Below are 54388 nucleotides of genomic sequence, written 5' to 3' on the forward strand. Positions count from 1 at the left end.
GAGCTCCTCCGGCGCGGCGACCGGCATCTGCTGCGCGCGGAGCGACAGCGGGGCGAGAAACAGGACCAGAAGAAAAAAGGCGAGGCGGGACGGGGCGTGCATGGTCGGGGCGGGTGCGTGGCTGGGAGTGTCTGGATCGCCAAACTACGACGTGTACGACAAATTCGGTACTACGCGGCGTCGCTGAGGCATACCGGCAGTCCGCCTGAACGTCAAACCGTGATCGTCAAACGCGATCCTCGATTTTACGCACCATAACCTCAGGTCTTCCGATGCAGGATAAGGGGATGCAGGATCACCGATCAAACGCACGGTTATTCGGTAAACATCCTGCATCGTGTATCCTGCATCCCTAGATCGCCACGCTTACCCGCGCAACGTCCCCCATCAGTACGCCGGCACCGACGGGTCCACCTCCTTGCTCCACGCGATGATGCCGCCCTTGAGGTTCGAGACCCGGGTGAAGCCGGCGTCAACGAGGAGTTGCGCCGCCTGGGCCGACCGGGCTCCCGAGCGGCAGTGGATAACCACGGCTTGATGGCGGTAGGCTTCCAGCTCCTCGAGGCGCATCGCCAGTTCCCCCAGCGGGATCAGGAGATCGGCGCCCATGCTGGCGGCTTCGGCTTCGGCGGGGTTGCGGACGTCCAGCAGGAATGGGGCCTCGCCGTCTTGCCGGCGCGCGTGCAGCTCCTGCACGGTGATCTCGGCGACGGCGCCTGCCGGCGGGATCCCGCAAAACGCATCGTAATCGATAAGGGTCGTCTGGGTGGGATGGTCGCCGCAGACGGGGCACTCCGGGTCGCGCCGCACCTTCCACTCGCGAACCTTCATCGATAGCGCATCCACCAGCATGAGCCGGCCGATGAGCGGCTCGCCGATGCCCAGGATCAGCTTGATCACTTCGTTGGCCTGCATCGTCCCGACCATGCCCGGCAGCACGCCCAGCACCCCGCCCTCGGCGCACGACGGCACCAGGCCGGGCGGCGGCGGCTCGGGGAAGATGCACCGGTAACACGGCCCGCCTTCGGCGGCAAAAACCGAGACCTGCCCCTCGAACCGGAAGATGGAGCCGTAGGCGTTGGGTGTACCGGTCAGCACACAGGCGTCGTTGACGAGGTAGCGGGTAGGAAAATTGTCGGTCCCGTCCGCCACGACATCGTACCGGCGGATGAGGTCGAGCGCGTTTTCGCTGGTCAGGTGGACCGGGTGGCGTTCGATCCGGATATGCGGGTTGAGGTCCGCCAGCCGTTCGGCGGCGGCATCGAGCTTGCGCCGGCCGACGTCCTGCTGCCCATACAGCACCTGCCGCTGCAGGTTGGTGGCATCGACGGTATCAAAATCCACCAGCCCGATCCGCCCCACGCCGGCCGCCGCGAGGTAGAGCGCGAGCGGGGCGCCGAGGCCGCCGGCGCCCACCAGCAGCACCGAAGCCGCCTTGAGCTTCTCCTGGCCCGCCTCGCCGACATCCGGAAGGATGAGGTGCCGACTGTAGCGTTCGCGTTCTTCCTGTGTGAGCATGGCGTCCTCCGTTGAACGTAAAACCTTCATCCTTCTACCGTCAATCCCCTCAGAGTTTCTCCCCGTTCGCGCTTCGCTGTAACCTCTTTCGCCTCCCTTCCGTCTGATCCATCATCCTTCCTTTTTTAAACCAGCACCTTCGCATCATGGCACGCTTACGCTTTGCCTCTCTCGCCGGCCTCCTTCTCTTCGTAGCCGGCCTCAACACCGCCCTGGCGCAGCAGCGCTTCGATCACGACGAAGTCATCGAACAGCGCTTCGACGTCGGACGCAACAGCACGCTGACGATCGATTCGGACCTCGGCTCCATGATCGTCGAAGGCTCGAAAGGCAGCGAAGTGATCGTCCGCATCGTGAAGGGCATGAACGGAGGCAGCGAACGGGACGCGGAGGAGCAGTTCGATAAATTCACGGTCGAGTTCGACGCCTCCAGCCGCGGCGTCGAGATCATCGGTCGCTACGACCGTCCGCGCAACTGGCGGGGCTGGGGCAATCGCAGCCTGCAGGTCCGCTACGAAATCGAGGTGCCGTCCGATATCGACGTCGACCTCAAGACCGCCGGCGGCAGCATTCAGGTGGCCGACATCGACGGCGAAGCGCTGCTCCACACCTCGGGCGGCTCGCTCGTGTTGAAGAACATCGGCGGCATCGTCGACGCCCGCACCAGCGGCGGCTCGATCGAGGCGAACGGCCTCGGCGAGCGCAGCAAGCTGCGGACCTCGGGCGGCAGCATCAAGGTCGCCAACGCCGGCGGCCCGGTCGACTGCCAGACCTCCGGCGGCTCGATCACGGTCGAACGCGCCGACGGGGATGTCGACTGCCAGACCTCCGGCGGCTCGATCCGCATGATGGAAATCGCCGGCGCCGTCAACGCCACGACCTCCGGCGGCAGCATCGTCGCAGAGATCATCGGCCAGCCGGCGCAGGACATGAACCTGCGCACCTCCGGCGGCTCCGTCACCCTCCGCATGGATGACAACGTCCGCGCGACGCTGGACGCCCAATCCTCGGGCGGCTCCGTGAAATCCGATCTCGCCGTCTCGGTCCGCGGCGAAATCAAGCGCGACAAGCTTCAGGGCGAAATCAACGGGGGCGGCCCCCTCCTCACCCTCCGCAGCTCCGGCGGCGGCGTGCGGATCGTGGAGAATTGATCAGGGATTAGCGATCAGGGATTAGCGATCAGGGATTAGCGATTAGCGATTAGCGAACAAGGATTAGCGATTTGTGAGTAGGAAAAGCGCCCACAAATCCCCCCTCCTTGTTCGCTAATCCTTGTTCACTAATCATAAGAGTTTCACCAGTATCCGTCCGGGTTCTCGTCCCTTCTCGACGGCCTCATGTGCTGCGGCGACGGCCTCCAACGTAAACACGCTCCCGATCTCAAAACCCGGCCACCCGGCCTCCAGCGCCTCGTTCAACCCGCGCGCTGCCGCTGCCTTCGCTTCAGCCGGAAAGTCGTCGCTCCCGAGAAAGAACACGCTGATGTTTTTGAAAACCAGCGGCCAGAACGGGATTGCCGGCGCGGGGTCGCCCGTGGCATAGGTGGCGATGGAGCCACCCAGCGCAAGCAGTTGCTCGTCGATCGCGATGTTGGCGTGGAAGGCGACCTCGATCACGTGGTTGACCCCATCCGGCGCAAGTCGCCCGATGTGCTCGACCACTTCGCCGGCAGGGCGGCCGTCGGTGCGTACGAATGCGTGCGCGCCTGCCCGTTGCGCGACGGTCTCATCATGCTCCGACCGAACGGTCGCGATGACGCGGGCTCCCGCATGCCTGGCGAGAGCGACCGCGCACTGGCCCACCGCGCCCGCTCCACCCTGCACCAGCACGGTTCGGCCCTCGACCGGCCCGGCCGCGAAGACGGCGCGATGGGCCGTGATGCCGGGAATACCCAGACACGCCCCCTGCTCGAAGGAAACCCGTGCGGGAAGCGGAATCGCTTGATCGGCCGGCACGATGACATACTCCGCGGCGGTCCCGAACGGGCGATAACTTTGCGCGCCAAAACACCATACGCGCTCGCCGACGCGCGCCGCCGGCACATCCGTGCCGACCTGGTCGATGGTGCCGGCCCCATCGCTGTGAGGAATCACGCGCGGATACGGCATCCCCACGCCAAATGTATCCTGGCGCTTCTTCACGTCACCGGGATTGATGCCGGAAGCGGCCACCCGGATGCGCACCTCGCCTGCGCCAGGCAGAGGATCCGGCATATCACCGATCACCAGCACGTCGGCGGCAGGTCCTTGTCGTTCATACCAGGCGGCTCTCATATGCGATTGTTGGTCAAAGGTTGATACACGGTGATGGGCTCAATACCTCGCAAATCGGAATTCCTTGTTCGCTAATCACGACGCAATCACCGCACCAGACACGCCGCGAACGCCTCTACATCGTCCATCTGCGCCACGATGCCGGAGGCGCGCCGGCCGAGGTAGCCCGAGGGACGCCCCGGATTGGAAGTGAGCGGCGAAGGCAGGGCCGCCGCCAGCAGGGCCGCCTCGTAGCGACTGAGCTGGGCCGCCGACTTGCCGAAGTAGTGCTGCGCCGCCGCTTCGGCCCCGAACAGGCCGTCGCCCCACTCGGCGATGTTGAGGTACACCTCCATGATGCGCCATTTCGGCCAGAACAGCTCGATCAGCACGGTAAAATAGGCCTCCACGCCCTTGCGCACCCACGTGCGCCCCGGCCAGAGAAAGGCGTTTTTGGCCGTCTGCATCGAGATCGTCGAGGCCCCGCGAACCCGGTCGCTCCGCTCGTTGAAGTCGCGTGCTTTCTCGATGGCCTCCCAGTCGAATCCGTTGTGGAGGCAGAAACGCTGATCTTCGGCTGTGACGACGGCCAGGGGCAGCGCGCGGTTCACCGTCCGTATACGCAGATCCCGGCTGTCGACCGTCTTGCCGCGCAGCGTGTCACGTATCATCAGGAACGTAAAGGGCGGGTCGACGAAACGATAGAGCAGGACCCAGAAGAGGCTCGCCAGAAAAAGAACCACGCCGGCCCAGGCGAGTCCTTTCGCCACGCGGCGAAGCCCGACGCGCCATAACATCGGGCGCGAGGGGGCAGAGTCGGTTGATTCGAGGGTGGACGCAGGCTCCATGGAGGCGGTAGGTATGCCCCGAACCTACGGACCGCGCCGCGTCTTGTTCAAGTCCGGCGCCGCAAGGCGTTGCGTCAGGCGACGGGCTGGGCGATGAGGGAAGGCTCCTCGCCGTTGGTGCGGCTCTCGAAGAAGCCCAGCAGCCGGCCGGACACCAGCACGAAGTCCTTCGTCTCGAGCAAGAGCGTAAAGTAGAGCCCCGTGTTGATCTCGTTGTACTTACGCGCCTTGATGCCGGCAACCTGCCGTTCCACACCCAGCTCCACGACCGCCAGCACTTCGTCCTTGCGCGTCACCAGATGCTCCGCGTGGGTCCACTCGCCGCGCGCGATGCAATCCTTCAACTCATGCAGATAGCCGATGGTCTGGCCGAAAAGGTTGTCCAGGTCCGCATGCTGGTTGTTGGACAGCGGCTTGTGGCTGTTGTCGATGTGGGTTCTACAGGAATAGACGATGGAGCGGCACGAACGCAGCATGTCGCTCAGGTAGTCGTAGACCGCGATGTACGCTTTGCTGCCCGACGTCTCCTCCTCTTCGACCCGGCGGATGTATTGCGGCAGCGTGTCGCCCAACCCCTCGTTTCGTTCGATGAGTCGCTTGATCTTCTTGTCGGTCTTTTTGAGCAGGCCGCTGTCTTCCTTGACGAGCCCGGTCAGGGCATGCTGGAGTGCGCCGGCCATCTGATCGAGCACCTCGACGATGTGTTCGCCGGTTTCCTTGAAGACCTGTTCCACCGGCAGCGACTCGCGGGCATAGACCGACCGCCGCTCGACGGCTTCCTCTTCCCGCTCGCGGTGGAGGATGTTGCTCCGCCAGATCATGAAGCCCGCCAGCGCGATGAGCCCCACCAGTCCGAACATCCCGCCGTAGTGCAGTACGAACGCGAAGAGACCCGCTACGAGGAGCGCGACGACCGCCGTGATGAGCCATCCGCCGATCACGTTCAGAACGCCCGAAACGCGAAACACCGCGGTATCGCGATCCCAGGCCCGGTCTGCCAGCGAAGCGCCCATCGCCACCATGAAGGTGACATAGGTGGTCGACAGCGGCAGCTTGAGCGAGGTGGCCATGGCGATCAGGATGCTCGCGAGGGTCAGGTTGACCGACGCGCGCACGAGGTCGAACGCCGGCGCATCCGGATCGTCCGTGCCGGCCGGGCGCTCGAAGTTGCGGTCGATGCGGCGGCGCAGCACCCCGGGGATCAGCGCCGAGAAGAAGCCGGCGATCTCGCGGGCCCCACGGACGATCGAACGGGCGATGGGGTTGGGCGCAAACCGCTCGACGCCTTCGCCCTGACGGCCGAGGCTCACCTCGGTCTCCGTCACGGTCCGCGCCTTCCGCGAGAACCACAGCGTGAGCACCATCACGAGGCCGGCCGTCAGCAACAGCCAGGTGTTGGTCCGCACCGGCTGCTGCAGGCTATCCATCAGAAAAGCGTCCGCCGCGACGCCCGACTGGTTCCAGGCGATAAACGATTCCAGACCCGCGATCGGCACGCCGATAAAGTTGACGAGGTCGTTGCCCGCGAAGGCCATCGCCAGCGCGAACATCCCGGTCAGCACGACGACGCGCAGTCCGTTCACTTTCATCCAGAACAGCAGCTGCATCCCGATCGTGAACACGACGAACATCCCGATCAGAAGCGACCACGTGTGCGTATTCACCCAGGCCAGGAAGCTGTCGCTCACGAACGAGGCGCCCTTGAAGCCCTTCATGAGCAGGAAGTAACACACGCCCGTCAGCGACAGGCCGGCCCATAACCCGCCGACATACGGGAGGCGCTTTTCGTACTGAAAGCTGAAGAGCAGCCTCGAGAGGTACTGGGCGAGGAGTCCGGTTACGAACGCGATCCCCACGGACACGAAGATCCCGGACACGATGCCCAGGGCGCGACCCGAATTGATGTACAGGGCCAGGGCATCCGATCCGCCGCCGGAAGCGGCGATCTTGAACAGCGACACCGCGAAAGCGGCCCCGAGCAGCTCGAAGACGATCGAGACGGTGGTGGACGTCGGCATCCCCATCGTGTTGAACATATCGAGCAACACGATATCCGCCAGCATGACCGCGGCGAAGATGACGATGACCTCCGCGAAAGTGAAGTGCTGGGGATTGAAGATGCCGCTGCGCGCCACCTCCATGAGGCCGCTCGAAAAACTCGCCCCGATGAACACGCCGACGCTCGCGACGATCAGGATCGTTCGCGCCGTGGCGACGCGCGATCCGATGGCCGAGTTCAGGAAATTGACGGCGTCGTTACTGACGCCAACCACGAGATCGAGCACTGCCAGGATGAGCAGCACCCCTACGAAAACCAGGTAATATTCGGTCATAGCGAGAGCCGGAGCAATCGATGGGGTTACTCCACGACGAAATTACGCCAGCCTCGCGCCTCTCTGTGTTAAGCCAACGTTACCAATTTCACCCTCCGCGCAACCTTCACGCACCCCGACCGACCGTGCGTTCGATCGTGTCGAGCTGCTGCTGGATCATCTCTTCAGACAACCAGCGGCCGCGCACCATCACGCCGGCGCGGTCGCGGAGGTGCCGCACGTCGTCAAACGGGTTCTGATTGACGAGCACCAGATCGGCCCGATGCCCCGGCGCGACGAGGCCGAAGGTGTCCTGCTCCCGGAAGTACTCCCCGACCCGCGCCGTGCCGGTGCGGTAGATCGCATAGGGCGACATGCCGGCTTCCGCCATCCGCTCCAGCTCGTTGTGCAGCGAGAAGCCCGGCACGCTGAAGATCTGCGGGGCGTCGGTGCCCATGAGGATGCGGGCGTCGGCCTCGTGGAGCGCGGCCAGCAGCTTCATGCGGTTGGCGATGCGGTGCGTCGCCGCCGCCTGGTCGAAGGCCGGGTTCGCGAGCCGGCGCTCCACGCCGGTGATCCAGCTCTCCACCATGGACGCCGGCATGTATTTCAACTCGGGGAGGTTGCGCATCTTCTCCATGTCGGGCACGCCGTAGATGGACTCCCACAGCACCATCGTGGGGATCACCCAGGACCCGGACTCCACCGTGAGCCGGACAGCCTCCGCCAGCTTCTCGTCGGTGACCGGCCGGTCCGTCGCGTTCATGAAGATCGTGTAGCCGTCGATGTGGTCGAACGTCTCCTGCCCCATCTCGTGTTGAACATATCGAGCAACACGATATCCGCCAGCATGACCGCGGCGAAGATGACGATGACCTCCGCGAAGCGAAGTGCTGGGATTGAAGATGCCGCTGCGCGCCACCTCCATGAGGCCGCCGAAAAACTCGCCCCGATGAACACACCGACGCTCGCGACGATCAGGATCGTTCGCGCCGCGGCGACGCGCGATCCGATGGCCGAGTTCAGGAAATTGACGGCGGCTGTTACTGACGCCAACCACGAGATCGAGCACTGCCAGATGAGCAGCACCCCTACGAAAAACCAGGTAATATTCGGTCATAGCGAGAGCCGGAGACCGATGGGGTTACTCCACGACGAAACAGCGCCAGCCTCGCGCCTCCCCGTGTTAAGCCAACGTTACCAATTTCACCCTCCGCGCAACCTTCACGCACCTGACCACCTGTGCGTTCGATCGTATCGAGCTGCTGCTGGATCATCTCTTCGGACAACCAGCGGCCCTGGCACCATCGCCGCCGGCGCGGTCATGGAGGTGCCGTACTGCCGCCGAACGGATTCGACCGATGAGAGCAGCACCGATCGGCCTGATGCCCCGGTGCGACGAGGCCGAAGGTGTCCTGCTCCCGGAAGTACTCCCCGACCTGCGCCGTGCCGGTGCGGTAGATCGCATAAGGCGACATGCCGGCTTCCACCATCCGCTCCAGCTCGTTGTGCAACCAGGGCCCGGCACGCTGAAGATCTGCGGGCGCCGGTGCCCATGAGGATGCGGGTGCTGCCTGTGGAGCGCGGCCAGCAGCTTCATGCGGTTGGCGATGTAGGTGTCGCCGCCGCGTGGTCGAAGGCCGGTTTCAGGAGGCCGGCGTTCCACGCCGGTGATCCAGCTTTCCACCATGGACGCCGGCATGTATTTCAACTCGGGGAGGTTGCGCATCTTCTCCATGTCGGGCACGCCGTAGATGGACTCCCACAGCACCATGGTGGGGATCACCCAGGCACCGGACTCCACCGTGAGCCGGACGGCCTCCGCCAGCTTTTCGTTGGTGACCGGCCGGTCCGTGGCGTTCATGAAGATCGTGTAGCCGTCGATGTGGTCGAACGTCTCCTGCCCCATCTCGATTGCGTGCGCCAGCCCCACGTCGTCCGGCACGTGCCCGCCGAACCGGATGCCGACTTCATGGGCGGTTTCCGCCATGGCGTCGTATTCGGCGCGCGTCAGGCCGGGATGCACCTTGAGCAGATCCCATCCTTCCATCTTCTGCTGGCGGACCTTCGCCTCGGCCTCGGCCGGCGAATTGATGGCATTGCCGTTGAAGCTCGGCCCCGCCAGGTAGAGGGTCGGCGCAACGATTTCGCCGGCGTTCGCCTTGCGGCGGATCTCGAGCTGCCCGTCGTGCCCCAGCATGCCGCGCACCGTCGTGATGCCGTTGGCGACATACATGAACAGCACGGCATCGGTATACGCCTGCGGGTCGGACGGCGGCGGGATGTGCCCGTGCATTTCGGCGAGGCCCGGCATCAGGTACTTGCCGCGCCCGTCGATCCGCGTCGCGCCCTCGGGCACGTCGACCTCATTCGCCGGCCCCATCGCCACGATCCGTTCTCCCCGCACGATCACCGTCTGGTCGTCGAGGATGCGTTCGGCATCCATCGGCGCGACGCGGACGTTGGTGAAGGCGACCACATCGGCCGAGGTCTCTTGCGCCTGCGCCGGAATGGGTTCGTTGGCGCAATTCAGCGATAAACTGGCTATCAGAAGAAGAAGGAGCGTTCGCATGGGTTCGGGCAGGATGATGGGTGAGGGTCTGCGTACGCGTCGGCGAGGGCCGGCGCGATCAATACTGGGGAACGGTCGGGTCGATCTCCTGGCTCCAGGCCTGGATGCCCCCCTTGAGGTTTATCACGTGGGTAAAGCCGGCATCGACCAGCTCCTGCGCAGCCTGCGCGGAACGCCGGCCGGTGCGGCAGTGCACCACGATGGGCTGGTCGCGGTAGGCCGCAAGCTCGCCCATGCGGGCCGGCAGCTCCCCCAGCGGGATCAGCAGGTCGGCGCCCATGGAGGCGATCTCGACTTCCTCCGGGTTGCGCACGTCCAGCAAAAACGGCGCGCTGCCCTGCTGACGAAGCGCATCGAACTCCTTCACCGTCATCTCGCCCACCACGGCAGGCGACGATGGAGGCGGAGGCGGCGCGGCCGATTCCTCCTGCTGGGCACAGCGGAGGCTTACTAGGGCGAGCAGCATGAACAGGATGGTTCGCATAAAGGTATCCGGGATGAATGAATGACAGGCGCGATGGTCGTGCCAGGGGTTCGAGGGCGTCAGGCGAGCAGATCGCGAACGACTTCCCCGTCGACATCCGTCAGCCGGAAGTCGCGCCCCTGGAAGTGGTAGGTCAGCTTCGTGTGGTCGAACCCGAGCTGGTTGAGCACGGTAGCCTGAAGGTCGTGGATGCTCATCCGGCCAGAGACGCCGGCATAGCCGATCTCGTCGGTTTCGCCGTGGGTGTAGCCGCCCTTGAACCCGCCGCCGGCAGCCCACATCGTAAAGGCATCACCCTGATGGTCGCGCCCGACGTACGGGTTGTCCTGGCCGGTGCGATTTTCGAGCATCGGCGTGCGGCCGAACTCGCCGCCCCACACGATGATGGTCTGATCGAGCAGGCCGCGCTGCTTGAGGTCCAGCAGCAGCGCCGTCGTCGCGCGGTCGGTTTCGTTGCACCGGTCGATGAACCCGTGCAGGAGCGCCTCGCTCTTGCCGGCGCCGTGGGCATCCCATCCCCAGTGAAACAGCTGGACGAAGCGGACGCCGCGTTCCACGAGCCGGCGCGCGAGCAGGCAGTTGTTGGCATACGACGCCTTGCCGGGTTCCGTGCCGTACATCTCGTGGATATACGCCGGCTCCTCGCCGATGTCCATGGCTTCCGGAACCGACATCTGCATGCGGAAAGCCATCTCGTACTGGGAGATCCGGGTGAGGATCTCGGGATCCCCCACCTGCTCGTGCTGCATCGTATTGATCTTGTTGATCGCATCGATGGAGCGCCGGCGGAGGTCGCGGCTCATCGGGTCCGGGTCCGACAGAAACAGCACCGGATCGCCCTCGGAACGGCACTGGACGCCCTGGAACACGCTCGGCAGGAAACCGCTGCCCCAGGCGCTCTTGCCGGCGTCGGGGTCGTTGGCGCCCGATACCAGCACGACATAACCGGGCAGGTTCGCGTTTTCGGAGCCGAGGCCGTAGGTGATCCACGCCCCCATGCTCGGCCGCCCCATGCGCGGGGTGCCGGTATGCAGCAGCAGCTGCGCCGGCGCATGGTTGAACTGATCCGTGTACATCGCCTTCATGAACGTCAGCTCGTCGGCGACGGTCTGGAGGTGCGGCAGCCGGTTCGAGATCCAGGCGCCCGACTCGCCATGCCGCGCGAAGTCGGCCTGGGGCCCCAGCATCTTCGGCACCCCCTTGATGAAGGCGAAGCGTTTGCCCTCCAGCAGCGACGGCGGACAAAGCTGGCCGTTGAGCTTCGCCAGGTCGGGTTTGTAATCGAACAGCTCCAGCTGCGACGGGGCGCCGGCCATGTGCAGAAAGATGACGTGTTTCGCCTTCCCGGGAAAATGCGGCATACGCGGCGCCAGCGGGTCGTCCGATGCGACGCCCGCTCCGGGCATGGCGCCGATCGCGCCCCCGAGCAACGACGACAACGCCGCCGCGCCCAGGCCGGTCGTGCAGCTGCGCAGGAAATGCCGGCGCGTCACGAATTCATAATAGGCATGGCGCGCTTCGTCAGGAATGCTCATGGTGGCGGTTGGATGGGCGAGGCGTGTGGGGAAGGACGCTGGATACGGGATCCAGCCTCAGGACTTCGTGACAAACGCATCCAGATTGAGGATGGCGTTGGCGACGACGGTCAGCGAGGCGTCTTCCGGATTTTCGGGACGGCGGTCGGGGCCGACCTCCACCGGGCCGTCGGCCGGCGGGGCGTCGTACTCGAAGTACGCATCTTTATAGAGCTCCACGAGCACGGCGAGTTCCTCGGGCATCGGATCGCGGGCGAGGGCCAGCCGGTAGCCGTGGCGCAGCCGCGCCTCGAGCGTCGCGCCGCCCTCGTTCTTCATCCGGCCGGCCAGATGCTCGGCCGCCTCCACATAAACCGGGTCGTTGAGCGTCACCAGCGCCTGCAGCGGCGTATTCGTGCTGATGCGGCGCGAGACGCAAAACTCGCGGCTCGGGCTGTCGAACGCGATCATGGACGGGTACGGACTCGAGCGGCGCCAGTAGGTATAGAGCCCGCGCCGATACTGGTCGCCATCCGTATCCGTCACCCACTTTTCGCTGCTGTAGGGCACGTGCCAGATGCCGTCGGGCTGATAGGGAAACACGCTGGGGCCGCCGATGGCGGGATTGAGGAGTCCGCTCACGAAGAGCGCCTCGTCGCGGATCTGCTCCGCGGAGAGCCGCACGCGGGGGCCGCGCGCGAGGAGGCGGTTCTGCGGGTCCTCCGCCAGCAGCGCCGGCGAGACGTCCGAACTCTGGCGATACGTGGCCGACGTCACGATCTCCTTAAGCAGCGATTTGACGCTCCAATCCAGATCGTGCATGAACGCCAGCGCGAGCCAGTCCAGCAAGGCCGGATGGCTCGGGTCATCGCCCTGGCTCCCGAAATCCTCCACCGTCGCCACCAGACCGTAGCCGAACAGCTGCTCCCAGAACCGGTTCACGATGACCCGGCTCGTCAGCGGGTTCTCCTCACCCACGATCCAGCGGGCGAGGCCCAGGCGGTTTTTTGGCTGATCGAAAGCGAGCGCCGGCAGCGACCCGGGCACCGCCGGCTCCACCGCCTCGCCCGGATCCAGCCAGTTGCCGCGGTTGAAGACGTGCGTCGTGCGCCGCGCATCGCCTTCCAGCTCGCGCAGGATCGGCGTGCGGGTCTCGGGCTCGATGGCCTCCAGCGCCGCCCGGTTGGCAAGCAGGGACGCCTTCTCCGCCGGCGTCAGATCCAGCGCGTCGTGGAAATAGAACCAGTGGATGTTGAACAGGCTGCCGTCGCCCCGCCGTTCGAAGCGGAAATAGACATCGTGCCGGCCCTCGACCGGCTTGACGGGCGCGCGCAGCGTCTCGTAGTTCTCCCAGCCGTTGGTCGGCTCGAGCCCGATGCGCCCGATCGACGGCCCGTCGGGGCGGTCGAGACGCACGTCGACAAAGCCGCCCAGGGCGGCGGACGAGAACCGGATCGACAGCGCGTCCTTGTTCGTGAGGTCGACATCCTCGAACAGCACAAAACCGCCGTGCTTCACCGAGCCGATGCGCTGGCCATCGGCCGAGACGCCGCTGGACGAATCGGCCACGCCGGCCAGGAGCCGGCCGCCGGGAAACAGCGCCCGGTCGCGGCGCACATCCCACGTGGCGCGCGCGGGCGCCGGCGCGGTGCCTTCCGCCGCCGTCACCGCATCGATCAGCGCGCCGAGCCGGGGCAGCAGGCTGTCGGCGAAGGTGGTCAGGGTCGGCTCCTCGTCGGGCTGGTCGCGGTCGGCCGTGTTGTTAAAAAAGGCCAGGAACGCGTAGTAGTCCTCGTGGCGAAACGTGTCGTACGGATGGCTGTGGCACTGGACGCAAGCCATCGTGGTGCCCATCCAGACCTCCCAGGTGGTGTTGACCCGGTCGATGACGGCGGCCGTCCGGAACTCCTCATCGTCCGTGCCGCCCTCGTCGTTGTTCATCGTGTTGCGATGAAACGCCGTGGCGATGAGCTGCGACTCGGTGGCGTCGGGCAGGAGGTCGCCGGCGAGCTGTTCGATCGTGAACTGGTCGAACGGCATGTCGGCGTTAAACGCGTCGATGAGCCAGTCGCGGTATTTCCAGATCGACCGGGGACCGTCTTTTTCGTACCCCTTGGAGTCGGCGTACCGGGCGAGGTCCATCCACATGGACGCCCAGCGTTCGCCGAAGTGCGGGCTCGCGAGGAGGCCGTCGACCGCCCGCTCGAACGCATCCGGGGCGCGGTCGGCGCAGAAGGCGTCGGTCTCCGCCGGCGTGGGCGGCAGCCCGACGAGGTCGAGGCTGGCGCGGCGTAGCAGGGTGCTGCAGTCGGCCTCGGGGGACGGGCGCAGGCCCTCCCGTTCGAGCCGGTCCAGGATGAAGCGGTCGACTTCGTTGCGCGCCCACGAGGCGTTGCGGGGATAGGGCGGCTCCGCCGGCTCGGGGGCGATGTAGGCCCAGTGCGTCTCCCACGCCGCGCCCTCGTCGATCCACCGGCGCAGCAGCGCGATCTCGTCTTCCGAAAGCGGCGGATGCTCGTACGGCATCCGCTCCTCCGGATCCTCGTGGAGCACCCGCACGATCATCTCGCTGGAATCCGCGAGGCCCCGGACGATGGCGGGTTTGCCGGACTTGTTCGTCTCGAACGCGTCCGCCTCGAAGAGCAGGCTGAACTCGCCCGACTGCCGCACGCCGCCGTGACACATCAGGCAGTTGTCGTTCAGGATCGGCCGGATTTCGCGGTTGAAGGAGACCGGCTCCGGCCGATGGAGCCACATCCTGAGCGGCCCAAAGGCGATCAGGGCCACCAGCGCGATGCCGGCGGCGCCCAGTACGGCGGGATGTCGTAACGATACGCTGGATGCCATAAACCCGATGCTGAATGCCGGTACGCCGCGCCATCACCCGTTCGAGGGTGGCGCATGGATCGTTTGGACGCCCGACGGCGTCACTCCAGTTCCCGCAGCCAGATATTCCGGAATCGGACGGGATGGTCGTGATCCTGCAGCGAGATCGGCTCCCGGTCCCCGTGCATCGCATAGGGCGGACGGACGTGGTGCCCGGTCGGACCCGTCAGCACGACGTTATCCTGCACGAGTACGCCGTTGTGAAAGACCGTCGCCCGCGCCGGCGACGCCAGCGTCCCGTCGGCGTTAAAACGGGGACGATGGAAGATGATATCGTACGCCTGCCATTCGCCGGGTCCGCGCGAGGCGTTCACGAGCGGCGGATACTGCCCGTAGATCGCCGACGCCTGCCCGTCCGGATAGGTCTTGTTGCCGTACGAATTCAGCACCTGCACCTCGTAGCGGTTCATCAGAAAGATGCCGCTGTTGCCGTTGTCCTGCCCTTCGCCGCGGGGCGGGTTCGGGCTGGCCCACTCGACATGCAGCTGCACGTCGCCGAAACCCTGGCGTGTCTCGATGCCGCCGGTTTTGGGGGCGACTTCAAAATACCCGTTTTCCACCTTCCACGGCGCCGTGCTGCCGTCCTTCTGGCTCTTCCACCCGTCGAGGCTCTTGCCGTCGAACAGCACGACCGCGTCCGCCGGCGGCTTGATCGGGGCGGCGAGACCGGGGCCGGTCTGCACGATGGGCGGCTGGGGGCGGTTGAGGTCGTGAACCTCCCAGGCACTGAGGTCGGGGACCTCCTGAGCCCGCACCGCCGCGGGGACGAACAGGCCGGCGCAGAGCAGCACCAGGCAGCACAGAGTAGAAACCGAACGCGTCATGATCGTAGGAGCTGGTTGATAACGAGAAGGTAAATATGGCGCATCGGCCGCAAAGCTGCAATCTCTCGCACGCCGGAACCCCCGCCCTCCCCGACCCTTTAGTTTCCCGTCCCCCCGTCGAACCTATACTCGATACCTTTTCGTGGCGTTTTGCCAGGCCTTCGCGTGCCGTAGCCGCGGGAGGCCGGCGATCGTCCTGCGTTCACCCTGGCTCCGACGCGCCGAGCGTCAGGCGCATGGCTCAACTCTCCGCCGTCATCTTCGACCTCGACGGGACGCTCGTCAACACCGAGCGGCTCAAGGCGCAGTCCTATGCCCGCGCCGCGCAAACCCTTTCCGCGACGCCGATCGACGAGCAGGTGTTCTTCGACGCCTTCGAGGACGTCGTCGGGCGCTCCCGGCACGAGGTGGGCGAGGCGCTCATGCGGCGGTTCCAGCTGGAAGCCGGCGCGCAGCGCGCCATGGGCGAACTCGGCGTGGCATCGCCGCTGGACGCCTACCTCACGATCCGGCTTCGGATCTACGACGAGATCCTGGCGGATCCGCGAATCATCCCCGACAACGTCTTCCCGCACACGCTCGCCGTGCTCCGGCGTGCGGTCGAAAAAGGACTGGCCACGGGGCTCGCCACGATGTCGCATCGCGAGCAGACGCATCGCATCCTCGAGACGCTGGGCCTGTTCGACGCGTTCGATGTGATCGCGACCCGCGAGGACGTCGAACGCGGCAAGCCGGATCCAGAAATCTATATTCACGTTGCAAGGCACATGAATCGGCCCCCCGAGCATTGCCTTGTCATCGAAGATTCCGTCGCCGGCGTCGAAGCCGGCATCGCTGCCGGCATGACTGTTGTCGCCGTCAGTACGCCCTTCACCAAGGAGCGGCTGATCCAGGCCGACCTGCTCCCTCCAGAGCAACTCATACACGACCCCTTGCTTCTCACCGGCCTCGTCGACCACCTCGTGTTCGATGCGGGCCGGCATCACGATGATCATCAATCCGTTCCCCGATAGACCTATGGAAGTCACCAAAAAAACCATGCAAATTGCCATGATCGGCCTGGGCAAGATGGGCGCCAATATGACGGTGCGCCTCTTGAACGACGGCCACAATGTCGTCGCCTTCGACCTCAACGAAGACGCTGTCCGCAAAGCCGAAGCCGCCGGCGCCGTCGGCGCCCGCACGCTCGACGAAGTGGTCGCCCGGATGAGCGCCCCGCGCGTCGTATGGGTGATGGTGCCTGCCGGAAAAGCGACGGAGAGCACGGTGGAAGCCCTCGCCGAACGGCTCTCGCCCGGCGACCTCATCGTCGACGGCGGGAACAGCAATTTCAAGGGCACGATGCAGCTCGGCGAAGCCGTCGAGGCGCGCGGGCTGCACTTCGTCGATGTCGGGACGAGCGGCGGGGTCTGGGGGCTGAAGGAAGGCTACAGCATGATGGTCGGCGGCAGCGAAGCGGCCGTCGCCCTGCTCCGGCCGGCCCTCGAATCGCTCGCGCCGGCGGCCGACAAAGGCTGGGGCCACGTCGGACCGATCGGGGCCGGGCACTTCGTCAAGATGGTCCATAACGGCATCGAATACGGCATGATGGCCGCCTTCGCCGAAGGCTTCGCCCTCATGCGCAAGCGCACCGACTACGGGCTCGACCTCGCCCAGATCGCCAAAATCTGGCAGCACGGCAGCGTCGTCCGCTCCTGGCTCCTCGACCTCACGGCCGAGGCCCTCGAGGAAAATCCCGAACTCGACGACATCGCGCCCTACGTCACCGACTCCGGCGAGGGCCGCTGGACCGTGTTCGAAGCGATCGACCAGGACCTGTCCGCCCCGATCATGACCCTCGCCCTCCTGCAGCGCCTCCGCTCGCGCGAGGAAGAAGGCTTCACCGAAAAACTTCTCTCCGCCATGCGGAATAAGTTCGGCGGGCATAGCATCAAGAAGGCAGTCTGAAGGGTAAGGTCATGAGCGTGCTGCGCACGCGGTCAGGAGCCTGCGGCGGGGATGAGCGTGCTATGCGCGCGGTCAGGAGCCTGAGGCGGGGATGAGCGTGCTATGAACGCGGTCAGGAGCCTGCGGCGGGGATGAGCGTGCTGCGCACTCGGTCAGGACATTTTGCCTGACTGCGGACAACGGCCGCTCATGACCCATATCCTGACCGCGGACAACGGCTGCTCATGACCTCTTGCCCGACCGCGGACAAAATCCGCTCGTTACATGTTCAGCCCCGACATTCTTCACATAGATTCACCTCTCCCATGAACGGAGCACACGCGGAACCTCATCTTTTTATCGTCTTCGGCGGCACGGGCGACCTGATGCGCCGGAAGCTGTTGCCGGCCCTGTTCCAGCTGGCGGGCAATTACCAGCTGGGCGATCGATTCCAGATCCTCGGCGTGGCCCGAAGCAACGACCACGACGACGCCTCCTATCGCGAGTTCGCGGCTTCGGCGTTGCATGAATTCCTGGGGATGCAGGACGAGTACGTCAGCAAATGGTGTGAGGATTGCCTGCATTTCCAGAGCATCCAGAAAGGGACGGCCGAGGATTTCGCGGCGCTCGGCAAGCGGATCGAGGAAGTCGAGCAGCGGCATGGCCTACCCGGAAACCGCGTCTTTTACCTGGCGCTCGGCCCGTCCGCGTTCCCGTCGACGATCATCGGGCTCGGCGAAGCCGGCCTGAACGAGAGCGCCGGCTGGACGCGCCTCGTGATCGAGAAGCCGTTCGGACACGACTTCGAGTCGGCCCAGGCGCTCAACGCGACCGTGCATGCGCACTTCAAGGAGACGCAGGTCTACCGCATCGACCACTACCTCGGCAAGGAAACGGTGCAGAACCTGCTCGCCTTCCGGTTTTCGAACCCGATGTTCGAATCCGTCTGGAATCGCGACCGCGTGGAGAACGTGCAGATCACCGTGTCGGAAGACCTCGGGGTCGGGACGCGCGCCGGCTACTACGACCAGTCGGGCGCCCTGCGGGATATGGTCCAGAACCACCTCACGCAGCTGCTGACGCTGACCGCCATGGAGGCGCCGGCGGCCTTCGAGGCCGACGCCATCCGCGATGAGAAGGTCAAGGTGCTCCGCTCGATCAAGTCGATCCGCGCGCGCGACGTCATCTTCGGGCAGTACGACCACACCCAGAACAACGGCCACTCGACCCTCGGCTACCTCGAGGAAGACGGCGTGGCCAAAGGATCCAAGACCGAGACGTTCGTCGGCCTCCGGCTCCACATCGACAACTGGCGCTGGGAAGGCGTCCCGTTTTATCTCCGCACGGGCAAGCGGCTCCGCAAACGCGTGACGCAGATCATCGTCAACTTCAAGATGCCGCCCGTGTCGCTGTTCCAGACGTTTGAAGGGTGCCATCTGCACTCGAACACGCTGGTCATGACGCTGCAGCCGGACGAGGGCTTCGTGCTCTACTTCGATGTCAAGCAGCCCGGTCAGGGCATGAACCTCCAGCGGCAGGCGCTCAAGTTCCGCTACTCGGAGAAATTCGGCCCCCTGCCCGACGGCTACGAGACCCTGTTGCACGACGTCATCACGAACGACCAGACCCTGTTCGTCCGCGCCGACGAGGTGGAAGCGGCCTGGCGGCTTTATGAGCCGCTGATCGAGCTGCCGATCCCACGCTATCCGTACGAAAGCGGCGACTGGGGCCCACAGGAGGCGCACCAGCTGCTCGCGGAATACGGACATCGCTGGGTGACGGGGTGAGCGCCGGCGAGCCGGCGCTCGTTCCAGGTTTCAGGTTCCACGTTCCAGGATCTCCACCTGCATGCTTAATGCCTTGACGACTGGGTTGCATGCATCGTATCGTTGCAGTCGCGCCACGCCGGTGTAGAAAAACAATAACGAGGCGACGACAAGTACCCGGCCCCTCCTCGTCTTGAGGAGGGGCGAATCCGGATATCGTATCCCGATATCCGGATGGGGTGGAGCCACCGCCGCAGGTTAGCAGCCCGATGCCCATCCACATCTCCCCCGACAAGGAAACCCTGAGCCGGCGCGCCGCCGAAGCGGTCGCCGAGCGGGCGCGTGCCTGCGTGGCCGAGCGCGGCCGATGCACGATCGCCCTCGCCGGCGGCAGCACGCCGCGACGCCTCTACGAAATCCTCGCCACCGAACTGCGAGACGACGTCCCGTGGGAACGCCTGCACCTCGTCTGGGGCGACGAGCGCCACGTGCCGCACGACGACCCGAAGAGCAACTTCCGGATGGCCCGCGAGGCGATGCTGGACCGCGTCCCGCTGCTCCCCGATCACATCTACCCGACCCCCGTCGCCGGCGCCCCCGATGCCGACGCCGAAGCCTATGCGCGCCGCATCGACGCCCTCCTCGCCCCCGACGAGGGCCGGCTCGACCTCGTCCTCCTCGGCCTCGGCGACGACGGCCACACTGCCTCCCTGTTTCCCGGCTCGCCTGCCCTGGGCGAAACCGAGCGCAGCGTCGTCGCCGCCCCGGCGCCCGTCGCCCCGCACCAGCGGATCACGCTCACCTTCCCGGTCCTGAATCGGGCGCGCGCCGTATTTTTCCTCGTCGCCGGCGCCGACAAGGCCCCGGCGCTCGCCTGCGTTTTCGGCAAACCCGGCGGCGTCGCGGAGTGCCCCGCGGGCCGCGTGCAGCCGGACGGCGGCGAGGTGATCTGGTGGCTCGACGAGCCGGCGGCGGCAGGACTTTAGGCCGCTGTCACCTTTGCCGCATCATCCCCTGGAACCCAAGCCTGTTGCATCATGCCTACCGTTCGCGTAGAAAGCTTTTCCATCTCCCTCGACGGCTTCGGCGCCGGCCCGCATCAGAGCCTCGAAAACCCGCTGGGCGTCGGCGGCGGCGCCCTGCACGGCTGGGCCGCGGCCACGCGGACGTTCCAGGAGCGCGTGTTCGGGCAGAACGGGGGTGAAACCGGGTTGGATGACGACATCGCGGTGCGCGGCTTCGAAAACATCGGGGCGTGGATCCTGGGGCGCAACATGTTCGGCCCCGTCCGCGGCCCGTGGCCCGACGAATCCTGGCGCGGATGGTGGGGCGAAAATCCCGTCTACCACGTTCCGATCTTCGTGCTCACCCATCATCCGCGACGGCCCCTCGAGATGGAGGGCGGCACGACGTTTTATTTCATCACCGACGGCCCCGAGGCCGCGCTCGAACGCGCCCGGGATGCCGCCGGCGACAGGGACGTGCGCATCGGCGGCGGCGTGCAGACGATCCAGCAATACCTCCGGAAGGGCCTGATCGACACGATGCATATCGCGATCTCCCCCGTCCTGCTCGGAGCCGGTGAACGCCTGTTCGAGGGGATCAACCTGCCGGAACTGGGCTACACCGGCGTACGGCACGTGGCCTCCCCCGCCGCGACACATGTCTTTATTACCCGAGGATGAGCGAGGTCTGTGGGTAAGCACATCCTTCTCCTGATCGCCGGCATCTTGCCTGCGGCCTCCGGACTGGCTCAGCCGGCATCCTTGGAGGTCATAGCTGAAAAAATCGTATTGTTTATCGAGCCGGACTCCTCCGGGATCGAGCGCTTGAAACGCGAGATGGGCGAGGAGGCCTTCTATGTCGCCGCCGACGACGCCATGTGGTATCGGGCGGAGGCCGTGCAGCTCCTCGACAGCCTCCACATCGCGCACCGATCGGTCTACCGGCAGGACCTGCGCTTCATGGTCGACGGCATGCCCCGCACCTACGACTGGGCCAGCATCGAAGCGGCGTGGTACGTCGTGCTGTACGATGGCCGGCGGGAGCCCGTCCTCTCTTCCAGCATCGACCTGAGGAACGATTTGCAGGCATTCTGGCCTTAACGCATCAGGGCCAGCCCCGACAAAACCATATGACGCGATTTACCCTGGGCGAAGACATTGAAGCGCGCTCGTTATGCACGTCCGACGCGCCGGCCGTCCACGCACTTATCACGGCAAACCGCGCGCACCTGGACCGCTGGCTGCGCTGGTCGTCGTCGGTGCAGACGCTCTCGGACGTGCAGGCGCTGATCACCCGTTTCGAGGAGAAGGAGGCCATCCGTGACGGTTTTCATCTGGGGATCTGGGACAACGGCGTATTGGCCGGCGGGGTGGTCTGCTGGTACATCCACCGCGAAAACAGGAACGCCGAAGTGGGTTACTGGCTCGGGGCGTCATCCCAGGGAAAGGGCCTCGCTACCCGCGCGGCCCGCGCCGTCATCGCACATCTATTCGAGGCGGAACGACTGCATCGGATCGAAATGCAGTGCGGCGTCGACAACACGGGCAGCCGTGCCGTCGCAGAACGATGCGGCCTCCTCGCCGAGGGGATCCGGCGGGACTCCCACTGGATCACCGATCGCTTCGTGAACCACGTCGTCTACGGCATCCTCACCACGGAGTGGAAGCGCGCCGATGACGCGGTGGTCGACGGATCACAACCAGAGAAAGGCCGCGTGATCGACCCCGGTTGACGCACGAATGATGCGCCGGCACAGATTGAGGCCCGTATCGCCGTTTGTGAAAATGACGATCCCGGTGCGACTCGCCGGATGCGCGAGCACAAAGTTTTTCCAGCTGCCGTTATCACCCCATTGCCAGAGGTAGTGATCGCCGGCCGCCGCTGCATCTTCCGTTTCCGATGCCTCCGTGCCCAACCCAAGGCCCCACCCCAGCGCGCTGTTGATGTGAACGGCTGGCGTCATCGCGAGTTGTCTTGTTTCGGGTTTCAGACCGACGCCGGATACGTCTCCGCCCAGCAAGGCGACCAGATACGTCGCGAAATCTACCGGCGTGGTGACAAGGCTGTACGCCGCGTTCGGAATGATGGATTGCGGGAGCGTCGACGATTCGGGGGCGACACGCGCCATGGCCTCGCGAACGTCCTCGTTGGTATAGTCGGCCAGCATGCGATTATTGGCGTCGGCATCACGTTGCAGCTTTTCGGCAAGGGTCTTCCAGAATACATCGTACGCCGAACGGCTACCGTGCCCGGCAACCAACCGCTCGGCCCAGTCCGGGCGCCAGCCATAGGCCGACGAGTCCATGCCGAGCGGAGTGAATAGCCGATCCCGCATGAACCGGTCGAGACCATGACCTGTGATGTGCTCGATGGCGCGCTGGAGATAATAGTACCCCTCGCCCGAATAGCTGAACGCCGACCCTGGCTCGAAGGCGAGCTCGAGCGGGTCGCCGGCGTTCCGGTACCAGTTCCGCAGCCCGGAGGAATGGCTCAGCGCATGCCGCGCGGTGATGCGGTCGGCCCGGGGATCGTCCGGAAAATGATCCGGCACATATGATTTTAAGGGACGATCGAGGTCGAGCAGCCCCTCGTCCACGAGATGCAGGGCGGCAAACGCGAACACCGGCTTGCCGAGAGAGGCAGCGGCCCAGAGTGTCTGGTCTCCGACAGGCAGCGATCGGCGTCGATCCGCGAAGCCGTGTCGATACTGCCACGCGATCTCATCGCCCTGCACGAGAGCCAGACCGATACCGGGCACGCCGGCGATTTCCATGAGCCGCGGGATCTGCCGCTGAAAATCCTCCGAAGGCGGACGGATGGGCGGTAAGGCACCCTTACGCTGACGGACGAATCCGTTCGGACAGATGGCGGGAAGCGCGCATAGCGATACGAATGAACGTCGATTCATGGGAGTAGCCGTTGGAGAGCGATGGGTAAGGGACGGCATTCCCTACGGCCCTTGAGGCGTGGGGATGCAGATGCCGGCAGGTATACAGATTGGGCCCGGGGAGGTCGTTGCCGGCGAAGCCACCCGTTCGACATGCGCAGGGTTGCCTAGAGCATCGCCAGCAGCGCGATCCACCGGGTCAGGTTATGGAGGGCAAGAAACGTGAGATACATGAAGACGTTTGCGTATAGCGCGACTGACCTATCCACAGGAAAACCGGCAGCCCCCATGCATGCAGACGTCGTACGTCAGGTCCTGGAATCCCTCGCGAACCCCGACATCGCCGCCCATTCGCAGCGGTTCTTCAAGACCGCCCCCGGAGAATACGGCGCCGGCGACCTCTTCCGGGGCATCCGCGTCCCGAAGCAGCGCGAGGTCGCCCGGCGATTCCGCTTGCTGCCCTTCGAGGAAACGATCGCGCTGCTCCAATCCCCCTACCACGAGGACCGGCTCGTCGCCCTGTTCATCCTCGTCGACCAGTACAAGCGCGGCGACCCGGCCACCCGAACGCGCGTTTATGACGCCTACCTCCGCCATACGGCGAGGGTCAACAACTGGGACCTCGTCGACAGCTCGGCGCACCTCATCGTCGGGCCGCAGATCGAAGCGACGGGCGAGCGCGACGTGCTGGACCGGCTGGCCGCCTCGAAGAGCCTGTGGGAACGCCGCATCGCCATGATCGCGACCGCGCATTTCATCCGGCAGGGCGATTTCAGCGACGCGCTCCGCATCGCCGAGACCCTCGTCGAAGACCCCGAAGACCTCATCCACAAGGCCGTAGGCTGGATGCTGCGGGAGATCGGCAACCGGTCCGTCGACGCCGAGGAGGCCTTCCTCGATAAACACGTCCGGCGTATGCCCCGGACCATGCTCCGCTACGCCATCGAAAAATTCGACGAGGGTCGCCGGCAATGGTACCTGCGCCACCCGACCGCCGGGAAACCGTAACCCTGCACCGCTGCCCCCGGCGCGTGGGCACGCAACGGGAACGACGGGACGTCGTATCTTGACCCATCCCGCAAACCCGAACACGCCCATGTCCAACGAGCGCCTCTATACCGAAAAGGAAATCAGCGCCATCCTGAAGCGCTCCGGTGAAATGCACGCCGAAAAAGGAGCCGCCGAGACACAGGGCCTGACGCTCGCTGAGCTGCAGCAGATCGCGGCCGAAGTCGGGATTTCGGCAGACGATGTGGCGTCGGCCGCGGCCGAGTTGGAGCGCAGCGGCATCGAGACCGGGGGTTTTTCGTGGCCGGGTTTTCCGACCACCCTCGAGATCGAGCGCGTCGTGCAGGGCGAGATCACCGAGGAGGAGTGGCCGGAGATCGCCTCGGCCATCAGCGACGCGTTCGGCGTCGTAGGCAGTTCGGGGCAGGTCGGCCGCATGATGGAGTGGACCTACACGGGCCGCAAGATGTCCCAGCTGCAGGTTTCGCTTACGCCGCGGGACGGACAGACCAAAATCCGGATTCGGGGCAACTACCGGCGACGCGCCCTCGTCGCCCTCGGTCCGCTCATGCTGGGCCTTTCGTTGCAGGGCGCCATCATCGCCATGGGTTCGGGTCTGACCTGGCCGGCTATGGCAAGCGTCTTCATCGCCGTCGCGACCACGCTGTATTTCCTCATCCGGTTCATCTTCACGACGTTCCTGGGCCGGAAGGAACGCGCCGCGCAAAAGCTCATCCGCCGCATCGAGCAGCTCGTCGCATCGTCCCGGCCGGAGACCGCGCCCGCCGGCGCGACGCACACACCGCTCGACGTGCCGGCCGCCGATCCCGCCCAGTCCATCGCCCCCCCACCCCGAAACCGCGACCGCGCATGACCGGCCCTTCATGACCCAGCCCTCATGACCGCTTACTCATGACCCTCCTTCATGACCGCCCCCTCATGACCCTTCCTTCATGACCCTACCTCCTAACCGCACAACTGGCGCATTGGCCCTGGATGACAGGGGGGCATTGTCAAAGCACGGCGGGTTTCGTTCCTTCAGGTAGACTTCACGCGCCTATCGACATGTCCACGCTCCGTCCTTTCGTTATTCTCGTCCTGCTGCTCACCGCTGGCTGCCTGCGTCCCGATGACCCCACGCCGGCGGAGCAGGTCGCCGCGCTGGGGGAGATCGACTTCAACTTTCACATCCGCCCGATCCTCTCGCAGAACTGCTACACGTGCCACGGCCCCGACGCCGGCAGCCGCGAGGCCGACCTGCGCCTCGATACGCCCGAGGGCGCCTATGCCCCGCGCGACAGCGGCTTCGCCATCGTCCCGGGCGACCCCGCCGGCAGCCAGGTGATGTTTCGCCTCACGGCCGCCGATCCCGAGGAGCGGATGCCGCCGGCCGACTCGCACTACGAACTCACCCCCGTCCAGATCGAAACCATCCGCGCCTGGATCGCGCAGGGCGCCGTCTACAAACCGCACTGGGCGTTCATCCCGCCCGTCAAGCCGGAGCCGCCGGCCGTGGCAGGCGTCGCGCCGGCCAACCCGATCGACGCCTTCGTCCGCGCCCGGCTCGACCGGGAGGGCCTGAAACCGGCCCCCGAGGCGGACCCGCGCACGCTGATCCGCCGGCTCTCCTACGACCTCACCGGCCTGCCGCCGACCCCCGAGGCCGTGCACGATTTCCTCGCCGACACCCGCCCCGACGCCTACGAGCGCCTCGTCGACCGGCTGCTCGCGTCCCCCCGCTTCGGCGAACGCATGGCGGTCCACTGGCTCGACCTCGCCCGGTATGCCGACACCAACGGCTACTCGATCGACGGGGGCCGGCACATGTGGGTCTGGCGCGACTGGGTGATCAAATCCTTCAACGACAACCTGCCGTTCGACGACTTCGTGCGCCAGCAGCTCGCCGGCGACCTGCTGCCCGAAGCCACCGAGGCCCAGCTGATCGCCACCGGCTTCAACCGGAACCACATGATCACCCACGAGGGCGGCACGATTCCGGAGGAAAACCTCACCAACTACGTGGTGGATCGCGTCAAGACCACCGGCGAGGTCTTCCTGGGCCTCACCGTCGCCTGCGCCCAGTGCCACGACCACAAGTACGACCCGATTTCGCAGCGCGACTACTACCGGCTCTTCGCCTACTTCAACACCCTCGACGACCAGGGGCTCGATGGCAACAGCGGCGTCAACGCGCGCCCGACGATCATGGCCTCGACGCCGCTCGTCGACACCCGGGAGATCGAACGGCTCCGCGTCACGCTGGACAGTCTGCATGCCCTCGAAGCGACAGACCACCCCGCCCAGCCGGCGTGGGAAGACGACGAGCGCCGGCATCTCGCCGAGCGGGGACGCGGGTTCGGGCTTATCCCCCTGGAGCCCATCAAAATCACCACCCCCAACTCGGGCAATACCGGCAGCATCCTGCCCGACAGCTCGCTGCTGATCGATCAACCCGGCGGCATGGCAGCCTACAACGTGTCGCTTCGCGCCGACACCGCCGAGCCGATCACCGGGCTCCGCGTCGTGTTTTACCCGGATGCCGTCACCCGAGGCTACATCGGGCACGGCCGGCGGGACGACATGCAGGGTTCGCTCGTGGTCTCGTCCCTCACCGTCAGCAACGGCGAGTTGCCGTCCGACCAAGTCGACCTCTACCGGACCATCCCGCTGCGGTCGGCCACCGCGAGCTTCGCGCACCCCGACTTCCCCGCGAAGTGGGTGCTCGACGAAGAGCCGCTGAACGGCTGGTCCCCCAACCCGGCCAACCGCACCGCCCAGCATCTGACGGTCAGGTTCCAGCAGCCCGTCGACGCCGGCGCGACGCCGTATCTCACGGCGATGCTCAACTTCGGGATCGGCAGCAACCTGATCGCCGGCCGCTTCCGGATCTTCGCCATCACGGGCGTTGACGACGATACGAACCTGCCCGCCGGCATACAGACCCTCCTCGCAACAGCGCCCGCGGAGCGCACCGCCGAGCAGCAGTCGCAGCTTCGCGCCTACTTCTATGCGGAGGCGCCGCAGGCCGGCCTGCACCGGTATGCCATGCAGAATGCCGCGCAGCGCATCGACGCACTGGAGCACCCGCAGCCGACGATGGTCATGAACACGGCGGCCACGCCCCGGGAGACGTTTATCCTCAACCGCGGGCAATACGACCAGCCGCAGGACGCCGTTGAGCCCGGCACGCCGGCGTTTCTGCCCGGGCTGGAAGAAGGCCCTCCCGGCCGGCTCGGCCTGGCCGAATGGCTCCTCCAGCCCGACCACCCGCTCACGGCGCGCGTCGCCGTGAACCGGTTCTGGCAACTGTTTTTTGGTCGCGGCATCGTCGCGACGGCGGCGGACTTCGGCTCCCAGGGCGCGCTGCCCACCCATCCCGAGTTGCTGGACTGGCTCGCGGTGTCGTTTGTCGATTCCGGGTGGGATGTCAAGAACCTCGTCCGCCAGATCGTGACGTCCGACGCCTACCGGCAGGATTCCGGCGTGAGCGAGGCGGCGCGCCGGCGCGATCCGGAGAACCGACTCCTCGCCCGCGGGCCGCGCTTCCGGCTCCAGGCCGAATTCATTCGGGATACCGCCCTCATGCTGGGGGGATTGATGAACGGGCAGATCGGCGGACCGAGCGTCAAGCCGTACCAGCCCGCCGGCCTGTGGAAGGAGGTGAGCCACTACGGCAGCTCGCCGGCAACGGCGCAAGTATTCGTCCAGGATCATGGCGAAAAACTCTATCGCCGCAGCATGTACACGTACTGGAAGCGGACGTTGCCCCCGCCCTCGATGGTCACGTTCGACGCGCCCAACCGGGAGATGTGCACGGTCACCCGCGAGGTAACGAACACGCCGCTCCAGGCGCTGGTCCTGCTCAACGACCCGCAGTTCGTGGAGGCCAGCCGCGCCTTCGGCCAGCGGATCGCCCTGGCGCCGGGCGATGTCGATGCCCGCCTCGCCCTCGCCTTCGAGATGGCCACCAGCCGGCTGCCCAACCGCGAGGAGCTCGCCATCCTGAAACACCGTTTCGAGGAAGAACTCGCCGCCTACCGCAACGCACCCGCCGATGCCGAAGCCTTGCTGAGCATCGGGGAATCGCCGCGCGACAGGGCCCTCGACGCCCCCGAACACGCCGCCTGGACCACCGTCGCCAGCCTGATCCTGAACCTCAGCGAAACGGTGACGAAAGGGTAGCCGCACGGATTCCTGTTCCGACTTCAAAGACGTGCTGCGCGCGCTTCCGTACTTTCAACCTCGCCCATTGAACGAACCCGCTATGGACAATCCGCTCCTCTCCACGTTTGAAAACCTGCACTCCCGCCGCGCTTTCCTCGGGCGCGCCGCGCAGGGGCTCGGCCGGATGGCGCTCGGGGCGATGTTGTTTCCCGAATTGATGGGCGCGGCGGATGCCCTCGGATTGCCCGGCGCCGGCCCCGCGCTCCAGGCGCCGCACTTCGCGCCGCGGGCCAAGCAGGTGATCTACCTGTTCCAGTCGGGCGGCCCGTCGCACGTCGACCTGTTCGACTACAAGCCCGTCATGCGCGACCTGCACGCGAAGGAATTGCCGGCGTCCATCCGGGGCGACCAGCGGCTCACCGGCATGACCTCCGGACAGAGCGCCTACCCGGTCGTCTCCCCGATGTGGAACATGACGGCCAGCGGAAGGCACCGGACCTGGATCAGCGATCTCCTGCCCCACACCCAGACGATCGCGGACGAGATCTGCATCGTGAAGTCGATGTACACCGAGGCGATCAACCACGACCCCGCCATCACGTTCATCAACACCGGCAACCAGCAGATCGGCCACGCCAGCCTCGGCGCGTGGCTGAGTTACGGGCTCGGGAATATCAACCAGAACCTGCCGGCGTATATCGTGCTGCTCTCCCAGGGCACCGGCAAAAACCCCGGCCAGCCGATCTACCATCGCCTCTGGGGCAACGGCTACCTCCCGTCGAGCCATCAGGGCGTGCTCTTGCGGCCAGGAGCCAATCCCGTCCTCTACCTCCAGAACCCGGGCGGCGTGAGCGCGACGCAGCGCCGGCGCCTGCTCGACGACCTCGCCGAACTCAACCAGCACCACGCGGACGACGTCGGCGACCCCGAGATCCACGCGCGGATCAACGCCTACGAGATGGCCTATCGGATGCAGACCTCCGTGCCCGATCTCACCGACCTGTCGGACGAACCCGAGTCGACGTTCGACCTCTACGGGCCGGAGGCCCGAAAACCCGGCAGTTACGCGGCGAACTGCCTGCTCGCGCGCCGGCTCATCGAACGCGGCGTCCGCTTCGTCCAGCTCTTCCACCGCGGCTGGGACCAGCACATCGCCATCCAGAAACAGCTCCCGGCGCAGTGCCGCGACGTCGACCAGGCCTCGGCGGCGCTCGTCAAGGACCTCAAACAGCGCGGCCTGCTCGATGAGACGCTCGTCGTCTGGGGCGGCGAGTTCGGGCGGACCATCTACAGCCAGGGTACCCTCGGCAACCAGAACTCGGGCCGCGACCACCATGGGCGCTGCTTCAGCGTCTGGATGGCCGGGGGCGGCATCCAGCCCGGCATGGAATACGGCGTCACCGACGACTTCGCCTACAACATCCTCGACAACCCGGTCCATATCCGCGACCTGAACGCCACGATCCTCCACTGCCTCGGCATCGACCACGAACGCCTCACCTACAAATTCAGGGGGCTCGACCAGAAGCTCACCGGGGTGGAAGAGGCGCATGTCGTCCGGGGTATCCTGGCCTAGGAGCAGGGCGCCTCAGCCGCTCCGGTAGCGGGTCGTCAGCTGCTGGTCCTTGACCGGCCCCTGAACCCGCCAGCGGAGCGAGAAGCCGGCCGGCGACGACGTGATCGCGGCCTCATACACGTCCGCCCCGCAGCGATGCGGCGCCACGGTGCGCCAGTCGTTCGTCTTGCGTCGCACCAGCGTCACCAGAAAGAGAGGTCGGTCCGCTCCAAAACGAAGATGGGAGAGGTGGAGGTGCCCGCTGCCGGCGTCCCAGACCCATCGATAGGCGGTTGAAAAGGCGATGCCGGCCAGCGGACCGCTTGTCCAGACCCCGCGTTCGATCGTCTCCACCGCGCAGGGCGAGGCCATCGCCTCGACGCGAATCACGGCTTCCCCGATGCACAGGCCGACGTCACCCGTGCGCGTCTCGACACGCGACGCGCGCGCGGCCAGCAGATGGCGCCAGAAGTCGGGCCCGGGTTCGTCGTGCGAAGCGTGCATTTCAGGGGAATAGATCACAAATCGATAACGTTTAGCGCATTTGGAATCATCCACCGTAACTTCGCCGGCGGCCGGCGTACTGACCTGCATTCCATCGACATCCCGAGCAACCCCAATGTGGCAGACCTTCGTTGACTGGTTTTTGAGTCTGGGCCCAAAATACGGCGTCAACCCGATCATCTTCGGCAGCATCTACGTCGGCGCCATCCCTTTTTTCACCCTGAGCCTCGCGTGGCTGGTGCGTAACCTCCGGGCGAACAAGCCGATCGTGGCGCCCACGCTGCTCGCCGGCTTCTTCTTCATCTCGGCCTATCTGTACCTGTTGATCGCCGGCCGCAACATCCCCCTGTGGGTCTATGCGTTTATCGCCGGCATGGTCGCGTTCGGGGTCTACTCGACCGTCAAAAAGATCCGCGGCCAGGTCGCCGCTCCGATGGATCGCCCCGATGGCGCTCCGTGATCGACCCCACACCCCCTCCGTACTGACGCAACACCCTGCTCCATACTCGCACCTATGCCCTACACCCACGACGTAATCGTAATCGGCGGCGGCGCAGCCGGCCTCACCTCCTCCGGCATCGCCGCCAACTTCGGCGCCAAAACCATGATGATCGAGCGGCACAAACTGGGGGGCGACTGCACCTGGACCGGCTGCGTGCCCAGCAAGGCGATCCTGAAAGCGGCCAAGGTGGCGCATTACATGCGGGAAGCAGCGGCCTACGGGATCACCGACCAGCCGGTCGACATCGATTTCGCGAAAGTCATCGGCCGTGTCCGCCATATTCGCGAGGAGGTGTACGAAGATGCCGATAGCCCCAAAATCTTCGAGCGGATGGGGATCGACGTGCGGACGGGGCAGGCGGCCTTTGTGGATGCCCATACGATCGAACTGACGCACGCCGGCGGATCCGACCGGTTCAGCGCCCGCTACATCGTCATCGCCGCCGGCGCGAGCGCGTTCGTCCCGCCCATCGAAGGACTCGGCGACGTCCCCTATCTCACCAACGAGTCGCTGTTCGAAATCGACGCGATGCCGCGGCGCTTCGCCATCGTCGGCGGCGGCCCCATCGGCACGGAGATGTCCCAGGCGTTCGCCCGGCTCGGCGCGCAGGTCACCGTGATCGACCGCGGCGGCCAGATTATGAGCAAGGACGACCCGGAGCTGGCCGGCCTGCTGCAGCAGCAGCTGAGCAAGGAGGGCGTCGCGTACGTGATGAACGCCGCCGTAAAAAAGGTGTACCGCAAGGACGGCGCGATCGCCATCGAGGCCGAATCGGGCGGGCAGACCCGGATCATCGAGGCGGACGGCCTCCTGCTCGCCACCGGCCGCGCGGCGAACGTGGACGGGCTCAACCTCGAGGCGGCCGGCGTCGACTACACGAAACGCGGCATCCCGGTCAATGAGAGCGGCCGCACGAACGTGAAGCACATCTACGCGATCGGCGATATCGCCGGCCGGTACCAGTTCACGCACATGAGCGAGCATATGGCCAAGGTGGCGATGACGCGCATGCTCCTCAAGGTGCCGATGAAGTTCGACATGAAACACGTCCCCTGGGTCACGTTCACGGAACCCGAACTCGGCCATGTCGGCGCGACGCAGGAGGAACTCAAGAAAAAAGGGATCGCCTACGAGGAGTACCGCTTCCCCTACACGAAAGTGGACCGCGCCGTCACCGAAAGCGAGCCGAACGGGCTGATCAAGGTGTATGCGAAGGCCTTCAACGGCAAGATCCTGGGCGCGGATATCCTGGGCGTCAGCGCCGGCGAACTGATCAGCGAATACGCCGTCGCCATGCGCAACGGCATCTCGCTACGGCAGCTCGCCGACACCATCCATCCCTACCCCACCTACGCCCTCGGAGCCCGGCGGGCGGCCGACCAGTGGTACGTCCGCAAACAATCCGCCGGCTTCGTCAAACTGCTCCAGTTCCTGTTCCGCTACAAAGGCCAGGTGAACGCCTACCAGCCGGGCACGGTCGTTTGATCGACTCATTTCCCCGAAGGGCGCAGCGGCCGCATGACCACCTCGCTGATGAGGTAGTTGTCCGGAGCCTCCAGCACGTGGATGACCGTCGAGGCCACGTCTTCGGGCATCATCGGGTTGGCGGATCCGCCCGAGCCGGCGACGTCGCCGAAATGGGTCGCCACCGAACCGGGGCACACGCTCGTCACCTTGATGCCGTCGTTGCGGACTTCCTTCATGAGGGCCTCGCTAAACCCGCGCAGACCGAACTTCGTGGCGTTGTAGGCGGCCAGGTTGGCGTTGCCGACGAGGCCGGCGACCGACGCGATGTTGACGATGTGGCCGCCGAAACCGGACGCCTCGTTCTGCTTCTTCATCGCCGGCAGCACCGCGCGCGTGCACAGGAAAACGCCGCGGAGGTTGGTCTCCATCTGGAGATCCCACTGCGAGAGGGTCTGCGACGCCACCGGGCCGAACTGCCCCAGGCCGGCGTTGTTGACGAGCACATCCACACGCCCCTCCTCCTCGATCACGTGGCCGACGGCCGTTTGCACCTGGTCTTCTTCCCGGACATCGCACACGATGGGGTGAAACCGGTCGCCCAGGGCGTCATGCAACCGCTTCAGTTTGTCCTCGGATCGGGCCAGACCGTAGACGATGGCGCCCCGCTCGATGAGGGCGCGGGAGAAATGATCGCCGAGGCCGCTGCTGGCGCCGGTCACGATCGCTACTTTGTCGTTCAGATTCATGGGTTCGGGCTGTCTGGGGTGGATGGAGGTATGGCTGCTAAACGCCCCATCGCCGGATTGGATCATTCCACCGAAATGGCGTACGTTGGGCGGGCACGGCCGTAAGACGTGGCTGTCGGACACGACGGTCGGACGCGGCATGCCGTGTACCTGCCTGATCGTTCATCCCAACCTGTGTTATGCGTCTGACTCGTATCGTACTGCTCGCCCTCACCCTGGGCTTCGCGTCCCACGCCGACGCCCCGCTGCTCGGCTTCAAACCTGAAAACGTCGCCGGCCAGCGCGCGCTGGAAGCGCAATTCGAAAGCCACCTCGACGCCGGCAACCTCGACAGCTGGATGAAGACCATCACCTCGCGGCCCCATCATGTCGGTTCGCCGGGGGCGAAGGCCAATGCCGACTTCGTCGCCGCGAAATTCAAGGAATGGGGATACGACACCGAGCTGGAGGTCTTCAACGTGCTCTTCCCCACCCCGAAAGAGCGCCGCGTCGAGTTGATCCTCAATGGCAAGGTTGCCTACCGGGCCCGCCTCGATGAGCCAGCCCTCAAGCAGGACGCCACCTCCGCCATCCGCAAGGACCTGCTCCCCCCGTACAACGCCTATTCGGCCGACGGCGACGTGACGGCCGAACTGGTGTACGTGAACTACGGCACACCCGAAGACTACGACGATCTCGAACGCCTGGGCATCAGCGTCGAGGGTAAAATCGTAATCGCGCGCTACGGGAGGTCGTGGCGGGGCATCAAACCCAAGCTGGCCTATGAACACGGCGCCATCGGATGCATCATCTATTCCGATCCCCGGGAAGACGGCTACTTCCAGGGCGAGGTGTACCCCGAAGGCGCCTATCGGCCCGAGTTCGGCGCGCAGCGCGGCTCCGTGGCCGACATGCCGCTCTTCCCCGGCGACCCGCTGACGCCGGGCGTTGGGGCCAAGGAAGATACGGACCGCCTCTCCCTCGAGGAAGCGCCCACCCTCATGAAGATCCCCGTGCTCCCGATCTCCTACCAGGACGCGCAGCCGCTCCTCGAGGCGCTGGGCGGCCCGGTGCCGCCCGCCGGCTGGCGCGGCGGGCTGCCGTTTACCTACCACATCGGCCCCGGGCCGGCGACGGTGCGCATCAAGCTCGCCTTCAACTGGGATATCGTGCCGGCCTACAACGTCATCGCCCGCATGCCGGGCAGCACGTATCCCGACCAGTGGATCATCCGCGGCAACCACCGCGACGCGTGGGTGTTCGGCGCCGCGGACCCGACCAGCGGCACCGTCGCCATGATGGAGGAGGCCCGCGCCATCGGTGAACTCGCGAAGACGGGATGGCGGCCGAAACGGACCCTCGTCTATGCCAGCTGGGATGCCGAAGAGCCCGGCCTCATCGGCTCCACTGAGTGGGCCGAATACCACGCCGACGAGCTGAAGCAAAAAGCCGTGGTCTACATCAACTCGGACGGGAACGGCCGCGGCTTCCTCGGCATGGGCGGCTCGCACACCCTGGAAAAATTCATCAACGAAGTCGGCCGCGACATCACCGATCCCGAAACCGACGTGACGGCCGATGCCCGCCTGCGCGCCCGGATGCGCGCCAGCGGCAACGACGACGAGGCCCGCCGCGCCGACCTCCGGATCTCGCCGCTCGGCTCGGGTTCGGACTGGACCCCGTTCCTCCAGCATCTCGGCATCGCCTCGCTGAACCTCGGCTATGGCGGTGAGGGCGGCGGCGGCTCGTACCACTCGACCTACGACTCGTACGACCACTACACCCGCTTCGGCGACCCCGGCTTCACGTATGGCGTGGCCCTCGCCAACACCGCCGGCCGGACCACGCTCCGCCTCGCCAACGCCGATGCGCTGCCGTTCGCCTACGCCAATTTCGCCGACATCGTGAAGGTCTACCTCGCGGAAGTCCAGAAACTCGCCGACACCATGCGGTCGGACACCGAAAAGCTCAACACGCGTGTCGCCGACGGCGTCTACACCCTCGCCGCCGACCCGACCGAGCGGTACGTCCCGCCGGCCGCCAAGGCCCCGGTGCCCCACCTGAACTTCGCTCCGCTCGAAAATGCCATCGATCGCCTGGAGAAGCAGGCGACGGCCTTCGACAAGGCGCTGCAGGGCGGCATCCGGGACAATACGCTGTCCACCGAGCGCATCGAGGCGCTCAACCGGGTCATGATGAAAACCGAACAGGCCATGACCGCGGCGTCAGGGCTGCCCAAACGCCCCTGGTTCACCCACCAGATCTACGCGCCGGGCTTCTACACCGGCTACGGCGTCAAAACGCTCCCGGGCGTCCGCGAAGCCATCGAACAACGCGAATGGGCCGAGGCCACCGAGCAGATCGAACGCGTGGCCGGCGTGCTGAACGACGTGGCGACGATGCTGGAGAACGCGATGTGAGCGGTGCGGGATTGGGGAGCAGGGGAGCACTAACACCCTCCCGCTCTCCCCAATCCCCGTACCACTCGAAGCCCCTTACTCACGGATCGTACGCACTATAGCCTCAGGTCTTCCGATGCGGGATACCGGGATGCCGGATCACCGATCAAACGCACGGTATTTCGCCAAGCATCCTGCATCCTGCATCCAGCATCCTGCATCCCGCATCTCGCATCCCGCATCCTGCATCCCGCATCCACCTATCGCCTCGCCAACGTGCGTACCGTCACTCAATCAAACACCCCGGCAGGAATCCCCTCGTTCACCTTGAGGGATTCCGTGACCATCACGGTCGTGATGTCGTTTCCGCCCATCGCGTCGAGCATCTTGCGGAGGGAGGCGCGCTGCGCTTCCGGCACCTGATCGAGCATGGCTTCGATCTGCATCCGCTGGGCCTGCATCTCGGCGCGCTCTTCGGCCGACATCGGATTGTCCATCACCGTCGTCATGCGGTGCGGATAATAGAGAGGGCCGACCGTCTTGAAGTCGGACATCGTCATCTCCATATCCATGTTCCGCTTGCCGGCGCCTGGCTGCGGCTCGACCTCGATCGAAAAGCTCATCCTGCGGAGCACGTATTCTTTCGCGTCGATATACAGCGTTCCCTTGCCGTACACCGTCTCCGCGCTCTGCGAAAGGGCATTGCCCGTGCTGAGGTCCTCCATCAGGGGCTGCAGATCGTCCACGCTGAGCACGAACGTCGCGATGCCGTCCATCTCCTCCTTGCCGACCAGCGTCGCCGTGTCGGAGAGCTTCTCGAACATGCTGGCGTTCATCGACAGCATGTCGGGCGGGGCTGCCGACTCGGCGGCCGCGTTCATCATCTCGGCCATGCCGCCTTCGAAAACCGACCGGGAGCGGAATCCCTCCTTGCCGCCGGTCTTTTCATAGTAGGTCGTCATCTTGTCGAAGGCAGCGAATGCGCCTTCCGGACGCATCACCATTTCCATATTATCTATCTTGGCGATGGCATCGCTGTATCGATCCGACACCTTTTTGAGGATGTCCGCCGCGGATTGCGCGCGCAGCGGTGCGGCCACCGCGAAGCAGAGCGCCAGGAACAGGCCAGCGCGCGTGGAGATCAGACGCATGAGTATAGCAGGTTTGTGAACATGTCAGAACGCGAGAAACGAACGTCAGCGGCTTCCGGATCCACGTCCCGCGTGGAGGCGTTGCCGCCGGCGGTGGTGATCGAGCGCCTTTCGCCCTTCCTCACCGAGCCACGCAAGGAGCGCATCGAGCACGTCCTCGCCGGCCGGACGCATACCGTGGCCACCGTCGTCGAAGGCCTCATCAACCAGGGCAACATCAGTGCCGTGATGCGGAGTGCCGAAGCGCTGGGCTTTCATCGGTTTCATGTCATCGAGGCCCAGGGACACTTCAAACGATCTTCAAGGACGAGCCAGGGGGCGGATAAATGGCTGGATATAACCCGGTGGGAGACCCCCGACGCCTGCGTCGAGAGCCTTCGCGAGGCCGGCTACCGGATCGCGGTGACCCATCTCTCCCCGGACGCGGTCCCGATCGACACCCTCGACTTCACCCGCAAGACGGCGCTCGTGCTGGGCAACGAACAGCACGGCGTCAGTGAACGAATGCGCGAACTGGCCGATACGTGCTGTATGATCCCCATGCTGGGCTTCACGCAGAGCTTCAACATCTCGGTCGCCGCCGCCGTGTCGCTCTATCATGCGTTCCAGGATCGCGTGCGGCGGCAGGGCCGGCAGGGCGACCTGACCGAGGCCGAGCGCGACGCCCTCAGGGCGCGCTACTATGCGCTGAGCGTCAAAAACGCCGATGCGCTGCTCGCCGGCAGCGATTGACGCACGAACCTCATGCCGGCTGCCATGTACAAGACCGACGTCCGTGCACGTCGCACCCAACGCTACACCTATGCGCATACACCGGTTACAGACACTCCAGCGCCTGCCTATCTCGATCGAGGAGGCCTGGGATTTTTTCTCGTCGCCGAAGAACCTGCGCCAGATCACGCCGCACTGGTTGGACTTCCGCATGACCAACGAGGCGCCGGAAGAGATGCGCCCCGGCACCATCCTGAGTTACACGATCCGCCCCGTCCCGCTCATCAACGTGCAGTGGGTGACCGAAATCACCCACATCAAAAAACCGAACTTTTTTGTCGACGAACAGCGGTTTGGGCCATTTAAAATGTGGCATCACGAACACTACTTTCGACCCCACATGGGCGGCGTCGAGGTAGAGGACATCGTGCAGTACGGACTTTACCTCGGCCCGATCGGTACGCTCGCGCACGACCTCTACGTTCGGAGGCGCCTGCACGAGATTTTTACGTTCCGCGCGCAGGTGCTCGAACAGCGATTCGGCCGCTTCGAATCCGAAGCCAAATACGAGAACAGAAAGCAGCAGCGACCCGCCGGACCCAGCAAGCCGCAAGGACCGATCACGCTCAAGGATATCTACGGGGAGTAACCGGTCGCGCTGGCCTCGGGTCGGTTGCGCATCCCGCTCCTCGCCACGCCCAGCCAGCGACCTGAGCATGTCCCAGGACCCCCTCGTTTCACATTTCGGCCGGCATGTCGCCTGGACCAGCGATCATCCGATCGGCCTGACCGTCGTCTCCGCCGAAGGCCCCTATCTGCACCTGTCGGACGGCCGGCGCATCATCGATCTGATCAGCGGCATCGCCGTCTCGTCGCTCGGCCACCGCCATCCCGACGTCACCGCCGCCATCCACGCGCAGGTCGACCGCTACCTGCACGTCATGGTGTATGGCGAATTCATCCAGGAGCCCCAGGTGCGGTTCGCGCGCCGGCTGGCGGAACAGCTCCCGCCGCAACTGCAGGTCGTGTATTTCACGATGACGGGGACCGAAGCGAACGAAGGCGCCCTCAAGCTCGCCAAAAAAGCCACCGGCCGCACGCGCCTCTTCGCCTTCGACCGGTCGTACCACGGCGACACCCATGGCTCGCTCTCCGTCACCGGGCGCAACATCTACCGGGACCCGTTTCTTCCGCTGCTGCCGAACGTGACGTTCCTGCCTTTCAACGAGGTCGAGGCGCTCCGCGCCATCGACACGACCACGGCGTGCGTGATTGTCGAGCCCATCCAGGGCGAAGGCGGCATCCGCGTGCCGTCCCTCGCCTGGATGCAGGCGCTGCGCCGCCGCTGCACCGAGACGGGCGCGTTGCTCATCTTCGACGAGATCCAGACCGGTTTCGGCCGCACGGGCGCCCTCTTCGCCTTTGAACACTTCGGCGTCGTGCCGGATATCCTGACGGTGGCGAAAGCGATGGGCGGCGGGATGCCGCTGGGCGCTTTCATCTCCAGTTCCGCCGTGATGGGCGTCCTGCGTAACGATCCTCCGCTGAGCCACGTTACTACGTTTGGCGGGCACCCCGTGTCGTGCGCGGCCGCCGCCGCGGCGCTCGATGTCCTGCTCGCCCACGACCTGCCGGCCCGCGCCCGCGCGCTCGAAGAGCGGATTCGGGAACGACTTGTCCATCCACTCATTCGAGAGGTGCGCGGACGGGGCGCGATGCTGGGCATGGAACTCGTGAACGCCGCCACGACCGAACAGGTCGTGCGGACCTGCCTCGAGGCCGGCGTCCTCCTCGGATGGACGCTGCACGCCGACGCCCTCGTCCGCATCGCGCCTCCGCTGACGATCCCGACGGACGTGCTCGACCGCGCGCTCGGCGTCATCCTCGGGGCGCTCGATCAGGCCGCATCACCGCTGTAATCCCTATTTTCCCGCACGTGCGCATGACGTTCTTATCCCGACTCCTCCTGTTCACCGTCACCATCACCCTGGCGGCCGGCTGCGTCAGTACGCAGAAGCGGTTCGAGCGCGCGATCGACCTGGAAGAACGCGGCCAGTACGCCGACGCCGCCAGCTATTACATCCAGGTCCTCCGCAAGGAACCGGATCGCGAGGAAGCCCGGCAGGGCCTCGAGCGCGTGGGCGCCATCGCGATCGACAACCACTACGACGAGGCGCGGACGCTCGAAGCCCAGGGAGCGTTCGAGCGCGCCATGGGGTCGCTCGACGCCATGCGGTCACTCTACGAAAGCGCGCGCGACGTCCGCGTCCAGCTCAACATGCCGCCGGATTACGACCAGTACCGCGCCAACCTGAGCACGGCCGCGATCCGGGCGTTGATCCAGAGCGGACAGCGCGCCGAGGATGCCGGCGACTGGGAAGAAGCCCTGAAGATCTACGAAAACGTCGAAAAACGGTACGATCTCCCGATCCAGCAGCAGGAAGAAGTGCTGCTCGCAAAAGCCCGCGTGCATGTGCGGTGGGGCGAGCAGGAAATGAGCCGGGAATACTACCGGGTCGCCTACGACCACGGCACCGCGGTCGTGTCCATGCTCGGCCCGAATCACCCGCGCGCGCAGCAAGGCATCGACCTCCAGCAGGAAGCCCTCCGGCTCGGCACCCGAGACATTGCGTTCCTGCCCCTTTACCCCTCCGAACAGGCCGAAGAGACGGCGCCCGCCGGCATCGTGAGCGCGCTGAACGACATGCTCATCTTCGATTTCTGGGAAGAGCCTCCGATGTTCCTGCATCTCTCGGATCCGGTGGAGCTGCGCCGCGAGCTGCGCCGGCTGCGCTACGACACCCAGGTCGTCTCCCGCTCGGAAGCGGCTGAAATCGGCCGGGCTCTGGAATCCGACATGGTCGTCGTCGGCGAGATCGTGCGGCTCCAGTACGAGGAGTCGCGCGTGAAGGAACGGGCGAAAGAAGCCAGCACGCGCGGGCCGGCGCCGATCGATACGACGTACATCGAGAAGAGCTTTACCTACCGCCTCGTCGCGGAAGTATCCTACAGCATCATCGACACGGACTCGCGGCGCGAACTCACCTCGGGCACCGTCACCGCCGACGTCACCAAAGGCATGACGCGCGGCGTCTATGCCGGCGACTACCGCGACCTCGACCTGTCCCGCAGCGAACGCCAGCTGTTCGATGAAGAAGAACTGACCCAGACCGAACGCGACATGGAAGACGATTTGCTCGACAAACTCGCACCCCGCATCGCCGATCGTATATTCGAAGGATTGCTCAAGCAGATCAAATAGGTTTAAGGTTCGAGGTCGAAGGGTCAACGTGGCCTGAACGCCTTGACGAAAAACCTCGAACATTGCACCTGAAACCTTAAACACCTTCCATGAAGTGGCTCAAGGACGTAGTGCTGGATATCGCGATCACGGTGTTTATCGTGCTCGCCACGACCGGGATGGTCTCCTGGGCGCAATGGGTGGTGTTTATCTATACGCCGTTCATGCTGGCCATCAAGGCGCTCGCGTTTTTCGGAGGAGGCGTCGGGCAGGTGAGCCGGCAGCGTAAAAAGGCGGACGACGCCCCGCCGGCGCTCTTTTTCCATGCGCTCTACGCCATCAACGTGACCCTGCTCGCACTCAACACCTGGTGGATCAGCGCCGGGCAGTGGGCGCTCATCTGGCTCTTTTCCTTTCTCGTCGAACGGCGTGGAGGATGATGCGTCCGCGCATCCGGCATGCTGACGAACTACTACACGCTCCGCGCGCTGAGCGCCGAATGGAACGATGCGCTCGCTGGCAGCATCCTCGGCGACGCATACTCGCAGTCCAAAGACGAATGCACCCTCGCGCTGGCCAACCCGGCCACGACCTGGATGCTGCGGATCTCCACCCGTCGCGCCTTTCCGTACGCGTTTCGCTCCGAAGGCTATAACCGCGCCCGCCGCAACGTCGCCACGCTTTTCGCCTCCGCGCTCGACGCCCGGATCGAACGTATCCGCCTGGCGGAGCGCGACCGGGTGCTTTTCCTGGATTTCGCCGACGGCCGCTGGATGCAGGTCCAGCTCTTCGGGCCGCGGCCCAATGTCCTCCTCGTCCGCGCGGACGGCACCATCGAGGAAGCCTTCCAGCACCACGGCCTGCTCGAAGACGAGCCGGCCCCGATGCCCACGCCGGCGCCGGATGTCGATACGCCGGATGCGTTCGCGTCCCGCTGGCCGGCACGCGACAAGGATCTCGCGCGGGCCCTCAGCCGGGCCCTCCCCCTGTTCGACCGGGATCTCGCGGAAGAGGCGATCCGCCGCGCCGGCCTCGCCCCCACGGCATCGGCCGCATGCTCGGCGCCCCAGCTCGAACAGCTTTTTTCCGCTGCACGCGCCGTCGAGGCCGACCTCGCGACGCCCCGCCCCACCCTCTACTGGCGCGGCGATGTGCCCGACGCCTTTGCCCTGATCCCACTCCTCGCACGCGCCGGGCAGACGTCGGAGGCCTTCGACACGACCGATCACGCGCTGGCCGTGTTCGTGCGCCGCCGCCTGGCGCAGGAGCAATACATCGAGGTATTCCTCCCGCTCGAACGCCAGCTCGCCCAGGCCGCCGCGCACTACCGCCAGAGCGGAGCGAAAATGCTCGAATCCCTTACACAGGAAAGCCGCGCCGAACGGTACGAACGCTGGGGGCACTTGCTCATGGCCCAGCCGGCGCCGGCATCGAGCGCCGGCGATGCCGTGACGGTGACGGACCTGTTCGGCGACCAGCAGCCGGTCGTGATTCCCCTCCAGCCCGAACGCACGCTGCTGGAAAATGCCCGGACCTATTACGAGAAGGCGCGCCTCACCCGCGAGGCGCGGGCGCACGCGGAAGCGCGGCTCGATAGCGTCGAGCGGCAGGCGGGCGAAGCCGAGCGCCTCCTCGCCGCACTCCGCGAGCAGCACACCGCAGCCGATGTACGCCAGTTCATGAAGGACGAAGCCGACGCCATCGCCCCGTTTACCGCCTCCGGCGCCCCCACGATCGATCGGCTGCCGTTTCGGCGCTTCGATCTCGGACATGGGTACGAGGTGTGGGTGGGCAAAAGCGCGCAACAAAACGACGTGCTGACGTTTCAACACGCAAGAAAATTCGATCTCTGGATGCACGCGCGCGGCGTGCCGGGATCGCACGCCGTCCTGCGCCGGCCCGGACGCACCGTACCGGTGCCACGCCCGATCCTGGAACAGGCTGCCGGCATCGCCGCCTATTTCAGCAAGGCGAAGGGCAGCACCCTCGTACCCGTCATCATCGCCGAGCGCAAATTCGTACGCAAGCCGAAGGGCGCGGCGCCGGGCGCCGTGCTGGTCGAGCGCGAACAGGTCGTGCTCGTGCCGCCGGCGCTGCCCGAATGAGCCCTTCATGAGATCAGGTTAATTGATCGAGAAAGATCCGCAAACACCCGCCGAACGAACGAGTCTACTGTGACGATTCAACCATACAAGGTTCGCGCCCGCGACACGTACCATGCGTTGGCCTTAGGCCCCAACCAGACGTCCGCGCCCCGCAACCTGCAATCCGAAGTATCTATATGAACTGGTGGGAAGCGGCGATTCTTGGACTGATTCAGGGGCTAACGGAATTTTTACCGATCTCTTCCTCCGGTCATCTCGTGCTGGGCGAATACCTCCTCGGGTTGACGAACCAGGACGCCCAGGGCGTGACCTTCGAGGTTTTCGTGCATTTCGGCACCGCGCTCAGCATCATCACCGTTTACCGGAGCCGGATCCTGGAGCTGATCGCCGGGACGGCGCGCGCGCTCGCGAAGCCGGCGCAATTCGCCGCGTCGTACCGCGAAAACGATTCGTTCCGCACGGCCCTGTTCATCCTGCTGACCATGATCCCTACGGGCCTGACGTACATCATGCTCAAGGACTTCCTCGAGGCCCGCTTCGACGATCCCCGTTTCACGTGTTCGATGCTCATCGTGACCGGGATCCTGCTGATGTTGACCGTGCTGCGCAAGAATCCGTCCGGCCCCATCACCCCGCTGAAAGCCCTCATCATCGGTATCGCCCAGTCGGCGGCCATGATCCCGGGCATCTCCCGATCGGGCTCTACCATCTGCGCCGCGCTGTATCAAAATGTCACCCCGCAACGCGCGGCGGATTTCTCGTTTCTGATGCTGCTTCCCGTCGTGCTCGGGGCCACGCTGATCCAGGGGCTCGAAGTGATGGATACCGGGATCGGCATCGGCTGGGACAGCCTGCTGCTCGGTACCGTGGTGGCCTATGTTTCCGGCATCGTGGCCATCAAAGTCGTGATCGATTTTGTTCGACGTGGCAACCTCCAGTATTTTGCCTATTATTGCTTCCTCGTAGGCGCACTCGGTCTCTGGCTCATCCGATAACCCGTGCGCGGGACGAATCGTCCCGCTTTTTCAGCCCAGGCAACAAATCACGGGTATTTGAGCTATAAGGCGCTATATGTGCCGCGTGAGATAGCTATGTTGTTGCCAGGCTGGAGCTCCACCAGCCCCCCTCCGTGCCCACGCGTTTGCCTCCATCCTCCGCAACGCGATGAGCCCAACGGTCTGAATCTCCATTGATGTCGGCCGGCCCGGTAGGATTCCCAGGCCGCCTTTTCGCGTTTCCCCCCACGATAATATTTACAGTCCCATGCGATTCAGGATTTTCGTTGTCGACGACGACCATCATTACGCCCGCATGATCAGCTACCACCTGGACAAAAATCCGGAGTATGAGGTGGCGGTCTATGCGAATGGCAACGAAATGCTCGAACAGCTCGACGAACAGCCGCATCTCGTCGTGCTGGACATCATGATGCCGGGCATCGGGGGGATAGAAACGCTGAAGAGCATCAAGCGGCGATATCCCGACCTGCCGGTGATCATGATGTCCGCCCAGGGCGTGGTCGACACGGCCGTCGAAGCCATGAAAGCCGGGGCCTACGACTACATCACCAAGGGGCGCGACGACCTCAACAAGCTGTCGATCGTCGCCAAAAACGCGCTCGACAAGGTGTCCATGTCGCAGGAGTTGGAAAACCTGCGCGAGGAGGTATCGGCACACTATAACATCGAGGGCCTCATCGGCGAGAGCCCGGCCATGCAGTCTGCCTACCGGCTCATCCACAAGACGCTGCGGGGCGACCTCACCGTCGCCATCCAGGGCGAGAGCGGCACGGGCAAGGAACTCGTCGCCAAGGCCATCCACTACAACTCGGCGCGCAAAAACGGGCCGTTCGTGGTGGTCAACTGCGCCGCGATCCCCCGGGAACTCATGGAAAGCGAGTTCTTCGGCCACGAGAAGGGATCGTTCACCGGCGCCCACGCCCGCAAGATCGGCAAGTTCGAACAGGCCGACGGCGGCACGATCTTCCTGGATGAAATCGGGGAGCTGAACCTCGACCTTCAGGCCAAACTCCTCCGCGCGCTCCAGAACTTCGAGATCACCCGCGTCGGCGGGAACGACACGATCCGGTTCGACGCCCGCGTCATCTCGGCCACCAACCGCGATCTCATCCCCATGATTCGCAAAGGGGATTTCCGGGAGGATCTCTATTACCGGCTCTGCCAGTTCCCGATCCAGCTCCCGCCGCTCCGCGAGCGCGGGCAGGACATCCTGCTCCTCGCCCACACGTTCCTGAGCAGCTACCTGAACGCCCACTCGGATTTTAAGGGCAAAAAGCTCTCGTCCGAGGCGCGGAAAGCCATCCTCAACTATCCGTGGCCCGGCAACGTCCGCGAGCTGAAAAGCGCCATCGAACGCGCGATCCTGATTTCGGACAGCGACGAAATCAGCGTCGAGGACCTGATGCTCCACGAGCGCACGATGATCTCGCCCTGGGCGGATCGCGCGGCCGGCCCCTCGGCGCCGGCCGCAGCCGAAACGCGCCCCCGGCCGAAAACGCAACATCACGAATCCGAAAACGGTATAGAGGTGGAAATCGAACAGGTGGCCGGCGTCGCCCTCGGGCACAACGGCACCGACATCGTCCCCCTCGAGGAACTCAAACAGCTCGCCGTCGAACGCGCCTACCGCATCTGCGACGGGAACGTCGACAAAGCGGCGGTCGAACTCGGCATCGGACGCGCCACCATGTATCGGTTGCTGAAGAAGTACGAACTGATCGGATAACTCCCGCGTGCATGCCGCAAGGCGCATGAACAGGTACCCTATGCGGCTCTCGGCCTACGAAAAAGAAGTCCAGCGCGAACTGGAGAAGTGGCAACATGGCGACGCCTCGTTCCTCGTCAAGGCGCTGAGCTGGGCGATGCAGCCCATGGACTGGGTGGTGGAACGCGTCGTGCCGGCCGATGTCATCGACCAGGCCAGCGCGGCGATCGAGCAGTTTCTGTCGATGCTCAACAACGCCTCGGCGTGGACGTTCGAGCCGGCGGACATCCTCACGGAAGCCCGCGAGCGCGGGCTCGACGTGGAAGACCTGAAGGAACTGCGCGACGAGCCGATCGAGAAGCTCGACGAAATCGCCCGGAGTTTCTTTAACCAGAACGCCCTCCTCGCCGCCGTCGAAGGAGGCGGGACCGGCCTCGGCGGCGCGGTCTTCATCGCGGCGGATATTCCCCTGCTCTTCGGGATCAACCTCCGGCTCATCCAGCAGATCGGCGCGTCGTACGGCTTCGAACTGCGCGGGCCGGCCTTCCAGCCGCTGGTGCTCTCCATCTTCAACGTGGCCGCCAGCAACGAACAACGCTCGAAAAACGAGGCGCTGCGCGAAATCAGCGTCGCCGCCGCCGCGCTGGCCAACAACCTCGAATACAAGGGCCGCGTCACCGGCACGTTCCGCGACCAGAACCGTCACCTCCCCCGCGAAATCGCCAAAAACATCCTCGGACGCAAGATCGCGCAGGCCATCCCCATCGCCGGCGCGGCGGTCGGCGCCGGCATCAATTACTGGTTCACCACCGAGACGGCCGAAACCACCTACATGCTCTTCCGCGCGCTCTACCTAGAACGAAAACAGCGGCTCTGAGTACACTGGCCTCTTTGGTCCCTTTCCCGATCGTCCAACCCGATGCCCCTAGTCGCCATCGTCGGCCGCCCCAATGTGGGTAAGTCGACCTTTTTCAACCGGCTCATCGAATCCCGTCAGTCCATCGTGCACGATGAACCCGGGGTCACGAGAGACCGGATTTACGGCAATACCGAGTGGAACGGCGTCGAGTTTGCCGTGACCGACACCGGCGGCTATGTGGCCCATTCCGACGACCGGTTCGAGAAAGCGATCCGGGAGCAGGTTGAAATCGCCACGGAGGAAGCCGACCTCGTTCTGTTCGTCGTCGATGTCACCACCGGCATCACCGGCCTCGATGAAGAGCTGGCCGGCATGCTCCGACGCTCCCAGACGCCCGTCCTCGTGCTGGCCAACAAGGCGGATAACGCCGAGCGCCGCTGGGGCACGAGCGAATTCTACCAGATGGGATTCGAGGACATCTTCCCCATCAGCGCCCTGAACGGCTCCGGCACGGGCGAGTTGATGGATGCCATCGTCGAGCGGCTTCCCGCGCCGGCCGTGCGCGACGAGAAGGACGAACGCCCGCGCATCGCCCTCATCGGCCGGCCCAACGTCGGCAAGTCGTCCCTGACCAACGCGTTGCTCGATCAGAACCGCTCGATCGTCACCGAAATCAGCGGCACGACGCGCGACGCGATCGACGCGAGTTTCAAATACCACGGGCGCGAGATCGTGCTCGTCGACACCGCCGGGCTTCGCAAGCGCGCGCGCGTGACGGAGAACGTCGAGTTCTACGCCCAGCTCCGTACCGAGCGCGCCATCCAGGAGTGCGACGTCGCCGTCCTGCTCGTGGATGCCACGATGGGGCTCGAAACGCAGGACATTCGCGTGCTGAAGCAGGCCGAGGAGATGAAGAAAGGGCTCGTCGTCGCGATCAACAAGTGGGACCTCATCGAGAAGGAGACCAATACGGCGCGCGATTTCACCACGGACATGCACGAGCGGCTCAAGACCCTGAGCTATGTCCCCGTCATCACCATTTCCGCCGTCACCAAGCAGCGCGTCCACAAACTGCTCGATACCGCGCTGGAGGTCGCCGAGCGCCGCTCGACGCGCATCCCGACAAGCCGGCTGAACGAGGCGATGCTCGACGCCATCGGCCGCGCCGCGCCGCCCATGTACCGGAATCGCCCCGTCAAGATCAAATACGTGACGCAGGTGCACGAGCGTCCGCCCGTCTTCACGTTCTTCTGCAATTTCCCGCAGGGCATCGCCGAATCGTATCGGCGGTATCTGGAAAATCAGCTCCGCAAGGCCTTCCCGCTCGAAGGGGTACCCGTGACCATCCACTTCAAAGCCAAGTCGACGCGGTAACGCCGCCGCCGGCGTATACGAAACCGGCCCGTCCCTTCGTTATCTCTTCACGCCGAGGCGCAGACATCCCCCGGATGCGTGCGATCGAGCGCGCCGGCCCCTATCTTGGTCGGCAGCGCGCACGCCCGAACGATGCCGCTGAGCCGATGCGGACCGCGCCCCCGTCGAGGCCTGGGCTTTGTTGGCGGTACACCGCGCCCTGAACCTCGAAGCCGGAGCGTATGCTCCGAGCTTTCGGCAGCCGGCACTAGGTGTCGCGCCGCTTCGACGGGTAGTATACACACAGGTACCGATACAGCGCGTTCGCGGCCACGCAACCGGAATAAACGATGGCAGCTTCAGGTCAAACATACGAGCAGCTCGATACCGCCTTCAGGCATCGCAACTTCAAGCCGCTGTATTTCATCTACGGCGATGAGCGGTTCCTGATGGACGAATTGCAGCGGCAGCTCATTGCGAACAGCCTGGAAGAGCACGAACGCGCCTTCAATCTGGATATCGTGTACGGCAACGACACCGACGCCCCATCGGTCCTGGCCCTGTGCGCCAGTTATCCGGTGATGGCGGAACGACGCGTCGTCATCGTGCGCGAGTTCGACCAGCTGAAAGAAAGTCAACGTTTTGCGGCCTATGCCGAGCACCCAAACCCGACCGCGATTGTCTTACTGTTGTGCGGCAAAAAACCGAACCTGTCCGCACACCCCTATCGCGGGCTGAAGGCGCACGCGGAATGGGCCGAGATCAAGCCGCTGTACGACAATCAGATGCCGGGGTGGCTCCAGAAACAGGTGCAGGCCCGAGGCTACACCATTACGCCGGAGGCGGTGCACATGCTGGCGGATTACATCGGCGTGAACCTGCAGGCCGCGGTGGTGGAAATCGACAAACTGATTACGTACGCCGGCGACCGGAAAGCCATCACGGGCGACGACGTTGTGCGCGCGAGTGGACAGACGCGCGAGTTTAATGTCTTCGAATTGCAACGCGCCATCGGCGAATACCGCTATTCTGACGCACTCCGGACAGCGGAACGGTTGTTGCGCCAGGCATCTAATCAGAGGGGCGAGGCGCTGATGATCGTGTCGGTGCTTACCTCCTACTTCACGAAACTCTGGAAACTGCACGGTATACAGGGCCGAGGCATAACGGACAAAGAAATTGCAGCGCGAGTTGGAATTTCTCCTTACTTTATAAAGGAATACCAGCAAGTGATACGCCATTTCAATAGATACGCGGTAGAACGAGCGTTTGCATCTTTGCTCGCTGCCGATTATGAATTGAAGGGTGGATCGGGCCGCGACGAGCGGCTGGTGCTGGCACTGCTGATGCGTCGGCTGGCCCAGAGGCCGGCAGAGGCGTGACAGAAAAACCCGCCAAAGGTACGGGTTGTAACGATATAGCTACAGGATAGACATACCAGCTGACAGTTTGACATCCATGTCGCCGACTGTCACTGATCGATAGAGCGCACTATGACAACGACACCGTCGAAAAAGTTAAAGGACGTCGTCCTTCGGAAGCCACAGGCGAACCGGCACTTTGAATCGCTCGCTACCATGAGTGACGAGGATTTGATGTCGTACTTCCAGGCAGGTACCGTTGAGGCGTTTGACATTCTCGTAAGCCGGTACAAAGACCCGCTGACGAACTACATCTATCGGTTCCTGGGGGACATGAAGGAGTGTGAAGACCTCCTTCAGGAGACCTTCCTCCGCGTCTATCGCAACCGGCATTCCTACCGCCGCATTGCGAAATTCTCCACGTGGCTGTACACCATCGCCGGCAACCTCGCGCGCTCGGAATACCGCAAGCGCAAGCGCCGTCGTCTGTACTCCCTCCAGTCCGTCAACCGGGACGAGGAAGAGTACGAGGTGGAGATTCCAGACGAAACATTCTCTCCGGACAAGCATACCGAAAGTACCATACAGGATCGCCATATCCAGGAGGCGCTTCGGCAGATTCCCGAGGAGTTTCGCGAGGTCGTCGTTTTGCGCGACGTGCAGCAGCTGGCGTACGAGGAGATCGCGGAGATCACCGGCCTCCCCATGGGGACGGTCAAGAGCCGCATCAACCGCGGACGCACCAAGCTCCAGACGCTCCTCAAAGACGTTTACGTGCCCCACGAAGCGAACTGATCCCTGAGCGGGGTTGGATCCCTGGATTGTCGCGGCGAGTGCTACTTCCTGGATGTACACGGTACGTTTCAGTAAGCAGGTCTTGCTATGACCGACGGATACCACGACACGGAAGACGACGATTTTTCGGATCTAGACGAATGGCTCTGTGAGTACGTGGACGGCACGATCGATCCAGCGGCTCGCAATGCCCTCGAGGAGTGTATGCGGGTGAACCCCGCGCTCGCTCGTCACGTCCAGCACCTGCTCCAGGCGCGAAACCTGCTATGCCGCTATGGATGCCGGCACCAGGCGCCGCATGGTCTTCAACCGAGGATCCACGAGCGCCTCGCGCTGGAATCCTGTCTGGCGCCGGTCCACGGAACCGCCTCGCTCGCTTCGCGCCTGGGCATGCTGGCCACCGTCTCCTCGATCGTCGCGCTCTCCATCCTGATGGGGAACCTGGACGCCTTCCGAGAACCCGATCGAGCCCCCCACGCGCAAATCGTCGAGCCCCAACCTTTCCGCCCAACCCGCTCCGCAACACGCGCCTCATACCTCCCCGCCCACGCCGGCCTCCGCCCTTCGGCCCCGTCCTTCGCCCTCCTCAGCACCGTCCCCCGCAAGTATCCCCAGGTGCCCCAGGCGCTCCTCCTCGAAACCACCGCCGAGTACCCCCCCGCCCCCGCAGCCGACCCGCCGACGGCCCCCTGACCCCGCCGCATCGCGACACCCGCTACGCGCATCCTGCGAAAGGTAACGACAGGTAGAAGCGCGTTCTTTTACATACCACGCGAAACCTGCACTGACGCATGAGGGTTTTGTGTTGACTTTACGACGGCAAGGGCGTACAATCTGCCCCTCCGTGGCCGAACAGATCGGCTATCAGGGCCCTTAGCTCAGCGGTTAGAGCGCTCGCCTCACACGCGAGAGGTCACAGGTTCGAATCCCGTAGGGCCCACTCCCTGAACATGACGTCCTCGTGGCGGCCGGCCACCCGGATCGCCCCCCGCGCATCTCTATGGCTGATGGACTCTTCCTCGTAGGCACGGACCGCGATGTAGGCAAAACCATCATCGGCGTCGGCCTCGTTGGATTGCTGCACGAGATGGGGGTGGACGCCACGCTCCTCACGCCCATCTCCACCGGCGGCTCCGTCGAACGTGCGACCGATCTGCTCCGAAGAATCGGGATCAAAACCCCGAAACGCCTCATCAGCCCGGTCTCATACGAAACGCTCGCTTCGCCGTATGTCGCGAGCCAGGTGGAACGCCGCCCCGTCGATATGGAGCGAATCTGGGAAGCCTACACGGAACTCCGCGAACAGGGGAAATTTGTCGTCGTCGAAGGCGGGGGGCTGATGGTGCCCATCACCAGCCGGTATGCGCTGGTGGACCTGCTTAAAGACTTCGACCTTCCGTCGATTATTATTGGTAAAACGGCGCGCGGCACGTTGAACCACTGTATCCTGACGCTGCGCATGATGCTGGCGTTTGGGCTCCCCCCCCGTGGCTTTATCCTCAACGGGTACGGCCAGTTCGGCGACGGATTTGCCGAGTCGCTGAACCCGGACGTCCTCGAAGAATTGACCCACCCCCTGAAGGTCCTCGCCGTCCTGGAATGGAGACCGGAGTACCAAGAGAACCCCGAGGCGTTTATCCGTTCGCTGAAACAACAGGAGCGCATCATGTCGCTTCTGGAAGAACTCGTTTCCAAGGATTTCCAAGATCCTGCGCGAGATCGCTAGCTCACCTCCGTTCTGTCCATCTTGCTGAACGGCCAGGAGCCGATTGCAGCGCAGTTCACGTTTAGACTAACACGTATGGTAATTTACGAAGGGGCTGTGTATCCCACGCAGCCGAAACCACTCCGCAGCCACATCCAGCTTCTCCTGGATCGCGCCGCGGCGCCCCGCATCGACGGGGAAGTGCTCGCTCTGATCGTTCCCGACAACAACCTGCTGGCCGGCGGATCGGTCGCCGCCCAGATCTACAAGAGTGTGGCCAACGAGTCGTTCGATACGGTCGTGCTCATTTCGCCGAGCCATTCGGGCGCGTTCGAGAAGATCACGATCTGCAGCCTCGAGTCGTACCACACCCCGCTGGGCGATCTGCCGATCAATGTGGAAGTATGCAACGAGTTGTGCGACGAAGACGACGACATCTTCCTCGACAACACCGGGCACTTCCATACGGCCGGCATCGATGTGCAACTGCCTTTTCTCCAGGTGCTCCACGGATCGTTCAAGATCGTACCGATCGTGATGGGCGATGAGCGGCCGGCGTTCTGTACCGAGCTCGGTTCGGCCGTGGGTGAGGTGATGTTCAACCGCCGCACGCTCGTCGTCGCGTCCGTCGACATCGTCCGCAGCACGCCCGACAGCCTGGGCGCGCTCAAGAGCCTCTTCGAGGCCGGCGACGTCCAGGGGCTCATGGCCCTGCTCAATGGGTCCGACATCGAGGTCCGCGGCAAGGGCGGTCTCATGGTCGCCCTGATCGCCGCCCTGCACCGCCGGGCGCGCCACATGAAGGTGCTGCACACGGATCTTCCGGACAGCAGCCATCCGGGCTTCTTCGGCGCTATTCTTTACCGATAGGACGGAAGCGCTTCCGATGTCCGTTCCGCTCGATCCGGAGCCGCTCGCCTGCGCGCGCATCGCCATCGTCGGCGCCGGCGCCGTGGGCACAGCCCTCGCACGAAGGCTCCACGATAGCGGATACGGCATCGCGGCCGTCATAAGCCGGGACCCCGCGCGCGCCGCGCACCTCGCCGCGGGCGTAGGAGCCGCGTCGGGCACGTCCGTCGCCGATGTGCCGGCCGACGTCGACGCCGTGTTCTGCTGCGTGCCGGACGACGCGCTGCCGGCGGTCGACCAGGCTCTTGCCCTGTCGCGGCCATCCTGGACGAACGCGCTGGTCGCCCACACCTCCGGAGCCTTGCCGGCCTCGGCGCTGCGGCATGCCGCATCCGCCGGCGCCGCCGTGCTGAGTTTCCATCCGGTTCAGACCTTTCCGCCCGGTACCTCTCCCGACGTCTTCGCCGGGATCTATGTGGGCATCGAAGGCGATCCGAAAGCCGTGGCGGCGGCCGAATCGATGGCCCGCCGCATCGGCGCCCACCCGCTCCGGATCGATCCGGCCGACAAGCCGGCCTATCACCTCGCCTGTTCGCTGGCCGCAAACTATCTGACGACCGTGCTGCATGTGGCGGGCGAGGCGCTGGCGCCGCTGGGTCTGGACGCCGGCGAGGCGCAGCAAGTGCTGGCGCCGCTCGTCGAAAGCGCCGTAAGGAATGCCCGCTCGCTTACGCCGGCTCGCGCACTGACGGGACCGCTCGTTCGCGGCGACGCCGGCACGCTCGACGTCCATCTCCAGGCACTGGCCGACATCGCGCCGGCACGCATCCCGCTCTACCTCGAACTCGCCGCAGAGACGCTCCGGATGTCTGTCGACGCAAACCGGGTGCCGGCGGAAAAGGCTAAGTCAGTCGCCGCCCTGTTAGATGCGTGGCGCAGGAGACTGCGCGACGCCGGCTAGCAGCGGTTCGAACTCAGTGCAGGATCGTGCACGAATGGACAACATAATGTCCTTTATGTTGTCTATTAGTTACGCATCACTTACAACACCCCTGACACCGTATCCCTAATCAGCCTTGCCAAACTTCCATGGTTGAATGTAGGCGCGAGTCGCAAGGACAAAGAACAGCACGAGAGACCCGACAACTGCCACTTGCATCCAAACGGATAATTGAGGTTGCCAAGGAATAACAACGCCAAGAACACCCAGTCCCGTCGCAATGGTAGTAATGCCCAGATTACCGGTAATGCTCAGGCGCTGCCGTGCCTTGGGTGTATCCATGAACTCCTCCCACAAGAGAGCCTTATCGGGCCACAAACATTGTTCTCGAATAACTGGCTCCAGATGATAGCGAATATAGAATCCAATTCTCTTGATTGAGAAGCTATAGCTCGCCGTCAGGAAGTCAAGAAATATCGCTGCAAATGCTGGAACTACAAGGACTGATGGCGGGACCTTGTCGATGTTCGCGACGAGTACTCCAACTGCAGTACTCACGAAGGTAACTTTTGCAACAATGATCTGCGCCCGAAGCTTTTGACTCTCAAGAAGCTCTTTCCGGAGCTCTGTGGCCAGATTCCATGCCAGTTGGCCGGAGAGATCAGTTTTCAAGGTTTTCTTCTTACTACTTGACATGTATTTCTCTCTCGATCTTCCCGGCCCTTGGCTTGGTTCTTCTGCAACTCATTCATGCGGTCATCGCTGAGCATCCCCAATGTATAATACCGGTAATGCCGATCCAAAGATTGGTATCAAACAATCCCATTGAGTACGAGTCCCATAAAAGAGGTTATGATATAGCTATTTTTGATTCTTATGGCCGCCGATCTCGTACCCCAACCGAACACGAATCTCGCCCCCCGTCAAGGGTTTATCCTGCCGGGGGCGATCGCGCGCGCCGGACGCGCTGCCCAGGAGGGCTTCCTCGAGTTCTTCTTCGCCTCGATCCGCAACACGAACACGCGCGAGGCCTACGCACGCGCCGTCCGGGATTCTTTCGCCTGGTGCGAGGAGCGCGGCGCGGAGCTCGATCAGATCTCTCCCCTACTCATCGCGGCTTATATAGAAAAGCAACCGGGATCGGCGCCAACCGTCAAGCAGCACCTGGCCGCGCTCCGAATGCTCTTCGACTACCTGGTCGTCAGGCAGATTATCCCCACCAATCCGGCGGCCGCCGTCAAGGGGCCGAAGCATGTCGCCCGGGAAGGCAAGACGCCCGTGCTCTCCACCGCCCAGGTGCGCGACCTCTTCGGGGCGATAGACATAACAAAAATAAGCGGGCTGCGCGACCGAGCGCTCATCGGGGTGTACAGCGACACCCTAATATATAGCTAAGGCGACACCTACTTTTACGCAGCTTCTCAGAGAAGCCATTACGTTCTGCTTCCCCCTGAATATCACGGAAGCGGGTTATGG

The 54388-nt window shown here is 64.6% G+C and carries 50 protein-coding genes and 1 tRNA gene (1 of these 51 running past the window's edge); 33 read left to right on the forward strand and 18 right to left on the reverse strand.

Annotated elements, in window-relative coordinates; all coding sequences use genetic code 11:
* Nucleotides 1–102 carry the 5' end (the start) of a serine hydrolase domain-containing protein gene (locus R2834_18200; GenBank protein MEZ4702272.1) on the reverse strand. It extends 1176 nt beyond the left edge of the window, so the window shows 102 of its 1278 coding nt (coding positions 1–102); its start codon is at nt 100–102; the stop codon falls past the left edge of the window.
* Between the two features lie 285 nt (nt 103–387).
* Complete coding sequence (moeB, locus tag R2834_18205; protein MEZ4702273.1) at nt 388–1518, reverse strand: molybdopterin-synthase adenylyltransferase MoeB; 1131 nt, start codon at nt 1516–1518, stop codon at nt 388–390.
* Nucleotides 1519–1664: 146 nt separating this feature from the next.
* On the opposite strand from moeB, the gene R2834_18210 reads away from it, so the two are divergent.
* The gene (locus R2834_18210; protein ID MEZ4702274.1) at nt 1665–2669 is read left to right on the forward strand and encodes a hypothetical protein; all 1005 of its coding nucleotides are present in this window, start codon (nt 1665–1667) and stop codon (nt 2667–2669) included.
* A gap of 132 nt (nt 2670–2801) precedes the next feature.
* Here R2834_18210 and R2834_18215 read toward each other — a convergent pair whose 3' ends face one another.
* The 10 genes from R2834_18215 to R2834_18260 all read right to left on the reverse strand — a co-directional run bounded on the left by R2834_18215 (nt 2802) and on the right by R2834_18260 (nt 15210).
* Nucleotides 2802–3791, reverse strand: a complete 990-nt coding sequence (locus tag R2834_18215; GenBank protein ID MEZ4702275.1) for an NADPH:quinone reductase — start codon at nt 3789–3791, stop codon at nt 2802–2804.
* Nucleotides 3792–3877: 86 nt separating this feature from the next.
* Nucleotides 3878–4567, reverse strand: coding sequence for a monofunctional biosynthetic peptidoglycan transglycosylase (mtgA, locus tag R2834_18220; protein ID MEZ4702276.1), 690 nt, complete (start codon nt 4565–4567; stop codon nt 3878–3880).
* 125 nt (nt 4568–4692) lie between these two features.
* Nucleotides 4693–6951 carry an inorganic phosphate transporter gene (locus R2834_18225; GenBank protein MEZ4702277.1) on the reverse strand — a complete coding sequence of 753 codons (2259 nt, stop codon included), beginning with the start codon at nt 6949–6951 and terminating at the stop codon, nt 4693–4695.
* A gap of 106 nt (nt 6952–7057) precedes the next feature.
* On the reverse strand, nt 7058–7741 hold the full coding sequence (locus R2834_18230; GenBank protein MEZ4702278.1) for an amidohydrolase family protein: 684 nt from the start codon (nt 7739–7741) through the stop codon (nt 7058–7060).
* Nucleotides 7693–8019 (reverse strand): hypothetical protein, encoded by a 327-nt coding sequence (locus R2834_18235; protein MEZ4702279.1) that lies wholly within the window; start codon nt 8017–8019, stop codon nt 7693–7695. Before R2834_18235 ends, R2834_18230 begins: the two co-directional genes overlap by 49 nt.
* A gap of 184 nt (nt 8020–8203) precedes the next feature.
* On the reverse strand, nt 8204–9502 hold the full coding sequence (locus R2834_18240; protein ID MEZ4702280.1) for an amidohydrolase: 1299 nt from the start codon (nt 9500–9502) through the stop codon (nt 8204–8206).
* Between the two features lie 58 nt (nt 9503–9560).
* Nucleotides 9561–9986 (reverse strand): rhodanese-like domain-containing protein, encoded by a 426-nt coding sequence (locus tag R2834_18245; GenBank protein ID MEZ4702281.1) that lies wholly within the window; start codon nt 9984–9986, stop codon nt 9561–9563.
* A 59-nt stretch (nt 9987–10045) separates the two neighbouring features.
* The gene (locus R2834_18250) at nt 10046–11521 is read right to left on the reverse strand and encodes a DUF1501 domain-containing protein (GenBank protein ID MEZ4702282.1); all 1476 of its coding nucleotides are present in this window, start codon (nt 11519–11521) and stop codon (nt 10046–10048) included.
* Between the two features lie 57 nt (nt 11522–11578).
* On the reverse strand, nt 11579–14347 hold the full coding sequence (locus R2834_18255; GenBank protein MEZ4702283.1) for a DUF1553 domain-containing protein: 2769 nt from the start codon (nt 14345–14347) through the stop codon (nt 11579–11581).
* A gap of 80 nt (nt 14348–14427) precedes the next feature.
* Entirely contained in the window at nt 14428–15210 is a 783-nt protein-coding gene (locus R2834_18260) for a DUF1080 domain-containing protein (GenBank protein ID MEZ4702284.1), read from the reverse strand.
* 236 nt (nt 15211–15446) lie between these two features.
* Here R2834_18260 and R2834_18265 point away from each other — a divergent pair, with 236 nt between their 5' ends.
* From R2834_18265 to R2834_18295, 7 genes are all read left to right on the forward strand, one after another.
* Nucleotides 15447–16223, forward strand: a complete 777-nt coding sequence (locus R2834_18265) for an HAD family phosphatase (GenBank protein MEZ4702285.1) — start codon at nt 15447–15449, stop codon at nt 16221–16223.
* Nucleotides 16224–16248: 25 nt separating this feature from the next.
* On the forward strand, nt 16249–17157 hold the full coding sequence (gene gnd / locus R2834_18270) for a decarboxylating 6-phosphogluconate dehydrogenase (GenBank protein ID MEZ4702286.1): 909 nt from the start codon (nt 16249–16251) through the stop codon (nt 17155–17157).
* A 305-nt stretch (nt 17158–17462) separates the two neighbouring features.
* On the forward strand, nt 17463–18923 hold the full coding sequence (gene zwf, locus R2834_18275) for a glucose-6-phosphate dehydrogenase (protein MEZ4702287.1): 1461 nt from the start codon (nt 17463–17465) through the stop codon (nt 18921–18923).
* A 248-nt stretch (nt 18924–19171) separates the two neighbouring features.
* A complete protein-coding gene (gene pgl / locus R2834_18280) occupies nt 19172–19888 on the forward strand; it encodes a 6-phosphogluconolactonase (protein ID MEZ4702288.1) in 717 nt (238 codons plus the stop codon).
* Between the two features lie 51 nt (nt 19889–19939).
* The gene (locus tag R2834_18285) at nt 19940–20587 is read left to right on the forward strand and encodes a dihydrofolate reductase family protein (protein ID MEZ4702289.1); all 648 of its coding nucleotides are present in this window, start codon (nt 19940–19942) and stop codon (nt 20585–20587) included.
* Between the two features lie 81 nt (nt 20588–20668).
* The gene (locus R2834_18290) at nt 20669–21007 is read left to right on the forward strand and encodes a hypothetical protein (GenBank protein ID MEZ4702290.1); all 339 of its coding nucleotides are present in this window, start codon (nt 20669–20671) and stop codon (nt 21005–21007) included.
* 29 nt (nt 21008–21036) lie between these two features.
* Nucleotides 21037–21639, forward strand: a complete 603-nt coding sequence (locus R2834_18295; protein ID MEZ4702291.1) for a GNAT family protein — start codon at nt 21037–21039, stop codon at nt 21637–21639.
* On the opposite strand, the gene R2834_18300 is transcribed toward R2834_18295, so the two are convergent.
* Complete coding sequence (locus R2834_18300; GenBank protein ID MEZ4702292.1) at nt 21601–22815, reverse strand: serine hydrolase; 1215 nt, start codon at nt 22813–22815, stop codon at nt 21601–21603. The genes R2834_18295 and R2834_18300 overlap by 39 nt on opposite strands.
* Before the next feature lie 267 nt (nt 22816–23082).
* On the opposite strand from R2834_18300, the gene R2834_18305 reads away from it, so the two are divergent.
* From R2834_18305 to R2834_18320, 4 genes are all read left to right on the forward strand, one after another.
* Entirely contained in the window at nt 23083–23802 is a 720-nt protein-coding gene (locus tag R2834_18305; GenBank protein ID MEZ4702293.1) for a DNA alkylation repair protein, read from the forward strand.
* A gap of 88 nt (nt 23803–23890) precedes the next feature.
* Entirely contained in the window at nt 23891–24676 is a 786-nt protein-coding gene (locus tag R2834_18310; protein MEZ4702294.1) for a hypothetical protein, read from the forward strand.
* Between the two features lie 191 nt (nt 24677–24867).
* Nucleotides 24868–27984: a PSD1 and planctomycete cytochrome C domain-containing protein gene (locus R2834_18315; GenBank protein ID MEZ4702295.1), complete on the forward strand. Its 3117-nt coding sequence runs from the start codon at nt 24868–24870 to the stop codon at nt 27982–27984.
* 82 nt (nt 27985–28066) lie between these two features.
* The gene (locus tag R2834_18320; GenBank protein ID MEZ4702296.1) at nt 28067–29542 is read left to right on the forward strand and encodes a DUF1501 domain-containing protein; all 1476 of its coding nucleotides are present in this window, start codon (nt 28067–28069) and stop codon (nt 29540–29542) included.
* Nucleotides 29543–29554: 12 nt separating this feature from the next.
* On the opposite strand, the gene R2834_18325 is transcribed toward R2834_18320, so the two are convergent.
* The gene (locus R2834_18325) at nt 29555–30043 is read right to left on the reverse strand and encodes a DUF6314 family protein (protein ID MEZ4702297.1); all 489 of its coding nucleotides are present in this window, start codon (nt 30041–30043) and stop codon (nt 29555–29557) included.
* A 97-nt stretch (nt 30044–30140) separates the two neighbouring features.
* Here R2834_18325 and R2834_18330 point away from each other — a divergent pair, with 97 nt between their 5' ends.
* Together R2834_18330 and R2834_18335 are read left to right on the forward strand one after the other, a co-directional pair.
* A complete protein-coding gene (locus R2834_18330) occupies nt 30141–30485 on the forward strand; it encodes a hypothetical protein (GenBank protein ID MEZ4702298.1) in 345 nt (114 codons plus the stop codon).
* A 54-nt stretch (nt 30486–30539) separates the two neighbouring features.
* Nucleotides 30540–32012 carry an FAD-dependent oxidoreductase gene (locus R2834_18335; GenBank protein ID MEZ4702299.1) on the forward strand — a complete coding sequence of 491 codons (1473 nt, stop codon included), beginning with the start codon at nt 30540–30542 and terminating at the stop codon, nt 32010–32012.
* A 5-nt stretch (nt 32013–32017) separates the two neighbouring features.
* Here R2834_18335 and R2834_18340 read toward each other — a convergent pair whose 3' ends face one another.
* The gene (locus R2834_18340) at nt 32018–32740 is read right to left on the reverse strand and encodes an SDR family NAD(P)-dependent oxidoreductase (GenBank protein ID MEZ4702300.1); all 723 of its coding nucleotides are present in this window, start codon (nt 32738–32740) and stop codon (nt 32018–32020) included.
* Nucleotides 32741–32919: 179 nt separating this feature from the next.
* On the opposite strand from R2834_18340, the gene R2834_18345 reads away from it, so the two are divergent.
* Nucleotides 32920–35139 carry a transferrin receptor-like dimerization domain-containing protein gene (locus R2834_18345; GenBank protein MEZ4702301.1) on the forward strand — a complete coding sequence of 740 codons (2220 nt, stop codon included), beginning with the start codon at nt 32920–32922 and terminating at the stop codon, nt 35137–35139.
* A gap of 269 nt (nt 35140–35408) precedes the next feature.
* Here the strand turns inward: R2834_18345 and R2834_18350 are convergent, their stop codons facing one another.
* A complete protein-coding gene (locus R2834_18350; protein MEZ4702302.1) occupies nt 35409–36269 on the reverse strand; it encodes a hypothetical protein in 861 nt (286 codons plus the stop codon).
* Between the two features lie 21 nt (nt 36270–36290).
* Between R2834_18350 and R2834_18355 the strand changes: the two genes are divergently transcribed.
* The 14 genes from R2834_18355 to R2834_18420 all read left to right on the forward strand — a co-directional run bounded on the left by R2834_18355 (nt 36291) and on the right by R2834_18420 (nt 50358).
* Complete coding sequence (locus tag R2834_18355) at nt 36291–37001, forward strand: RNA methyltransferase (GenBank protein ID MEZ4702303.1); 711 nt, start codon at nt 36291–36293, stop codon at nt 36999–37001.
* A gap of 70 nt (nt 37002–37071) precedes the next feature.
* Nucleotides 37072–37629 (forward strand): SRPBCC family protein, encoded by a 558-nt coding sequence (locus R2834_18360; protein MEZ4702304.1) that lies wholly within the window; start codon nt 37072–37074, stop codon nt 37627–37629.
* Nucleotides 37630–37696: 67 nt separating this feature from the next.
* Complete coding sequence (locus R2834_18365; GenBank protein ID MEZ4702305.1) at nt 37697–38899, forward strand: aspartate aminotransferase family protein; 1203 nt, start codon at nt 37697–37699, stop codon at nt 38897–38899.
* A 23-nt stretch (nt 38900–38922) separates the two neighbouring features.
* Nucleotides 38923–40242 carry an LPS assembly lipoprotein LptE gene (gene lptE / locus R2834_18370; protein ID MEZ4702306.1) on the forward strand — a complete coding sequence of 440 codons (1320 nt, stop codon included), beginning with the start codon at nt 38923–38925 and terminating at the stop codon, nt 40240–40242.
* 89 nt (nt 40243–40331) lie between these two features.
* Entirely contained in the window at nt 40332–40661 is a 330-nt protein-coding gene (locus R2834_18375) for a hypothetical protein (GenBank protein MEZ4702307.1), read from the forward strand.
* A gap of 18 nt (nt 40662–40679) precedes the next feature.
* Nucleotides 40680–42326, forward strand: a complete 1647-nt coding sequence (locus R2834_18380) for an NFACT RNA binding domain-containing protein (GenBank protein MEZ4702308.1) — start codon at nt 40680–40682, stop codon at nt 42324–42326.
* A gap of 176 nt (nt 42327–42502) precedes the next feature.
* Nucleotides 42503–43321 (forward strand): undecaprenyl-diphosphate phosphatase, encoded by an 819-nt coding sequence (locus R2834_18385; GenBank protein MEZ4702309.1) that lies wholly within the window; start codon nt 42503–42505, stop codon nt 43319–43321.
* A 268-nt stretch (nt 43322–43589) separates the two neighbouring features.
* Nucleotides 43590–45071, forward strand: a complete 1482-nt coding sequence (locus R2834_18390) for a sigma-54 dependent transcriptional regulator (protein MEZ4702310.1) — start codon at nt 43590–43592, stop codon at nt 45069–45071.
* A 25-nt stretch (nt 45072–45096) separates the two neighbouring features.
* On the forward strand, nt 45097–45927 hold the full coding sequence (locus R2834_18395) for an EcsC family protein (GenBank protein ID MEZ4702311.1): 831 nt from the start codon (nt 45097–45099) through the stop codon (nt 45925–45927).
* Nucleotides 45928–45969: 42 nt separating this feature from the next.
* Entirely contained in the window at nt 45970–47283 is a 1314-nt protein-coding gene (der, locus tag R2834_18400; GenBank protein ID MEZ4702312.1) for a ribosome biogenesis GTPase Der, read from the forward strand.
* Between the two features lie 329 nt (nt 47284–47612).
* Nucleotides 47613–48644, forward strand: coding sequence for a DNA polymerase III subunit delta (holA, locus tag R2834_18405; protein ID MEZ4702313.1), 1032 nt, complete (start codon nt 47613–47615; stop codon nt 48642–48644).
* Nucleotides 48645–48839: 195 nt separating this feature from the next.
* The gene (locus tag R2834_18410) at nt 48840–49418 is read left to right on the forward strand and encodes a sigma-70 family RNA polymerase sigma factor (GenBank protein MEZ4702314.1); all 579 of its coding nucleotides are present in this window, start codon (nt 48840–48842) and stop codon (nt 49416–49418) included.
* Between the two features lie 87 nt (nt 49419–49505).
* Nucleotides 49506–50111: a hypothetical protein gene (locus R2834_18415; protein ID MEZ4702315.1), complete on the forward strand. Its 606-nt coding sequence runs from the start codon at nt 49506–49508 to the stop codon at nt 50109–50111.
* A gap of 174 nt (nt 50112–50285) precedes the next feature.
* Nucleotides 50286–50358: transfer RNA gene (locus R2834_18420), tRNA-Val, on the forward strand.
* Here the strand turns inward: R2834_18420 and R2834_18425 are convergent.
* Nucleotides 50332–50502 carry a hypothetical protein gene (locus R2834_18425; GenBank protein MEZ4702316.1) on the reverse strand — a complete coding sequence of 57 codons (171 nt, stop codon included), beginning with the start codon at nt 50500–50502 and terminating at the stop codon, nt 50332–50334. The genes R2834_18420 and R2834_18425 overlap by 27 nt on opposite strands.
* Here R2834_18425 and bioD point away from each other — a divergent pair.
* From bioD to R2834_18440, 3 genes are all read left to right on the forward strand, one after another.
* Nucleotides 50473–51144 carry a dethiobiotin synthase gene (gene bioD, locus R2834_18430; GenBank protein ID MEZ4702317.1) on the forward strand — a complete coding sequence of 224 codons (672 nt, stop codon included), beginning with the start codon at nt 50473–50475 and terminating at the stop codon, nt 51142–51144. The two genes, R2834_18425 and bioD, sit on opposite strands and share 30 nt — an antisense overlap.
* 75 nt (nt 51145–51219) lie before the next feature.
* Nucleotides 51220–51993: an AmmeMemoRadiSam system protein B gene (amrB, locus tag R2834_18435; GenBank protein ID MEZ4702318.1), complete on the forward strand. Its 774-nt coding sequence runs from the start codon at nt 51220–51222 to the stop codon at nt 51991–51993.
* A 16-nt stretch (nt 51994–52009) separates the two neighbouring features.
* Entirely contained in the window at nt 52010–52933 is a 924-nt protein-coding gene (locus tag R2834_18440; GenBank protein MEZ4702319.1) for a DUF2520 domain-containing protein, read from the forward strand.
* A 105-nt stretch (nt 52934–53038) separates the two neighbouring features.
* On the opposite strand, the gene R2834_18445 is transcribed toward R2834_18440, so the two are convergent.
* Nucleotides 53039–53608: a hypothetical protein gene (locus R2834_18445; protein ID MEZ4702320.1), complete on the reverse strand. Its 570-nt coding sequence runs from the start codon at nt 53606–53608 to the stop codon at nt 53039–53041.
* Between the two features lie 180 nt (nt 53609–53788).
* On the opposite strand from R2834_18445, the gene R2834_18450 reads away from it, so the two are divergent.
* The gene (locus R2834_18450) at nt 53789–54307 is read left to right on the forward strand and encodes a site-specific integrase (protein MEZ4702321.1); all 519 of its coding nucleotides are present in this window, start codon (nt 53789–53791) and stop codon (nt 54305–54307) included.
* The last annotated feature ends 81 nt before the right edge of the window (nt 54308–54388 follow it).

The organism is Rhodothermales bacterium (assembly GCA_041391505.1).
GTDB lineage: Bacteria > Bacteroidota > Rhodothermia > Rhodothermales > JAHQVL01 > JAWKNW01.

Coding starts and splice junctions, on each gene's coding strand:
- moeB (MEZ4702273.1), bottom strand. CDS start 1,518: ATGCTCACACAGGAAGAACGCGAACGCTACAGTCGGCACCTCATCCTT.
- R2834_18210 (MEZ4702274.1), top strand. CDS start 1,665: ATGGCACGCTTACGCTTTGCCTCTCTCGCCGGCCTCCTTCTCTTCGTA.
- R2834_18215 (MEZ4702275.1), bottom strand. CDS start 3,791: ATGAGAGCCGCCTGGTATGAACGACAAGGACCTGCCGCCGACGTGCTG.
- mtgA (MEZ4702276.1), bottom strand. CDS start 4,567: ATGTTATGGCGCGTCGGGCTTCGCCGCGTGGCGAAAGGACTCGCCTGG.
- R2834_18225 (MEZ4702277.1), bottom strand. CDS start 6,951: ATGACCGAATATTACCTGGTTTTCGTAGGGGTGCTGCTCATCCTGGCA.
- R2834_18230 (MEZ4702278.1), bottom strand. CDS start 7,741: ATGGGGCAGGAGACGTTCGACCACATCGACGGCTACACGATCTTCATG.
- R2834_18240 (MEZ4702280.1), bottom strand. CDS start 9,502: ATGCGAACGCTCCTTCTTCTTCTGATAGCCAGTTTATCGCTGAATTGC.
- R2834_18245 (MEZ4702281.1), bottom strand. CDS start 9,986: ATGCGAACCATCCTGTTCATGCTGCTCGCCCTAGTAAGCCTCCGCTGT.
- R2834_18250 (MEZ4702282.1), bottom strand. CDS start 11,521: ATGAGCATTCCTGACGAAGCGCGCCATGCCTATTATGAATTCGTGACG.
- R2834_18255 (MEZ4702283.1), bottom strand. CDS start 14,347: ATGGCATCCAGCGTATCGTTACGACATCCCGCCGTACTGGGCGCCGCC.
- R2834_18260 (MEZ4702284.1), bottom strand. CDS start 15,210: ATGACGCGTTCGGTTTCTACTCTGTGCTGCCTGGTGCTGCTCTGCGCC.
- R2834_18265 (MEZ4702285.1), top strand. CDS start 15,447: ATGGCTCAACTCTCCGCCGTCATCTTCGACCTCGACGGGACGCTCGTC.
- gnd (MEZ4702286.1), top strand. CDS start 16,249: ATGCAAATTGCCATGATCGGCCTGGGCAAGATGGGCGCCAATATGACG.
- zwf (MEZ4702287.1), top strand. CDS start 17,463: ATGAACGGAGCACACGCGGAACCTCATCTTTTTATCGTCTTCGGCGGC.
- pgl (MEZ4702288.1), top strand. CDS start 19,172: ATGCCCATCCACATCTCCCCCGACAAGGAAACCCTGAGCCGGCGCGCC.
- R2834_18285 (MEZ4702289.1), top strand. CDS start 19,940: ATGCCTACCGTTCGCGTAGAAAGCTTTTCCATCTCCCTCGACGGCTTC.
- R2834_18295 (MEZ4702291.1), top strand. CDS start 21,037: ATGACGCGATTTACCCTGGGCGAAGACATTGAAGCGCGCTCGTTATGC.
- R2834_18300 (MEZ4702292.1), bottom strand. CDS start 22,815: ATGAATCGACGTTCATTCGTATCGCTATGCGCGCTTCCCGCCATCTGT.
- R2834_18305 (MEZ4702293.1), top strand. CDS start 23,083: ATGCATGCAGACGTCGTACGTCAGGTCCTGGAATCCCTCGCGAACCCC.
- R2834_18310 (MEZ4702294.1), top strand. CDS start 23,891: ATGTCCAACGAGCGCCTCTATACCGAAAAGGAAATCAGCGCCATCCTG.
- R2834_18315 (MEZ4702295.1), top strand. CDS start 24,868: ATGTCCACGCTCCGTCCTTTCGTTATTCTCGTCCTGCTGCTCACCGCT.
- R2834_18320 (MEZ4702296.1), top strand. CDS start 28,067: ATGGACAATCCGCTCCTCTCCACGTTTGAAAACCTGCACTCCCGCCGC.
- R2834_18330 (MEZ4702298.1), top strand. CDS start 30,141: ATGTGGCAGACCTTCGTTGACTGGTTTTTGAGTCTGGGCCCAAAATAC.
- R2834_18335 (MEZ4702299.1), top strand. CDS start 30,540: ATGCCCTACACCCACGACGTAATCGTAATCGGCGGCGGCGCAGCCGGC.
- R2834_18340 (MEZ4702300.1), bottom strand. CDS start 32,740: ATGAATCTGAACGACAAAGTAGCGATCGTGACCGGCGCCAGCAGCGGC.
- R2834_18345 (MEZ4702301.1), top strand. CDS start 32,920: ATGCGTCTGACTCGTATCGTACTGCTCGCCCTCACCCTGGGCTTCGCG.
- R2834_18350 (MEZ4702302.1), bottom strand. CDS start 36,269: ATGCGTCTGATCTCCACGCGCGCTGGCCTGTTCCTGGCGCTCTGCTTC.
- R2834_18355 (MEZ4702303.1), top strand. CDS start 36,291: ATGTCAGAACGCGAGAAACGAACGTCAGCGGCTTCCGGATCCACGTCC.
- R2834_18360 (MEZ4702304.1), top strand. CDS start 37,072: ATGCGCATACACCGGTTACAGACACTCCAGCGCCTGCCTATCTCGATC.
- R2834_18365 (MEZ4702305.1), top strand. CDS start 37,697: ATGTCCCAGGACCCCCTCGTTTCACATTTCGGCCGGCATGTCGCCTGG.
- lptE (MEZ4702306.1), top strand. CDS start 38,923: ATGACGTTCTTATCCCGACTCCTCCTGTTCACCGTCACCATCACCCTG.
- R2834_18375 (MEZ4702307.1), top strand. CDS start 40,332: ATGAAGTGGCTCAAGGACGTAGTGCTGGATATCGCGATCACGGTGTTT.
- R2834_18380 (MEZ4702308.1), top strand. CDS start 40,680: ATGCTGACGAACTACTACACGCTCCGCGCGCTGAGCGCCGAATGGAAC.
- R2834_18385 (MEZ4702309.1), top strand. CDS start 42,503: ATGAACTGGTGGGAAGCGGCGATTCTTGGACTGATTCAGGGGCTAACG.
- R2834_18390 (MEZ4702310.1), top strand. CDS start 43,590: ATGCGATTCAGGATTTTCGTTGTCGACGACGACCATCATTACGCCCGC.
- R2834_18395 (MEZ4702311.1), top strand. CDS start 45,097: ATGAACAGGTACCCTATGCGGCTCTCGGCCTACGAAAAAGAAGTCCAG.
- der (MEZ4702312.1), top strand. CDS start 45,970: ATGCCCCTAGTCGCCATCGTCGGCCGCCCCAATGTGGGTAAGTCGACC.
- holA (MEZ4702313.1), top strand. CDS start 47,613: ATGGCAGCTTCAGGTCAAACATACGAGCAGCTCGATACCGCCTTCAGG.
- R2834_18410 (MEZ4702314.1), top strand. CDS start 48,840: ATGAGTGACGAGGATTTGATGTCGTACTTCCAGGCAGGTACCGTTGAG.
- R2834_18415 (MEZ4702315.1), top strand. CDS start 49,506: ATGACCGACGGATACCACGACACGGAAGACGACGATTTTTCGGATCTA.
- amrB (MEZ4702318.1), top strand. CDS start 51,220: ATGGTAATTTACGAAGGGGCTGTGTATCCCACGCAGCCGAAACCACTC.
- R2834_18440 (MEZ4702319.1), top strand. CDS start 52,010: ATGTCCGTTCCGCTCGATCCGGAGCCGCTCGCCTGCGCGCGCATCGCC.
- R2834_18445 (MEZ4702320.1), bottom strand. CDS start 53,608: ATGTCAAGTAGTAAGAAGAAAACCTTGAAAACTGATCTCTCCGGCCAA.
- R2834_18450 (MEZ4702321.1), top strand. CDS start 53,789: ATGGCCGCCGATCTCGTACCCCAACCGAACACGAATCTCGCCCCCCGT.